Origin of the sequence: Amycolatopsis sp. NPDC049252 (genome assembly GCF_043197175.1) — a bacterium.
Classification (GTDB): domain Bacteria; phylum Actinomycetota; class Actinomycetes; order Mycobacteriales; family Pseudonocardiaceae; genus Amycolatopsis.
This window is the reverse complement of record NZ_JBICSQ010000069.1, coordinates 1-45,189: the sequence shown is the minus strand read 5'-3', so window position 1 is coordinate 45,189 and position 45,189 is coordinate 1. Positions and strand designations below refer to the sequence as shown.

Annotated in this window: 38 protein-coding genes and 1 pseudogene; 17 read left to right on the top strand and 22 right to left on the bottom strand. The window is 72.5% G+C overall.

The genetic code is table 11. The features are described from left to right. From ACGFMK_RS39020 to ACGFMK_RS38990, 7 genes are all read right to left on the bottom strand, one after another. The coding region (locus ACGFMK_RS39020; protein WP_392774204.1) for a condensation domain-containing protein at window positions 1-1,775 on the bottom strand (1,775 nt) is incomplete at its 3' end. A gap of 10 nt (window positions 1,776-1,785) precedes the next feature. Beyond that, window positions 1,786-7,089: a beta-ketoacyl synthase N-terminal-like domain-containing protein gene (locus ACGFMK_RS39015; RefSeq protein ID WP_392774202.1), complete on the bottom strand. Its 5,304-nt coding sequence runs from the start codon at window positions 7,087-7,089 to the stop codon at window positions 1,786-1,788. Then, window positions 7,086-10,565 carry an amino acid adenylation domain-containing protein gene (locus ACGFMK_RS39010; RefSeq protein ID WP_392774200.1) on the bottom strand — a complete coding sequence of 1,160 codons (3,480 nt, stop codon included), beginning with the start codon at window positions 10,563-10,565 and terminating at the stop codon, window positions 7,086-7,088. Before ACGFMK_RS39010 ends, ACGFMK_RS39015 begins: the two co-directional genes overlap by 4 nt. A gap of 60 nt (window positions 10,566-10,625) precedes the next feature. After that, window positions 10,626-14,345 carry a beta-ketoacyl synthase N-terminal-like domain-containing protein gene (locus tag ACGFMK_RS39005; protein ID WP_392774199.1) on the bottom strand — a complete coding sequence of 1,240 codons (3,720 nt, stop codon included), beginning with the start codon at window positions 14,343-14,345 and terminating at the stop codon, window positions 10,626-10,628. Window positions 14,346-14,750: 405 nt separating this feature from the next. Next, the gene (locus ACGFMK_RS39000) at window positions 14,751-15,002 is read right to left on the bottom strand and encodes a hypothetical protein (protein WP_392774197.1); all 252 of its coding nucleotides are present in this window, start codon (window positions 15,000-15,002) and stop codon (window positions 14,751-14,753) included. A gap of 87 nt (window positions 15,003-15,089) precedes the next feature. Next, window positions 15,090-16,358: a PucR family transcriptional regulator gene (locus ACGFMK_RS38995; protein WP_392774195.1), complete on the bottom strand. Its 1,269-nt coding sequence runs from the start codon at window positions 16,356-16,358 to the stop codon at window positions 15,090-15,092. Between the two features lie 80 nt (window positions 16,359-16,438). After that, on the bottom strand, window positions 16,439-17,197 hold the full coding sequence (locus ACGFMK_RS38990) for an ATP-binding protein (protein ID WP_392774193.1): 759 nt from the start codon (window positions 17,195-17,197) through the stop codon (window positions 16,439-16,441). A gap of 132 nt (window positions 17,198-17,329) precedes the next feature. Between ACGFMK_RS38990 and ACGFMK_RS38985 the strand changes: the two genes are divergently transcribed. Next, window positions 17,330-17,914, top strand: coding sequence for a hypothetical protein (locus ACGFMK_RS38985; protein ID WP_392774191.1), 585 nt, complete (start codon window positions 17,330-17,332; stop codon window positions 17,912-17,914). 243 nt (window positions 17,915-18,157) lie between these two features. Beyond that, complete coding sequence (locus tag ACGFMK_RS38980) at window positions 18,158-18,598, top strand: DoxX family protein (protein WP_392774189.1); 441 nt, start codon at window positions 18,158-18,160, stop codon at window positions 18,596-18,598. Between the two features lies 1 nt (window position 18,599). On the opposite strand, the gene ACGFMK_RS38975 is transcribed toward ACGFMK_RS38980, so the two are convergent. Continuing rightward, on the bottom strand, window positions 18,600-19,115 hold the full coding sequence (locus ACGFMK_RS38975; protein ID WP_392774187.1) for a VOC family protein: 516 nt from the start codon (window positions 19,113-19,115) through the stop codon (window positions 18,600-18,602). Between the two features lie 318 nt (window positions 19,116-19,433). Beyond that, window positions 19,434-20,216: a D-Ala-D-Ala carboxypeptidase family metallohydrolase gene (locus tag ACGFMK_RS38970; protein ID WP_392774185.1), complete on the bottom strand. Its 783-nt coding sequence runs from the start codon at window positions 20,214-20,216 to the stop codon at window positions 19,434-19,436. Between the two features lie 197 nt (window positions 20,217-20,413). On the opposite strand from ACGFMK_RS38970, the gene ACGFMK_RS38965 reads away from it, so the two are divergent. Further along, a complete protein-coding gene (locus tag ACGFMK_RS38965; protein ID WP_392774184.1) occupies window positions 20,414-21,280 on the top strand; it encodes an alpha/beta fold hydrolase in 867 nt (288 codons plus the stop codon). 4 nt (window positions 21,281-21,284) lie between these two features. After that, window positions 21,285-21,875 (top strand): TetR/AcrR family transcriptional regulator, encoded by a 591-nt coding sequence (locus ACGFMK_RS38960; protein WP_392774182.1) that lies wholly within the window; start codon window positions 21,285-21,287, stop codon window positions 21,873-21,875. Between the two features lie 110 nt (window positions 21,876-21,985). On the opposite strand, the gene ACGFMK_RS38955 is transcribed toward ACGFMK_RS38960, so the two are convergent. Next, window positions 21,986-23,113 (bottom strand): S1 family peptidase, encoded by a 1,128-nt coding sequence (locus tag ACGFMK_RS38955; RefSeq protein WP_392774180.1) that lies wholly within the window; start codon window positions 23,111-23,113, stop codon window positions 21,986-21,988. Window positions 23,114-23,992: 879 nt separating this feature from the next. Between ACGFMK_RS38955 and ACGFMK_RS38950 the strand changes: the two genes are divergently transcribed. From ACGFMK_RS38950 to ACGFMK_RS38940, 3 genes and pseudogenes are all read left to right on the top strand, one after another. Continuing rightward, the gene (locus ACGFMK_RS38950) at window positions 23,993-24,409 is read left to right on the top strand and encodes a hypothetical protein (RefSeq protein ID WP_392774178.1); all 417 of its coding nucleotides are present in this window, start codon (window positions 23,993-23,995) and stop codon (window positions 24,407-24,409) included. Continuing rightward, window positions 24,352-24,636 carry an enolase C-terminal domain-like protein gene (locus ACGFMK_RS38945; protein ID WP_392774176.1) on the top strand — a complete coding sequence of 95 codons (285 nt, stop codon included), beginning with the start codon at window positions 24,352-24,354 and terminating at the stop codon, window positions 24,634-24,636. The genes ACGFMK_RS38950 and ACGFMK_RS38945 overlap by 58 nt, the downstream gene beginning before the upstream one ends. Before the next feature lie 62 nt (window positions 24,637-24,698). Beyond that, window positions 24,699-25,036 (top strand): annotated as a pseudogene (locus tag ACGFMK_RS38940) (enolase C-terminal domain-like protein). A 67-nt stretch (window positions 25,037-25,103) separates the two neighbouring features. On the opposite strand, the gene ACGFMK_RS38935 reads toward ACGFMK_RS38940, so the two are convergent. The 4 genes from ACGFMK_RS38935 to ACGFMK_RS38920 form a co-directional block, all read right to left on the bottom strand. After that, the gene (locus ACGFMK_RS38935; RefSeq protein WP_392774174.1) at window positions 25,104-25,433 is read right to left on the bottom strand and encodes a hypothetical protein; all 330 of its coding nucleotides are present in this window, start codon (window positions 25,431-25,433) and stop codon (window positions 25,104-25,106) included. Between the two features lie 255 nt (window positions 25,434-25,688). Continuing rightward, window positions 25,689-25,826: a hypothetical protein gene (locus ACGFMK_RS38930; RefSeq protein ID WP_392774172.1), complete on the bottom strand. Its 138-nt coding sequence runs from the start codon at window positions 25,824-25,826 to the stop codon at window positions 25,689-25,691. A gap of 29 nt (window positions 25,827-25,855) precedes the next feature. Continuing rightward, the gene (locus ACGFMK_RS38925) at window positions 25,856-27,565 is read right to left on the bottom strand and encodes a sulfatase (RefSeq protein WP_392774170.1); all 1,710 of its coding nucleotides are present in this window, start codon (window positions 27,563-27,565) and stop codon (window positions 25,856-25,858) included. Window positions 27,566-27,680: 115 nt separating this feature from the next. Further along, window positions 27,681-27,959 carry a hypothetical protein gene (locus tag ACGFMK_RS38920; protein ID WP_392774168.1) on the bottom strand — a complete coding sequence of 93 codons (279 nt, stop codon included), beginning with the start codon at window positions 27,957-27,959 and terminating at the stop codon, window positions 27,681-27,683. Window positions 27,960-28,165: 206 nt separating this feature from the next. On the opposite strand from ACGFMK_RS38920, the gene ACGFMK_RS38915 reads away from it, so the two are divergent. The 7 genes from ACGFMK_RS38915 (at window position 28,166) to ACGFMK_RS38885 (ending at window position 33,619) form a co-directional block, all read left to right on the top strand. Further along, window positions 28,166-28,360: an antitoxin gene (locus tag ACGFMK_RS38915; RefSeq protein WP_247052111.1), complete on the top strand. Its 195-nt coding sequence runs from the start codon at window positions 28,166-28,168 to the stop codon at window positions 28,358-28,360. 75 nt (window positions 28,361-28,435) lie between these two features. Further along, on the top strand, window positions 28,436-29,611 hold the full coding sequence (locus tag ACGFMK_RS38910; RefSeq protein WP_392774166.1) for a VanZ family protein: 1,176 nt from the start codon (window positions 28,436-28,438) through the stop codon (window positions 29,609-29,611). A 104-nt stretch (window positions 29,612-29,715) separates the two neighbouring features. Continuing rightward, window positions 29,716-30,102, top strand: coding sequence for an STAS domain-containing protein (locus ACGFMK_RS38905; protein WP_392774164.1), 387 nt, complete (start codon window positions 29,716-29,718; stop codon window positions 30,100-30,102). 89 nt (window positions 30,103-30,191) lie between these two features. Further along, window positions 30,192-30,581 carry an ATP-binding protein gene (locus tag ACGFMK_RS38900; protein ID WP_392774162.1) on the top strand — a complete coding sequence of 130 codons (390 nt, stop codon included), beginning with the start codon at window positions 30,192-30,194 and terminating at the stop codon, window positions 30,579-30,581. Next, window positions 30,574-32,196, top strand: coding sequence for a PP2C family protein-serine/threonine phosphatase (locus ACGFMK_RS38895; protein WP_392774160.1), 1,623 nt, complete (start codon window positions 30,574-30,576; stop codon window positions 32,194-32,196). Before ACGFMK_RS38900 ends, ACGFMK_RS38895 begins: the two co-directional genes overlap by 8 nt. Then, the gene (locus ACGFMK_RS38890) at window positions 32,193-33,269 is read left to right on the top strand and encodes a B12-binding domain-containing protein (RefSeq protein ID WP_392774159.1); all 1,077 of its coding nucleotides are present in this window, start codon (window positions 32,193-32,195) and stop codon (window positions 33,267-33,269) included. The genes ACGFMK_RS38895 and ACGFMK_RS38890 overlap by 4 nt, the downstream gene beginning before the upstream one ends. Then, entirely contained in the window at window positions 33,266-33,619 is a 354-nt protein-coding gene (locus tag ACGFMK_RS38885) for an STAS domain-containing protein (protein ID WP_392774157.1), read from the top strand. The genes ACGFMK_RS38890 and ACGFMK_RS38885 overlap by 4 nt, the downstream gene beginning before the upstream one ends. Here ACGFMK_RS38885 and ACGFMK_RS38880 read toward each other — a convergent pair. Beyond that, window positions 33,616-34,410 (bottom strand): MBL fold metallo-hydrolase, encoded by a 795-nt coding sequence (locus tag ACGFMK_RS38880; RefSeq protein ID WP_392774155.1) that lies wholly within the window; start codon window positions 34,408-34,410, stop codon window positions 33,616-33,618. The two genes, ACGFMK_RS38885 and ACGFMK_RS38880, sit on opposite strands and share 4 nt — an antisense overlap. A 54-nt stretch (window positions 34,411-34,464) precedes the next feature. On the opposite strand from ACGFMK_RS38880, the gene ACGFMK_RS38875 reads away from it, so the two are divergent. After that, window positions 34,465-34,848 (top strand): MerR family transcriptional regulator, encoded by a 384-nt coding sequence (locus ACGFMK_RS38875; protein WP_392774154.1) that lies wholly within the window; start codon window positions 34,465-34,467, stop codon window positions 34,846-34,848. Here ACGFMK_RS38875 and ACGFMK_RS38870 read toward each other — a convergent pair. Both ACGFMK_RS38870 and ACGFMK_RS38865 read right to left on the bottom strand, forming a co-directional pair. Continuing rightward, window positions 34,829-36,358 carry a carboxylesterase/lipase family protein gene (locus tag ACGFMK_RS38870; protein WP_392774152.1) on the bottom strand — a complete coding sequence of 510 codons (1,530 nt, stop codon included), beginning with the start codon at window positions 36,356-36,358 and terminating at the stop codon, window positions 34,829-34,831. The two genes, ACGFMK_RS38875 and ACGFMK_RS38870, sit on opposite strands and share 20 nt — an antisense overlap. A gap of 45 nt (window positions 36,359-36,403) precedes the next feature. Then, window positions 36,404-38,476: an MMPL family transporter gene (locus tag ACGFMK_RS38865; RefSeq protein ID WP_392774150.1), complete on the bottom strand. Its 2,073-nt coding sequence runs from the start codon at window positions 38,474-38,476 to the stop codon at window positions 36,404-36,406. A gap of 74 nt (window positions 38,477-38,550) precedes the next feature. Here ACGFMK_RS38865 and ACGFMK_RS38860 point away from each other — a divergent pair, with 74 nt between their 5' ends. Both ACGFMK_RS38860 and ACGFMK_RS38855 read left to right on the top strand, forming a co-directional pair. Next, entirely contained in the window at window positions 38,551-38,994 is a 444-nt protein-coding gene (locus ACGFMK_RS38860; RefSeq protein WP_392774149.1) for a MarR family winged helix-turn-helix transcriptional regulator, read from the top strand. Window positions 38,995-39,315: 321 nt separating this feature from the next. Beyond that, window positions 39,316-39,750, top strand: a complete 435-nt coding sequence (locus ACGFMK_RS38855; protein WP_392774147.1) for a hypothetical protein — start codon at window positions 39,316-39,318, stop codon at window positions 39,748-39,750. A 67-nt stretch (window positions 39,751-39,817) separates the two neighbouring features. Here ACGFMK_RS38855 and ACGFMK_RS38850 read toward each other — a convergent pair whose 3' ends face one another. The 5 genes from ACGFMK_RS38850 to ACGFMK_RS38830 all read right to left on the bottom strand — a co-directional run. Beyond that, window positions 39,818-40,444 carry a DUF4360 domain-containing protein gene (locus ACGFMK_RS38850; RefSeq protein WP_392774145.1) on the bottom strand — a complete coding sequence of 209 codons (627 nt, stop codon included), beginning with the start codon at window positions 40,442-40,444 and terminating at the stop codon, window positions 39,818-39,820. A 184-nt stretch (window positions 40,445-40,628) separates the two neighbouring features. After that, a complete protein-coding gene (locus ACGFMK_RS38845; protein ID WP_392774144.1) occupies window positions 40,629-41,498 on the bottom strand; it encodes a spermidine synthase in 870 nt (289 codons plus the stop codon). Next, on the bottom strand, window positions 41,498-41,857 hold the full coding sequence (speD, locus tag ACGFMK_RS38840) for an adenosylmethionine decarboxylase (RefSeq protein WP_323328806.1): 360 nt from the start codon (window positions 41,855-41,857) through the stop codon (window positions 41,498-41,500). Before speD ends, ACGFMK_RS38845 begins: the two co-directional genes overlap by 1 nt. Continuing rightward, the gene (locus ACGFMK_RS38835) at window positions 41,850-42,998 is read right to left on the bottom strand and encodes a type III PLP-dependent enzyme (protein ID WP_392774142.1); all 1,149 of its coding nucleotides are present in this window, start codon (window positions 42,996-42,998) and stop codon (window positions 41,850-41,852) included. The genes speD and ACGFMK_RS38835 overlap by 8 nt, the downstream gene beginning before the upstream one ends. Window positions 42,999-43,461: 463 nt before the next feature. Then, on the bottom strand, window positions 43,462-45,189 hold a 1,728-nt coding region (locus tag ACGFMK_RS38830), incomplete at its 5' end, for a glutaminase domain-containing protein (RefSeq protein ID WP_392774141.1).

Below are 45,189 nucleotides of genomic sequence, written 5' to 3'. Positions count from 1 at the left end.
CCCTTGGGGCGCCCGGTCGAGCCGGACGTGTAGATGACGTAGGCGATGCCGTCCGGCGCGGGCGGGTTCTCCGTGGACGACTCCGCCCACACCGCCGGGTCGCTCAGGTCCAGGGTCTCGGCGTCGAGGGTGACGCCGCTGGTGAGCACGACGCGGGCACCCGCGTCGGCCAGCACCAGAGCCTGCCGCTGCGCCGGGTTGGCCGGGTCGAGCGGGACGTAAGCCGCACCGCTCTTCAGCGCGCCCAGGATGCCCACGACCAGGTCGGCCGAGTTCGGCGCGCACACGCCGACCACGCCGCCGGCGCCGATGCGGTGCGCGACGCGGTTGGCCCGCGCGTTCAGCTCGGCGTACGTCAGGCGCACGCCGCCCAGGTCGACCGCCACCGCGTCCGGGGTCTGCGTCACCTGCTCCTCGAAGCGCGCGACGACCGGCGGAGCGTCCGAAGTGGACGTTCCGCTCCACGCCAGCACCTGGGCGCGCTCGGCGTCGGAGAGCAGCGGGAGGTCCGCCACCGGCGTCGCGGGGTCCTCGACGGCCGCGGAGAGCAGGCCCAGGAACCGGTCCACCATGGACTCCGCCGTGGCCCGGTCGAACAGGTCGGTGCGGTAGAGCAGGCGGCCGTCGACGGCGGTCAGGTCGATCGCGACGTCGTCCTTGGCGGTGGCGTAGCGGACCGGCTCGATGCCCGAGTCCGGGATGAAGTTGAACCCGATCTGGTAGAGCGCCTGCACCGCCGGGTCACGCTCCGGGCGGACCGCGTCGGCGACCAGCTGGAACGGCACCCGGCCGTGCTCGATCGCGTCCAGCACCGCCGTGCGGACCCGGCCGACCAGGTCGGCGAACGACGGGTCCCCTCCGCAGTCGACCCGGATGGCCAGCTGGTTGACGAACATCCCGATCAGCGGCGCCAGCTCCGGCAGGTCTCGCCCGGCGACCGGCACCCCGACCACGACGTCGTGCTGCCCGGACAGCCGGGACAGCAGCGCGGTGTACCCGGCCAGCAGCACCATGAACGGCGACGCCGACAGCTCCCGGCCGACGGCGCCGGCCTTCTCGAGCAGCCCGGCGGGCAGGTCGAAGTCGACCTGGTCGCCGGCGAACCCGAACTCCGCCGGGCGCGGCCGGTCGGTCGGCAGGCTGTGCACGGGCGGGAGCCCGGCCAGCCGGTCGCGCCAGTAGTCCAGCTGGGCGCGCACCAGCGGCAGCTGGCCGCGCTGCCAGGCCGAGTAGTCCGGGTACTGGATGGCCAGCTCGGGCAGCTTCGGCAGCCGGCCTTCGGCGACGGCGTCACACGCCTCGTTCAGCTCGCTGCCCAGCACCGGCACCGAACCGGCGTCGAACACCGTGTGGTGCACGACGAAGGTGAGCAGCCAGTCCGTGTCGGCCAGCCGGCACAGCTGGGCCCGCCACGGCGGCGCGGTTTCGAGGGGGATCGGCCGGCGGGCGATCGCCTGGGCCAGCTCGGCGGCCCGGGCTTCGCGTTCGGCGGCCGGGAGGTCACGCAGGTCGTGCACCTCCGGCTCGATCGGGACGTGCTCGTGCAAGACCTGGACGAGCGCGCCGTCCGCCATCCGGAACGCGGTGCGCAGAGCTTCGTGCCGGCCGACGACCACGCCGATCGCCGCGCGCCACTGCGACTCGGTGAGCGGCAGGTCCTGCCGCACCTGGCACGGCAGGTTGTACACCGGCGAGGCGGGGTCGAGCTGGTTCGACAGCCAGATCCGCTCCTGCCCGAACGAGGCCGGGAACGTCCATTCCTTCGTGTCGGTCATGTCTCCTGCTTCAGCGCTCGAGCTTGGGGATGGTGGTGGCGGCGGGTTCTTCGGGTGCTGCATCGCTTCGCAGCTCCTCGATCCGCTCGACGAGCGTGGCCACCGTGGAGGATTCGAACAGCGTCTTCATCGCCAGCCGGGCGCCGGTGGTCTTGCGGACCTGGGCGATGAGCTGGATGGCGACCAGGGAGTTGCCGCCGAGGGCGAAGAAGTCGTCGTGGACGCCGATGCGCTCGACGCCGAGGACTTCGGCCCACTGCCGGGCGATCTCCGCTTCGAGATCGGTGCGCGGGGCGACGTAGTCGTCCTGGGCCAGCGGCTTGGCCGCGGGCTCCGCGACTTCTTCGGTCTCCACCAGCGCTTCGGCCGTCACGCGACGGTCGAAGAGGTCCCGCACCGGGCGGGTGCTGATGACGACCTGACCGCCGAGCCCCGGTGTCAGGGCCCGCAGGAACGCCTCGGCGCCGTCGACCGGCCGGATCCCGGCCGACGTCCCCGCCACCGCGGGCGGCTTCGACGCGAGCCCGCCGCTGACCGCGTTCTCGTCGACCTGGCGCAGCACGAAGTCCTCGATCTCGGCCACCACGCGGCCGTCGTCGGCGCACAGCGTCAGGTCCGCGGCGATCACCTGGTCACCGCCGGAATCCCGGTAGCGCAGGTGGCTGTGGAAGCTCGCCGGCAGGACGTCGTGCACGACCACGCGGCCGTAGCTCATCGGCAGGTACGTGCCGCTGCCCCGGCCGCGGCCGAACGCCGTCGCGATGTCGAGCAGCGCCGGGTGCAGACCCCAGCCGGTGTCGCCGGCCGCCGCGTCCGGCGCGACGATCGACGCGAGTTCCTCGTGCTCGCCCAGGTGGTGGGTCCGCAGCGCGGCCCAGCGCGGGCCGAAGGTGACCATGCTGGTCCGGCCGGTGCCGAAGCCGTTTCCGTCGTCGAGCACCTCGGTCCGGCTCCGGATGGCGTCGAGGTCCACTGTGGACACACTCGGCGCCGGAACCCAGCCGGCGGAGCCCCGGACGTGCGTCTTGGTCATCCCGGCCACACGGCTCGTCACGGTGAAGGCGTCACCCTCGAAGCCGACGCGGTACTCGGCGACCGAACCTTCCGGCACCGAAAACGGCTCCAGGAACGCGACGTCGCGCAGCTCGACGACATGACCGTCGCCCGGCTTCGGCAGCGCCGCTTCGACGGCCGCCCGCACGGTCTCCAGGTGCCCGGTCCCGGGCACCACCGGCACACCGGCGATCCGGTGCTCGTCGAGCAGCCAGTGCCCGGCCGCCGAGACGAGCCCGTGGACACCACCCGCACTGCGCGTGGTCAGCACCGGGTGCGAGACCGGGCCGTCGGCCCGTTCGCGCGTCGACCGGATCAGCGACGGCGCTTCGACCTCGGCGGCCATGCCGACCTCGTCCCAGCCGCCCCAGTCGTGCGAGACGACCCGGGCCTGCCAGCTGTGGTCACCGCGGGCGTAGGCGTCGAGGAAGTTGTTGGCCGCGCAATAGTCGACCTGCCCGAAGTCCCCGGACACCGAGGTGACCGACGAGCACAGCGCGACGAAGTCCATCGGCCGGTCCGAGAACGTCTCGGCCAGCGCGAGGGTGCCGCCGATCTTCGGCGCGAGCACCGTCTCGGCGGCCGACCGCTCCTTGACCTCGGCGACACCGCCGCCGGGCAGCCCGGCCGCGTGGACGATCCCGTCCAGGCCGGCGAACTCGCGCTCGGCCAGCTCCCGGATCTCCCGCAGCCGCGCCGGGTCGGTGACGTCGGCGGCGAGCACGTGCACCACCGCGCCGGCCGCCTCCATCCGCCGGACGGCGAGCATCGCGCGCCCGAGCCGGTCGGTGCCACCCTGCGCGGCCAGGTGCGCGTCCCACTCCTCACGCGGCGGCAAGCCGTTGCGGGACAGCAGGATGAGCTTCGCCCGGACGCGCAGGGCGAAGTCCTCGGCGAGGGTGATGCCGATCCCGCCCGTGCCGCCGGTGATCAGGTAGCGGCCTTCCGGACGCAGGACCGGCGTCTCGGCTTCGGGCAGGGTGAGCTGCGTGTGGCCGAGCACCCAGCGGCGGCCGCGGCGCAGCGCGACCTCGGCGTGGGCGTCCGCCGGCGCGGACAGCTCGGCGACGACCTCGGCGGTGAGCGTCTCGACGTCGATCCGGCGGACGACCGTGCCGGGCTGTTCCAGGGGCAGCACGCGGGCGATCCCGGCGAGCGTCGCGTGCTCGGGCCGGGTCAGGTCGGTCCCGGTGACGTCGGCGGTGCCGGTGCTCAGCACGTCGATCCGCAGCGGCTCGGCCCACGCCTGGACCAGGTTGAGCACGCTGAAGAAGCCGCGGTCCTGGGCGGCCATCCCGGTCTCGGTGCCGCCCAGAGCCCACGCGTGCACGACCCGTTCGGGCCGGGTGCCGAGCGCGGCGACCAGTGCGTCGTAGTCCGCGCGCTCCCCCGGCCGGACGGTGAACCCGCCGTCGACCGCGGCGAACCGCGCACCCGGGCGGACCTCGGTGACCGCGACACCCGCGTCGCGCAGGAGCCCGGGCAGGACGTCGTCGTCGACGAACGCGAGGCAGGAGGCGAACGGTTCGCGCCGCACCTCCGGCCCGGCCTGCCGCCACGACGGCACCGCGAACCACTCTTCGAGCGGCAACGGCCCGCTCGGCTTCACCGGCTCGGTGACCGTCCCCGCCGGATCGGGATCGACCCAGTACCGCTTGCGTGCGTAGGGATAGCCGGGCAGCGGCACACGGTACCCGGACGTCACGGAATCCAGGATCAGCCCGTGTGTCCACAGCAGACCGGCGGCCGCGTAGAGCGTCTCGACGTCGCCCTCGCGGTCGGTGCGGCCGGGCAGGCTCGGCTGCGGCGCGGGCAGGCCCTTCGGCACCTGGCCGCGGGCCAGCCCGGCCAGCTGGTGGCCCGGGCCGCACTCGACCAGTGCCCACCGCTCGCCGCCGGCGAACAGCGTCCGCACGCAGTCGCCGAAGCGGACGGCCTGGCGCAGGTGCGCGGCCCAGTAACCGGGGTCGGTGGCCTGGGCGTCGGTGATCCAGTCGCCGGTCAGGTTGGAGAGGAACGGCAGCGACGGCGCCGAACGCGGCACCGCGGCGACGGCCTCGGTGAACTCCGCCAGGATCGGGTCCATCATCGGCGAGTGGAACGCATGCGACGTCACCAGCTCGCGGCACTGCACGTCGCTGGACTTGAGCCGCGCGGCGAAGCCGGCCACGACCTCGGACGGGCCCGCGACGACGCAGGTCCCCGGCCCGTTGACCCCGGCGATCGAGAGACCTTCGGGCAGCCGCCGGGCCACGGCGTCCTCGTCCAGCTGGATCGCGAGCATCGCGCCGGCCGGCATCGACTGCATCAGCGCACCGCGCCGGACGACCAGCTTCAGCGCGTCGGCCGGGGTGAACACGCCGGCGACGGTCGCGGCGACGTACTCGCCGATCGAGTGGCCGATCATCGCGCCGGGCCGGACACCCCAGCTGCGCCAGAGCGTGGCCAGGGCGTATTCAACGACGAACAGCGCGGGCTGCGTGTACCGCGTCTCCCGCAGCTTCGTGTCACCGCCGCGCTCGAGGATCAGCTCCTTCAGGCCCGGGATCTCGGCCAGCTCGCAGCACTCGTCGACGGCCGCGGCGAACACCGGCTCGCTGCGGTACAGCTCCGCGCCCATCCCGGCGTACTGGGAACCCTGGCCGGAGAACAGGAACGCGACCTTCAGCTCGTCCGCTTTCGCCGTGACCAAACGACGTGTGTCGCGGAGACCGTCGACGGCGTCCTCGGGATCGCGGGCGACGACGGCCGCGCGGTGCGGGTACTCCGTGCGCCCGGCCGCAAGGGTGTGGGCGACGTCGGCGAGGTCGAGGTCGACGTCCCCGGCCAGCCGATCGGCCAGCCGGTCGACGGCGACGGCGAGGGCGTCCGGCGTGTTCGCCGAGACCCGCAGCAGGTGCGCCGGGTGCGGCAGGCGGCGACGCTGCGGAACCGGCGCTTCCTCCAGCACTAAGTGGGCGTTGGTGCCACCGACGCCGAACGAACTGACGCCCGCCCGGCGCGGCGCGTCGCCCGCCTCCCATTTCGTCACCGTGCGGGCCGGGTAGAACGGGCTCGCCGGGAAGTCGATGCCCGGGTTGGCCTCGGTGTAGTTGATGGTCGGCGGGATGAGGCCGTGTTCCATGGCCAGGACGGTCTTGATCAGCGCCACCACCCCGGCGGCCTGGGACAGGTGGCCGATGTTCGACTTGACCGAGCCGATCGCGCACCAGGCCGTGTCCGGCACGCCGTGGCCGTACACAGTGGACAGTGAGGTGACCTCGATCGGGTCGCCCAGCGCGGTGCCGGTGCCGTGTGCCTCGACGTACCCGATGGTGCGCGGGTCGACCCCGGCCATGCCGACGGCCTGGGCGATCGCCTCGGTCTGGCCGGCGACGCTCGGTGCCGAGAAGCCGACCTTGGTGGCGCCGTCGTTGTTGATCGCGTTGCCGAGCACCACCGCGCGGATGTGGTCGCCGTCCTCGATGGCCTGGGCCAGCCGCTTGACGAGGACCACGCCGACGCCACTGCTCCACACCGTGCCGTTGGCCTCGGCGTCGAACGCGCGGACGTGCCCGTCCGGCGAAGTGAAGCCGTCGACGCCCATGTAGCCGATACCGTGCGGCATCTCCAGGTTCACGCCGCCGGCCAGCGCCATCTCGCACTCGCCGTTGCGCAGCGCCTCGCAGGCGAGGTGCACGGCGACCAGCGACGTCGAGCACGCCGTGTGCAGCGCCAGGCTCGGGCCGCGCAGGTTCAGCTTGTAGGACACCGACGTCGTCAGGTAGCTCGGCTGGTTGCCCGTGGACATCCCGATGCCGCCGTGCTGCGAGGCCATGATCCGGTCGTTGCGCAGCAGGTTCTCGATCAGGTAACCGGTCCGGCCGGAACCGCCGTAGACGCCGATGGCGCCGCGGTAGCGGGCCGGGTCGTAGCCGCCGTCGGTGAGGGCGGCGTGGCAGGCCTCGAGGAACACCCGGTGCTGCGGGTCGGTGATCTCGGCTTCGCGGCTGGTCATGCCGAACAGCTCGGCGTCGAACTCGTCGAAGCCGTCGACGACCGTGGTGGCGTTGACCCAGCTGGGATCCTCCAGCGTTTCCGGGTCGGCGCCGCGGGCCAGCAGCTCCTCGGTGGTCGCGGGCCTGATCGACTCGACGCCGTCGACGAGGTTGCGCCAGAACTGGCGGAGGTCGCCGGCGCCGGGGACGCGGGCGGCCATCCCGACGATCGCGATCGGCTCGGCGCCGGGTTCGCCGGGGCCGCTTTCGAAGTCGTGGGTCACTGGTGGCGCTCCTGTTCGTGGCCGTTCGTGGCGGCCGGGCGGCGGGGTCTTCTGGACGGGGTGCGCCCCCGGCGGGCGGCGACCCGCTCGGCGGCGCGGGCCAGCGCGGTGTCGGGCTTCGCCTCGGCCGCCGCGTGGACGTGGGCGGCGAGGGCGCGGACGGTGGGGTGGCTGAACAGCTCGACGACCGGGATGCGGCGGCCGAGCCGGCCGGTGATCTGGGCGTGCACCTGCATCAGGGCGAGCGAGTGGCCCCCGACGTCGAAGAAGTTGTCGGTGACGCCCACGCTTTCGACGCCGAGCACGTCTCGCCAGGCCTGCGCGATCACCGCCTCGGTCGCGGCCAGCGCCGTGACGTCGGCGACGACCGGGCCGGGCGCGGGTTCCGCGCGGGTCATCGCGCCCGGCGCGGCGGTGCGCACCGAAGGCCGCGGCGTCTCGGGCAGGCACGTGCCGACCGGCTGATCCGGCGCGGCGGCCAGCCCGGCGAGCAGGTCCGCGTAGTCCGCGGCGAGCGCGGTCATCCGGGCGGCGTCGAACAGGTCCGGGTTGTAGAGCAGCTCGACGCCGTGGCCGAGGACGTAGACGGTCAGGTCGAACGGCGACCCCGGCTTGGCGACCGGCAGCCATCCCGCCCGCACGCCGGGCAGCTCCAGGCGCGGCTCGGTGAAGTTCAGGACGTTCACCATCACCTGCACCAGCGGCGCCCGCGCGGGATCGCGGGGCACGCCGAGGGCGGTCACGAGCTGCTCGATCGACGCGGCCGGGTGCGCGGTCGCGGCCAGCAGCTCGGCCCCGCCGCGGCGGGCGTGCATGGCGAAGTCCGCGTCGTCGTCGGCGCGCAGCCGCACCGGCACGATGTCCACGAAGAACCCGGCGACGTCCTGGGTCTCGGGCAGCTGCCGGTCGGCGACGACGGTGGCGACCAGGTGGTCGTCGCCGCCGGTGAGCCGGTGCAGCAGCTGCCCGAACGCGGCCAGCAGCACCCCGGCCTGGGTGGTGCCGGTCCGCGCGGCCAGCTCCCGGACGGCGTCGGGGGCGCCGTCCGGGAACACCTGGTGCACGCTCGCGCCGTGGTAGGTCTGCACGGCGGGGCGTGGCCGATCGCGTGGCAAGTCCACTGTGGATGGTGCCCCGGCCAGGTGCTCGGTCCACCACGCGAGGTCGACGGCCTCACGACGGCTGTCGCGGTCCGCGCGCCACGCCGCGTAGTCCGCATAGGACGCGACGAGCGGCGGCAGCGGCTCACCGGCATAGGCCGCCGAGAGGTCGGCGCACAGCAGGTCCTGGGACCAGCCGTCGAACACGGCGTGGTGCAGCGTGAAGCCGAGCACGTGCTCGTCCGGCCCGAGCTCGTAGAGCCGGACCCGCCACGGCGGCTCGCGGTCGAGGTGCACCGGGGTCGCGGCGTCGACGGCCAGCCGGTCGGCGAGGAACGGCTCGGTCAGGCTGGTGACCGGCAGCGGAATGTCTTCCACGGGACGGCGTTCCGCTTGCGGGACACCGTCGACCGGGCGGATCCGCCAGCGCAGGATGTCGTGCCGCTCGGCCACCGCGCGCAGAGCGGCGCGCAGCCGCAATTTGTCGAGCGGGCCGGACAGCCGGAAGGCCATCGCGATGTTGTAGGGGGCCGCGTCCGGGGCGAGCTGGTCCAGGAACCACAACCGGCGTTGCGGCGGGGACAGCGTGGGTGCGTGCCCGGTGGTCAGGCCGGGCCCGGTCAGCGGCGCGGCGGCGGCCACCCGCCGGGCGACGCCGTCGAGGGTGCGCCCGGCCAGGACGTCTTCGGTGGCGACGTCGGCGGCCAGGTCGGCGCGCAGGGCCGCGACCAGCCGCATCGCGGCGATCGAGTCGCCGCCGGAGGCGAAGAAGTCGGGGCCCGCCCCGGCGCCGAGGACCGTCCGCCACACCCGCGCGACCGCTTGGGCCACCGGCGTTTCCGGCTCGCCGAGTGCGTCCGGCGTCTCGACTTCGGCCAGGGCGCGCAGGGCGGGGCGGTCGATCTTGCCGGTCACGGGGTTGACCGGCAGGGTTTCGAGCCACTGGATGGCGGCCGGGCGCATCGCCTCGGTCAGCCGCACGCCGGTGTAGGCGCGGACGTCCTCGTCGGAAGGCCGCGAGGCGGCGGCCGGAGTCAGGAACGCGACCAGCCGGGTGCCGCGCGGGCCTGGCACCGCTTCCACCGCGACCGCGCCCACCTGCGGGTGCGCGCCCAGCGCGGCCTCGACCTCACCCAGTTCGATGCGCTGCCCGCGCACCTTGACCTGCCGGTCGGCGCGGCCGGCGAACTCCAGCCGGCCGTCCGGCAGGACCCGCGCCAGGTCACCGGTGCGGTAAGCGCGCTCCCCCGGCGTGAACGGGTCCGGGACGAACTTCCGCTCGGTCAGCTCCGGGCGGCCGAGGTATCCGGCGGCCACCCCCGGGCCGCCGATCAGCAGTTCGCCGACCTCGCCCGGCGCGACCGGCCGCAGGTCGGCGTCCACGACGTACGCACGGTGGTTCGGCGTCGGCGTGCCGAGCGGCAGCGGGTCGGCGGGCAGGCCGGTGACCTCGTCGGTGACCACGACGACGGTCGTCTCGGTCGGGCCGTACACCTGGAAGAACCGGCGGCCGGGCAGCCAGCGCGCGGCCAGCTCGGCGGGCACCGGCTCCCCGCCGCAGGCCACGGTCTGCCAGCCCGGCACGTCCGCCGGGTTCAGCGTCGCGAGCAGCGTCGGTGTGACGAAGCCCCAGTCGACGTCGTGCTCGACGACGAACCGGCGCAGCCGTTCGGGGTCGGCCCGGTCGGCCGAGCCGGCCAGCTGCACCGAGCCGCCGCGGGTCAGCGGCACGAAGACGTCCATGGTGAACGCGTCGAAGCCGAGTGAGGAGATGCCGAGCGTGCGGGTGCCCGGGCCGACGCCGAGGCGCCCGGCGAAGCCGGTGACGAACGCGACGACGTTGCGGTGGCTGGTCAGCACGCCCTTCGGCCGCCCGGTCGAGCCGGACGTGTAGAGCACGTGGGCGGTGCTGTCCGGGGTGGCCGGGCAGACGCCGGGCTCGCCGGGCGACGGGACGTCGAGGGCCTCGATCCCGTCCACCGCACCGAATTCCGCGACGGCCGCGTCCCCGATGACGAGCGTGACGCCGGCGTCGGCGGCGATCCCGGTCAGCCGGGCCCGCGGGCCGCCCGGTTCGAGCGGCACGTAACAGCCGCCCGAGAGCAGGACGCCGAGGACCGTCGCCACGAGCGCGGGACGCCGGTGGGCGCACACGCCGACCCGGGTTTCGACGCCCGCGCCGCGTTCGCGCAGCAAGGCCGCGACACCCCAGGCGGCGGCGACCAGCTCAGCGTAGGTCAGCCGGGTTTCGCCCTGCCGTACGGCGAGCGCGTCCGGCGTCCGGCGAGCCTGCTCCAGGATCAGTCCGGCGACCGTGGTGTCCGGATAGGACTGTGGCGGGCCGTGCGTGCCCGCGACGGGCAGCGTGTCGGTCACGGTGAACTCCCCAGTTCGGTTTGCGGCCCGGGACCGCGGTGGCGGCCGGGCTGGTACGGGTCACGGGTGGTCACCCGGGACCGGTGGGTCGATCCAGAACCTGCTGCGCTGGAAGGGATATCCGGGCAGCGGCACCCGGCCCGGTTCCGCGCCGTCGTGCCGGGCGGCCCAGTCGACGTCGCCACCGTTCACCCAGCGCGCGGCCAGTTCGTGGGCCGCACCGGGTGGCCCGGCGACGTCGGTGTTTTCGCCCAGCAGGAAGTCCAGGGCTTCGACGGCCTCCGCGGCGGTCGTCGCGACCACGGCGGCGCGGGCCGCGAACGCCCGGCGTCCGACGGCGAGGGTGTAGGCGACGTCGGCCAGGGGCGGCGGGTCGTCCGCAAGGCGGTCGTGCAGCCGGGAAAGCGCTTCGCGCAACGCTTTCGCGTCCCGCGCGGACACCGGCAGCACGTACGGGCCGTCGGCGGTGACCCGCGGCCCGGCGGCCGGCGCCTCTTCGACGACGACGTGGACGTTGGTGCCACCCATCCCGAACGAGCTGACCCCGGCGACCCGGCGTTCCACGTCCGGCCAGTCGGCGGCCTTCACCGGGACGTACCAGGGACCGCCGTGCAGGTCGACCTCCGGGTGCGGCGCGGTGAAGTGCAGGTTCGGCGGGATCACGCCGTGACGCACGGAAAGCACGGTCTTGATCAGCCCGGCCACCCCGGCGGCGGCGTCGAGGTGCCCGATGTTCGTCTTGACCGAGCCGAGCGCGCACGTCCCGGACGGGACGTCCCGGTAGACCCGGTTCAGCGCGGCCACCTCGATCGCGTCCCCCAGCGGGGTGCCGCTGCCGTGGGCCTCGACCAGCCGGACCTCGGCCGGGTCGACCTCGGCGACGGCCAGCGCTTCGGCGACGGCCGCGGCCTGCCCGGCCGCGCCCGGCACGGCGTACCCCGCGCGGTCGGGACCGTCGTTGGTCATCGCCCAGCCGGGCAGCACGGCGTGGATGTGGTCGTGGTCGGCGAGCGCGTCGGCCAGCCGCCGCAGCACCACGACCCCCGCGCCGGACCCGAACCCGGCGCCCTCGGCCGCGACGTCGAACGCGCGGCAGCGGCCGTCCGGCGAGGCGAGCCCGCCACTGCGGTACCGCGGCCAGGTGACGCTCACTCCCCCGGCGAGCGCCAGGTCACAGCGGTATTCGGTGAGGCTCTGGGCGGCGAGGCCGACCGCGGCCAGCGAACTGGAGCAGGCGCTCTGGACGGCGAGCGCGGGCCCGGTCAGGCCGAGCCGGTAGGCGACCTGGCCGGGCAGGTGGTCGGTGAGCTGGCGGCCGAGCAGCCGGCCCTCCCAGTCGTCCGGGTCGACGTCACCGGTCACCGCCGGGTTCCCGAACAGGTGGAACAGGAAGTAGCGGTTCACCCCGGCGGAGGTGAAGACGCCGACCGGGCCGGTCTCCCGCGCCGGGTCGCGGCCCGCGTCCTCCAAGGCCCGCCACGCCGTCTCCAGGAAGAGCCGGTGCTGCGGATCGGTGCGAGCGGCTTCGTCGGCGGTGAAGCCGAAGAACTCCGCGTCGAAGTCCTCGACACCGTCCAGCCGGCCGCCGGCACGGACGTGCGCCGGGTCACCGCGCAGGCCGGGCCCGATGCCGAGCGCGGCGAGCTCGTCGTCGGTGTGGTCGTGGATCGAATCGACCCCAGCGCACAGGTTCCACCAGAACGCCGGCGCGTCGGGCGCACCCGGGAACCGGCAGGCGATCCCGACGACGGCGATCAGGTCGCCACCGTCCATTTCCGACGGCGACCCGGCGGCCTGCGGACTGTCCGAAGTGGACTCACCGAGGTAGGCCGCCTGGGCCGCGACGGTGGGGTGTTCCAGCAGGCCGAGCAGCGGGACGTCGGTGCCGAACTCCGCCGCCAGCCGCTGCTGGACGCGGCCCAGCAGCAGCGAGTGCCCACCGACGTCGAAAAAGGCATCGGTGACGCCGAAACTCGCATGGCCCAGGACGTCGCGCCAGATCGCGTGGACCCGCTGCTCGGCCTCGGTCATGGGCGGGATCTCGGCAGGTGCGGACGGCCGCGGGCCCGGAAGCGCTTCCTCGTCGAGCTTGCCGGTGACGGTCAGCGGGAACGCCGCCACCACGATCACCGCGGAAGGCACGGCGTAAGCGGGCAAGGCCTCGGCCAGCGCCGACCGCAGGGCGGCCGGATCCGGCCCGGTGTCCTCGGCCGGGCCCGACGCGGTGACGCTCGCCGAAGCGGGCTGAGTGTCGCTCGCCGGAGCGGGCGAAGGGCCGACCGGCACCGCGGATCGGATATCGGCGGCCGGATCAGGCACGGCGCCAGCCGCCCCGGCAGACCCAACACCGCCCACCGAAGCAGACGAAAGACCAACCGGCACCGCGGATCGGATACCGGCCGCCGGATCACCCACGGCGCCACCCGCCCCGGCAGACCCAACACCGCCCACCGAAGCAGACGAAAGACCAACCGGCACCGCGGATCGGCTGGCGCTCGCCGGGACCACGTAGGCGAGCAGCTCACCGTCGCGGACGATGGCTCGCGCCTCCGCCACCTGCGGTGCTTCCGCGAGCTTCGCCTCGATCTCCGTCAGCTCGACCCGGAACCCGCGCACCTTGACCTGGCGGTCCAGCCGGCCGAGGCAGACCAGGTTCCCGTCCGGCAGCACTTCGCCCAGGTCGCCGGTGCGGTACGTGCGGAGCCCGTCCGCGGTGGTGCCGAACGCCGGGCTCGGCCGGTCCAGGTAGCCCTCGGCCAGGAACTCGCTCCGGACCTCCAGCTCACCACCTTCCAGCACGGTCAGCTCGTAGCCCGGCAGCGCGGTGCCGATCGGCAGCGGGCCGGTGGCGTCCGGGTCGACGTCGGCGCTGGTCAGGCGGTGGTGCGCGGCGAACGTCACCTCGGTCGCGCCGTAGCCGTTGACGAACACGCAGCCGTCGGCGAAGCGGCCGCGGCGGACGTCGGCGTAGGTCGACGGCTCGCCGCCCAGGAGCACCGTCCGGACCGACGGCAGCTCCCCCTCGAAGCTGTCGAGCAGGTGGCGGTAGACCGTCGGCGTCGAGTGGTAGATCGTCACCTCGTGCCGCGCCAGCTCGCGCGCGGCGTGCGCGACCCCGTGGACGCGCAGGTCCACGGGCACGACGGCGGCGCCGGTGAGCAGCGCCGGGTACAGGTCCGGGATCGCGGCGTCGAACCCGAAGGACGCGAGCAGGCTCAGCCGGTCCGCCGCGGTGATGCCGAGGCTCGCGATCTGGTTGTCCACCACGTGCAGCAGGTTGCGGTGGGTCTGCGCGAAGGCCTTCGGCGTGCCGGTGGAGCCCGACGTGAACAGGACGTACGCGGGCGTGTCCGGGTCCGGGTCGGGCACCGGCAGCGGCGCGGTCTCCGACCCGACCGGGACGACCCGGGCGGACCCGTGGTGGCACAGGGCTTCCGCGAGGGCGACGTGCTCGGCGTCGGCCAGCACGGCCGAGACGCGGGCGGCGTCGACCTGGTGCGCGAGCCGGTTACGCGGGAACGTCGGGTCCAGCGGGACGTACCCGCACCCGGCGGCGAGCGTGCCCAGGATCGCGGCGATCGCCCGCGTGCCGTGCCCGGTGACGAGCCCGACCCGGTCGCCCGGCCGGACGCCCGCGTCGAGCAGCCGCGCGGCGTGCCCGCCGGCGAGCCCCGCCAGCCGGGCGTAGCTCACCACCGCGTCGTGCTCGACGACGGCGATCCGGTCGGGCGACTGCCGGGCGATTCCTTCGAAACGTCTGATGCAGCCGGCTTGCGTCATCGCTCGAGCAGCGCCCGTTCCGACCGTGAACGGGCGCGCGGCAGCCAAAGCGGTGACGTCGACTTCATCTCACTCCCCAGTGCGATTCATGGCGAAGAATCACGCAAGGTTAAAGCTCACGACGTCCTCTGTGGATACGTAATCCGCAGAGTTGGTCCGAATGGACTATCGATCCGGGTCTCGACATGGGGTTTTCCCACGCGATCATCAGCGCCGCACGTCCGGAACGTCGACTTATGCCGCTCTGGCGACCACAGTGGACACCCGGCCGGCTACTCCCCGCAACGTCGCCGGAAAGGCATTCGCGCGGTCGGATATTCACCGACTCCCGTCGCGGAAAAGGACTCTCCGCACGGCACGTCGTGGCATTTTCACGAAATCGATCCAGAACCCGCCGGGCCCGTGCTAGCCCGCGTTCGCCAGCAGGCCGCCGCTCGCGGGCGTGTGCGCCATCAGGCACGCGTGGCACGGCATCCCGCGCAGACCGTCCAGCACCTCGGCGTCGCCGGGGCGGATCGACTCGCCGCACAGCGCCGTCAGGCGCTCGGGCACCGCGCCGGCGGGCGGGACGGGGATCAGGTGACAGACGCGTCTGCTCTCGCCGACGACGCCTCGGCGTAGCCGCACCAGTGCGAGCATCCCACCGTTTTCACCCATGATCGAAAGGTAGGGGAAAGATCCGGTGAAGACTTCGTGCCGGGGACCCAACGATCTTCGGCGCCGGTGGTCCGGGGCACCAAAACCTCAGGTGGCGGCCAGCACCGCGGCGCCGAGCCGGTGGCTCAGGCTCAGCGCGAGCTCGACGTCCAGCCGGTTCGCCCCGAGCGCCCGCGGCAGCAGCTCCTGGGCCTTGCGGACGCGGTACTGCACGGAGTTCTTGTGCATCGTCAGCTCGGCCGCCGCCGCGGTGTAGCTGCCGCCCGAGGCCAGGAACACGAGCAGGGTCTCGCGCAGCCGCTCGCAGTGCTCGTCGTCGGCGCTCAGCGGCCCGAGGGTGCTCGTCACCCACAGCCGGGCGGCGTTGAGGTCGGACGTCATCAGGGCCATCGTGCCGACCTCGCGGAAGGTCAGGACGCGGTCGCAGTGCTCGCCGGCCGCCAGCGCCAGCGCGTGCACCCGCAGGGCCTGGTGGTGGGTGTCGCGGAAGCCGTCGACGCCGGTGGCGGGGTCCCCGACGGTCACGCGGACGCCGGGGCCGGCCGCCGCGAGCACCTCGTCGAGGTGGGCGCGGGTGACCGTGACGCCGGGGCCGAGCGGCAGCCACACCCACGCGCTGGCTTCGTCGCGCGGCACGAACAGCGGACGGCCGTGGTCCTGGACGCGGCCGAGCACCGCGACCGCGGCCGCCTCCAGCACGGACAGCGCGTCGTCCGCCGAGCCCGTGTGCCAGAGGATCATCCCGGCGTGGGTGCCGCGCAGGCGGTAGCCGATGACCGTCTCGGCCGCGTCGACCGAAGCGGCGTCGAGCGGGCCGCGGTTCTCCCCCAGCAGGTCCTGCACCTTGGCCGCCCGCGCGGCACTCCGGTTGAGCAGCCACCGGTCGCGTTCGTCCTGGTAGACCGCGACCAGCTGCCGGGTCACCCGGGTGACGAACCCGAACACGACCTTCAGCAGCCGCCGCATCATCTCCCCGAGCAGCTCCGCCTCGCCGACCTGGCGGGTGCACTCCTGGAACCCGAAGTCCAGCATCGCGGCCTGTCCCAGCTCGTAGGCCCGGATCAGGTCGAACACGGGCGTGCCCCGCTGCGCCAGGCGCCGCGCGTACTCCAGGGCGGCGGCCGGCGCCTCGACGTGGGAGGGGTCGATGCTGTGCTGGAAGATCTGCAGCCCGGTCTCGATGTTCTGGTAGACGCTCGCGGTCAGCAGGCTCACCATGCGCTCGTCGTCGTGGACCAGCTGCGGCAGTTCGGCGGCGTAGAGCTGCACCAGCTCACCGGTGAGATCCCCCGCGCGGCCCGCCAGGGTGGCGGCGACCTGCCGGATGCGCTCCGAGACGACCTCTTCGTCCACCATGGAGCCACCTTAGAGGGCGACGATCATGCTTTCGAGGTGGCTCGTCGATCAATTCGAGTTCTGTCCCGGACAGGTTCGGGTCAGGGGCCGAGCGTCCCCGGCCGGCGGCGTTCCGGCGTGGCCAGGACGGCCCAGACCACCTTGCCGCCCGTCCACCGCCTGCTGCTCCCCCAGGCCCGCGCGGTCTGCGCGACGATCCGCAGGCCCAGACCGGGCTCGAGCAAGTCGGGGCGGTCCAGCAGGACCGCGGGCCGGGGGTCGTCGTCGCTCACCGCGATCGTCAGCAGTTCCTGACGCAGCTCCAGCCGCAGCCCCGGGAACGACGCCGTGTGCCGGGAAGCGTTGTCGGTGAGCTCGGCCGCGATGAGCGTGCCGTCGTACTCGAGGGCGGGGACGCCCCATTCGCGGGTCCGCGCGCTGACGAACGCCCGGGCCTGCGCGATCCCCTGTTCCCCGCGGGCGAGGGTCCGCTCGGCGCGGCGGCGGACCGGGTGGGGCAGCGCCCGCTCGGCGGTTTCGACGTCGGCGTGCACCGGCACGAACCGGTCCAGGCCGAACGCGTCGAAGGCCTCGACGTGCGTGGGCTGGCGGGTGACCAGGGAGAACGGAATGCCCGGCCAGCGTTCGAGCCGGGTGGCGACGAACGGGAACAGGCTCGGCGAGTGCCGTTCGAGGGCGAGGTCGTCGATGTCGGCGATGAGCCCCGGTGGGCTGTCCGCGGCGATCTTCAACAGGCCGTCGCGCAGGAAGGGGTACCCGGTGATGTCGAGCCGCCCGGTCACCACGACCAGCGCGCTCGCCTGCCGATTCCGCAGTTCCAGCCCGATGCCTTCAGGCACGCGCACCCGCTGAACGGCGCCGCGGCGCCTTCCTTCGCATGGGTGACACGCTAGTCCCCGCCCTGGACGGCGCAAAGGTGCAACCGGTCACGGCCCTCGCGCGTGTCCTTCCCGACGTCCGGGGAGGACAGCATGGAACCGTATCCGTTGCAGACCGGCGAACGCGTGCTCTGGGCGGGGGCGCCGGCGGTGCGCCGCCACTGGCTCTACGAAAACCACGTGCTGCTCTTCGGCACCGCGCTGCTGGTGGGCGGGTTCGCCGTACTCTCGATCACGCTTCCCCCTAAGGACGCGCCGGAACTCGGCCTGTTCGTGATCGTTGTCGTCGGGTTCGGGGCGACCTGGGGCCGGCGGCTGCGCAACCGGCGAGCCCGCCTGGACGTCGAGACGTACTTCGTGACCGACCGGCGGATCGTCTTCGTGGCGCAGTGGCCGACCGGCGCGGAGTTCCGCTGGGTGTGGCTCGCCCACCTGAAACCGGCACGGACCCGTGCCGGCGGCGACGGCACCGGGACCGTCACGTTCGGCACGCCCCTCGGCGTCCGGTGGCGTCTGCTCGGTACGCCGTACCAGGGCGCGTGGGTGCCGTTCACCCCCGAGTTGTGGGCGATCCCGGAGGCCGAACGGGTCGCCGCCTTGATCCGTCAGGCCCAGTCCGGGACGATTCCGAAAAGAGCCGGAAACATTCTCGAAACCCCCGGCGGACCACTCGGCTAACTGGTCTGGACCAGACTGGCGAAATGCCAGACGTCCGGATTTTCCCTTGCCCCACAAGGCGGTTAACCGGTAAAGCGGACCGGCCCGGCCTGCGGTACCTATTTCGCGCGTGATGTCCTGACGCGACTTTCGGGGGGTGTGGCGAATCCTGGCGGACCGGTATATGTGGTCTACCGAATCCGCGACGGCCGGCCTCACCGCCGGCCCGCCGGATGCCGCCCGCACCCGCTTCCCGGAGGAACCATGCACCGTCTGGCCCCGGCCCGCGAGCACGTCATCGGGCTCTACCGCATCGTCATCGGCTTCCTGTTCGCCTGCCACGGCGCCAAAACGCTCTTCGGCGTCCTCGGCGCGAAGACGGCCGCCGCCGTCGGGGCGTGGCCGGGTTGGTGGGCGGCGGTGATCCAGCTCGTCTGCGGCGTACTGGTCTGCGTCGGGCTCGGCACGCGGGTCGCCGCGGTGCTCGGCTCGGGCTCGATGGCCTTCGCCTACTTCACGGTGCACCTGCCGGCCGGTCTGCTCCCGATCCAGAACGGCGGTGAGGCCGCGACCCTGTTCTGCTGGGCCCTGCTGGCCATCGCGTTCGTCGGTCCGGGCCGCTTCGCCTTGAGCAACCTCCGTGCCCGGCAACGGACTTCGACGCCGGCGCACGACCGCGTCCGGGCGAACGAGCTCGCTTCCTGAGTCAGGGGCGGGAGATGCCGACGCCACTGCGGGCGTCGGCACCGTACTTCGCCAGTTCGCCCGCCAGGTCCAGCCGCCCGATCGCCTTGCTCTTGTCGCGGTCGGCGTCGGTCAGCAGCTCGCGCGGGATGATCCAGACGACCTCGAACTCGATCCCGCTGGGATCCTTGGCGTACAACGACTTCGTGGTGCCGTGGTCGGACGAGCCGACCAGCGCGCCCGCCGCTTCGAGCCGGCCGGCGACGCGGTCCAGGTCGCCGAGGGTGTCGACCTCCCACGCGAGGTGGTAGAGCCCGACCGACGTCTGCCCGGCGCCCGAGTCCGCGGCGTGCGCGCCGAGCTCGAACAGGCCAAGGTCGTGGTCGTTGGTCGAGCCCGGGGCCCGCAGGAAGGCCGCGCCACGGTGCGCGTCGCCGCCCTCGATGTAGTCGAAGCCGAGCACGTCCCGGTAGAACGCCACGCTCTCGGCCAGGTTCCGGACGTACAACACGGCGTGGTTCAGGCGAAAGATCGACATCGGCTCTCCTGGCCCGTGCTGCGCGCGCGAATCGGTTGAAGTTTCAACTTAAGGCTAGGCGCGAACGAGCGGCCGGTCAAGCGAGCGCGAGCGACTCTCGATCAGCACGAAAGACCCACTCTCAGTGGGCCTCGTGACCGACCGGGCGACAAACCTTCGACACCGCATCGAGGCCCTGGTCGGACGGCCCCGGGGTTCGTAAGGTGGTTGGACCGCAGGACATCGTGTCAGCTGTCCCGCGGGCGGTGGTGCCCCTGGATCCGACCTTTCCCCGAAGCCTCGCCCGGGGGCATCACCATCACCGCGTCACCTCAAGCGTCAACTGACCGTGCCGCTCTCCCACCACCAGCTCTGCGAGCCGTAGGCGTACTCGATCCGGCTGTCGACGTGCTGGTGCGCGTCCGAGAGCGTGTAGCGCTCCAGCCCGGAGAACCCGCAGGCCTCGGCGAGGACGTACACCTGGCGCGTGCTCAGGCCACTGACGTAGACGTCCGCCGCCGTGCCGTAGACGTGCATGCTGTTCGACGCGCCGCCGACCGCCTGGTTGTGCGCGATGCTGCGGAAGCCCGACGAGATCGTGATCGCCCGGTCGCCCGCCTTCGTCCGCAGGGCTTCGAGCTTGTACATCAGCCGCCGCACGTTCTCCTTGACCGTCACCGCGCCGACCTTGCCGCCACCGAATCCGGTGCCGTCGTTCGACGTGAACTCGCTGAATTCGAAGTGCGAGGTCGATCCGTCGGCGGATTCCAGAGCGTTGAGGGCCGCGAAGTCGTCCGCGTCGGCGACGCCGTTCGCGGTCAGGTGGTTGGCGGACTGGAACCGCTTCAGGGCAGCTTCGGTGCCGGGACCGAAATCACCGTCGACGGCGACGTAGGTCTGCCGCGGCCCGTCGGCGGCCCAGCCGGCGATCCGGATCTGCAGTTCCGTCACCGCGGCACCGGTCGAGCCGGACCGCAGCGAGGACGGCCACGAGTAGGCCGCGGCGACCCCGGGGAACACGGCCAGCGCGGCGACGCTGCCGGCCAGGGCGATCCCGGCCCCGGCGGCACCCCTGAGCAGGGTGCGGCGGTCGAAACCGGCGGATGGGCGGAACGGGCTCATCAAGGCCTCCGGGTACTCGGCTACGGGCCCGCAGCAGACACCCGGCGGCCAAACAACCGCCAACGCCCCGGCGGCCCCGCGCCGGACCTCACCGACCCCGCCGAGGTTCCCGTGAATTCCTGACGACGCTCACTCGCGGTCACCGGACACTGAGCCATCTCATTTACATACATGCTGTACGTATGTAATCTGGCGCCATGACACGAAGCGAATCACTGGGTCAGGAGCACCGGGTCCGGCTGCCGGCCGGCGAGGTGCGGTACTTCGAGCGGGGCACCGGCGCCCCCGTGGTGTTCGTCCACGGCGTGCTGACGAACGCGGAGCTCTGGCGGAAGGTGGTGCCGGACGTCGCCGCGGCCGGGTTCCGTTGTGTGGCCCCGGATCTGCCGCTGGGCTCGCACGACCTCCCGATGCGCGCGGACGCCGACCTCTCCCCTGCCGGCGCCGCCGACGTGATCGCGGACTTCCTGGACGCGCTGGACCTGCGCGACGTCACCCTGGTGGCGAACGACACCGGCGGCGCGCTCACGCAGATCCTGCTCAGCCGGCGTCCGGAGCGGGTCGGGCGGGTCGTGCTCACACCGTCCGACTGCTTCGAGTACTTCTTCCCGCCGATCTTCAAGCCGCTGCCGGCGATCGCGCGGATCCCCGGCTCGATGGCCGTGCTGGGCCAGCTGCTGCGGTTCCGCGCGCTCTACCCGCTACCGGTGTTGTTCGGCTGGGTGGTCAAGCGGCCGCTGCCCGACGACGTCGCGCAGGCCTACCTCGCGCCGCTGCGGAAGTCCGCCGGGGTGCGGCGCGACCTGCGCAAGCTCCTGCGGGACGTGCACCCGCGGCACACCCTGGCCGCCGCGGAGGCGCTGCGGACGTTCGACCGGCCGGTGCTGCTCGCCTGGGCGGCCGAGGACAAGCTGTTCCCGATCGGCCTCGCCCACCGGCTCGCCGCGCTGCTGCCCGACGCGAAGCTCGTCGAGATCGCGGACTCCTACACGTTCGTTTCCGAGGACCAGCCCGCCGTGCTGGCCCGTCACGTCGTCGAGTTCGCGGGCGTCATGGCAGATTAGGCGGGTGCGACGTACCCAGCAGGACCGTTCCGCCGGCACGAAGGCCGCCCTGGTCGCCGCCGCGCGCGAGCTGTTCGCCGCCCGCGGCTACCAGGCCGTCCCGGCCGACGAGATCACCCGCGCGGCGGGCGTCACCCGCGGCGCGCTGTACCACCACTACGCCGACAAGCAGGGCCTGTTCCGCGCGGTCGTCGAGGAACTGGAACGCGAACTGACCGAAGAGGTCGAAGCTGCGTTCGCCGAGGGCGCGGACCCGCTCACCGGCATGGCGCTCGGCCTCGGCGTGTTCCTCGACGCGTGCCTGCGCGAGGACGTCCGGCGCATCTCCCTCACCGACGCGCCGGCCGTGCTCGGCTGGGACGTCTGGCGCGAGATCGAGGCGGAGTACGGCCTCGGCCTGATCGTCAGCGTGCTGGAGCAGGCCAAGGCGGACGGCCTGATCGTCGAGCTGCCCGTCCCCGCGCTGGCGCAGCTGGTGCTGAGCGCGGTGATGGAGGCGGCCCGGATGATCGGCGCCGCGGACGATCCGGCGAGCACCCGCGCCGACGTCCAGCAGGTGCTCGGCGCGTGGTTCGCGAGCCTGCTCAAGAGCTAGCCGCAGGCGGGTTCGCCGGGTGGCCCGGCGCGGTGCGGACGACGCCGATCGCGGGCTGGGGCGGGGTCATCGGCCCGCCCCAGGCCCCCGCGACCGGCGTCGTGGTCCTGCTAGCCCGTGACGAGCCCGACGCCGAAGGTCTGCAGGATCTCGTTCACCGGCTGGAACCACGTCTCGCCGCCGGAGCTGCAGTTGCCCCAGCCGCCGGACGTGACACCCTGCGCCTGGTCACCGGTGATGAAGGAGCCGCCGGAGTCGCCAGGTTCGGCGCAGACGTTGGTGCGGGTCACCTGGTAGACGGCGCCCTGCGAGTAGTTGACGGTCTCGTTGAGCCCTTCCACCACACCGCAGTGCCAGTGCGTCGTCGAACCCGAGCGGCACACCGAGGTGCCGACCGGCGCGACCCAGGAGCCGCGGACGATCGCGTCGCTGACCGTGCCCCAGCCGAGCACGACCGGCGCGGTCCACCAGCCGTTGCCGATCCGGATGAACGAATAGTCGTTGCCGGGGAAGGAAGAGCCGACGAACGTGCCCATCGCCGAGCCGTCCCAGCCGACGACCGAGCTGCCCGCGCCGCCGCAGTGGCCGGCGCTGACGAACCCGCCGTTGACGGAGAAGCCGATCGAGCAGCGGGTGTTGCCGTTGATGTAGTACGGGTCGCCGCCGACGGTCCCGGCCGAGAACGTCTCGGCCTTCGGCGCCGACGTCACGGTGACGGGGCCGGCTTTGCGGGCCTGCGCGACAAAGGCGTCGACGTCGGCGCCCTGTGCGCCCGGCCGCAGGGTGACGACGACGCTGCCGGTACGCGCGTCGGTCCGCCAGCCGGTGACGCCGGCCGGGGCGGCCTTTGCCTTGGCCGCGGAGTCGATGGCGGCCTTCGCCGCGTCGAGCTTCGCCGCGCTCACGGTCGCGGTCGTCGGCTCGGCACCGGCCTGCCGGACGGCGGCGGCCGCGGCGGGATCGGTCACGCCGACGACGAGCTTGCCGAGCGCGGGGTCGAACCAGGCCCCGCCGAACGCGGCACCGGCGGCGCGCTGCGCGTCCGGCAGCACCCGCGAAGCGGTCATCTCCTGCCCCAGCCGGGTTTCGGCCTGGGCGGCGGTCAGGCCGAAATCCCGCTGCATGGCGGCGATCAGGCCGGGTGAGGCCTGCGCGACGGCGGGGGTGAGGGCACTGCTGGCGAGACTGGCGGTGAGGACGGCGGCGCCGCCGAGAGCCAGGGCGATTCTTCGACGCATGGGGACTCCTCCGGGGGACGGGGGAAAGAAACACACTGTCCGCCGAGTGTGCGGCCGGGTCCGGGCCAGGTCCAGAATTGTCCGGTTTTCTGTCCGGAGTTAGCAGGAGCGAACGACTGTCCACTGCGGACTGAACAGCTGGATAACTTGTGCCCCAACGGTTTTGTCGGCGCGCAGAAATAGCGCGAACCGGTCCCGCCGGTCCGCGCCGCGCGTGGGCAACCTCCGTTACAACGTTGTAAAAGGTCTGAACCAAGTAGAGCACAGACCCGCCCGCCCCGGCCGAAACCAGAGTCGGCAGGGCAGCAGAGGTGCATGACAGTCCCCTGCGCGGGCGCCGTTCCCACCGCGAGCGAGCACCACTCCGCCCGATGACGGCCTGGCGCGCCGCTGCCGACATCGCGCGAGGAGTGGTCGCGAGGACACTGTCCACGTCTCCGCGGTGCCGAAACCGTGCCGCGGCCGATCCCGCAGCGCGACGCAAAGCCGACGTCGTGCGAAGTCCGTCGCGACGCCATTGCCCCGTCCCCGCGCCGCGCCCACCCACAGCCCCACGCAATGCCAACACCACACCAGGCCGGTAGCGACACCACCGTCCCCGCCTCCGCGGCGCCGGCCCAGCGCGACGCAACGCAGACATCGCACCAGGCCGGCCGCGACGCAGCCGCCCTGCCTCCACCATGGCCACCCCGCGGCGCGATGCCACTGTCCCCGCCCTCGCTGTGACGGCTCCCGCAGTGCGACGCAATGCCGACAACGCACCAGAGCCGGTCGCGACGCCACCGCCCTGCCGCAGACCCCGTGCCAAGGCCCGTTGACAGGGCCATCCGCGCCGCGCCTGAATCCGATTTCCTATAGGATTCAGCGATCAGGGGATCGGTGGCAGTCGTCACGCGGGCCGAGGCTTTTCTCGTAGATGTCGCGGTCGAGCAGGCCCGCACCGACGCCGTGCAGGCGTTCCTGTCCCAGGAGACCGTCTTCGTCGAGGTGAGCACCGGCGGCAGCGGGCTCGGCTACTCCTACACGATCGGCACCGGCGGCAGCTCCGTCGTCGCCCTGCTGCGGGACCACCTGCTCCCCCGGCTCGTCGGCTGTGACTCGCGGCTGGTCGAGCCGATCTGGCGGGACCTGTTCGCCATCACCCGGGCCACGACCGTCGGCGCGATCACGTCGCTCGCGCTGGCCGCCGTCGACACCGCGCTGTGGGACCTCAAGCGCCGCCGGGCCGGCGAACCGCTGTGGCGCGTTGCCGGCGGGTTCCGCTCTACGACACCGAAAGCGGCTGTCTGCACCTGAGCACCGAAGAGCTCGTCGCCGGCGCGAAGGCCGCCGAAACCGCCGGCTGGGGCGGCGTCAAGATCAAGGTCGGCAAGCCCACGGCCGGCGACGACTTCGAACGGCTCGCCGCGGTCCGCGAAGCCGCCGGCCCGCGGTTCGACCTGATGGTGGACGCCAACCAGTCGATGACGGCCGCCGAGGCGATCCGGCGGGCGGCGGTGTTCGCGCCGCTGGACCTCTTCTGACTGGAAGAGCCGCTGCCGGCCGACGACGTGTCCGGGCACGCCCGCCTCGCCGCGTCGACACCGTGCCGATCGCCGTCGGCGAGTCGCTGTACCCGGTCGCGCAGTTCCGCGACTACCTGCACCTCGGCGCCGCCTCGATCGTGCCGTCCGACGTCGCCCGGGTCGGCGGGATCACGCCGAAGCCTTCAACGTCGAGGTCTGCCCGCATTTCCTGATGGAACTGCACGTCACCCTGGCCGCGGCCGTCCCGAACGGCCGTTACGTCGAGCGCATCCCGCAGCTGCGCGCGATCACGCGCACCGAAATGACCGTCGAAAACGGGCACGCGGTACCGCCGGAATCACCCGGCCTCGGAATCGACCGGGACCGCGACGCGATCGACGACCGCCGCGTTTCCTGATCCCGGGGAAAAGGCGCGCTTCCGCCCGGCCACCCGAATGGGCGACCGGGCGGAAGCGGCCGGAAAATCAGATCTCGTCGACCTGGTAAGCGACCACCCGAGCCGGGACCAGCAGCGCGCCGGTGCATTCCGCGACGGCCGGACCGAATCCGTAGGGCACGAAATTGCCGACCACGTACCAGAAGGCGCTGCCGTTCGAGCAGTGCGCGATCACCCGGTAGCCGTAGCCCTCACCGGGGAAGCAGCTGACGGAAACACCCTCGCCGAACAGCACGCCGTAACGCTCGCCGAAACAGCCGGGTGGTGCGAAATCGCTGCCCGCCGCGGCCGCGGTCCCGACCGTCAGACCGAACAGGGAAAAAACTGCGACGGCGAGTGCCGCCAATTTCCTTCGCATGACCACTCCTCAGCGCGGAGAACCCCGACCCGATGAAGCCTAGAAGTGCGTGAGAATTACCGGCAATTCATCGGGCAAGTGAACCCCGCGCAGCGGAACGTCACCACACTGCTCCATCCGGGCGAGGCCGGACCCCCGGCCGATCGCGGAGGGGTGACGACCGCGGGCCGTTCTTCGATTACCGGCACAAACACGATCACGGCCCGCGTTCTTCGCCGCGTAGCCGGCCTTGTCCGCGACGCCGAGCACCTATCCCTAGGCCGCCCCGCCGCCACACCGATCGACACCGATGCGCACCTCGCCGTCACCCACCATGACCTCCAGGCTTCGCGACGCCTCGCGGATCCGTTCGGCCGGGTCGTGGATCTGCACCTCGACCGCCGCGTGGAGCACGTGTCCTCAGTGGACGGTCAAGAGGAGCTTCAGTGGGCGAACGCCGTCAGGAAGCGGTCACGGAACGAGTCCATCTTCCAGACCGGCGCCTGCGCGGCCGGGTGCAGCCCGTCCGTCCAGCCCCAGCCGGAGATCCGGTCCAGCACCTTCGGGTCCTTCGCCACGATCGTGATCGGCACGTCGTGCACCGCGCCCTGCGGGGTCACCACCGGCGGCTGGTGGTCGCCGAGGAAGACCAGCACCAGGTTGTCGTCGCCGTAGTGCTGCACGAACGAGATCAGCGTCTTCAGCGAGTAGTCCGTCGCGTCCCGGTAGGCGTCGCGGATCTTCGCGGGGTCCTTCCAGACGGACTCGGGCGCCTCCCCCGCCCCCGGCTGGGGCGCGAAGACCGAGCCGTCGCCGACCTGGTTCCAGTCGACCAGCCAGGGTCGCGGCGACCACGGCGCGTGGCTGGAGACGAGGTCCACCTCCGCCATCACCGGCTTCTGGGCCGACTTCGCCAGTTCGTTGCGCTGCAGCATGGAGAACGTGTACTGGTCCGGCATCGTGGCGTAGGCGAAACCCGGGCCTTGGTAGCCGATGTTCCGGAAGTCGTAGTAGGCGTCCGGGTGGTAGAACCGCTGACCTTCCGGCCAGTCCTTGGTGTGCGCGGGCACGTCCCAGACGGTTTTCCAGCCCGCCTTCTGGAAGGCGCCGCCGAGGGTCAGCCGGTCGCTGCCGAGGAGGCTGTTGTAACGCTGCTGGTTGTCGATCCACATGCCGGACTCGACGGTCGAGTGCGCGAGCCAGCTACCCCCGCCGAACGTCGAGGAGGAGAGGAACGCGCTCTTCGCGCCGATGCCCGCCGCACGCAGCTGCGCGGTGCCCTCATCGAGCGTCGCGCCGATCTTCGGGGCGAACTCCGGGTCGTCGAGGGCGATCCGGCCGTAGCTCTCCACGAACGTGAGCACCACGTTCTTGCCGCGCAGCCCGGCGAGCAGCTGGTCGCCGGGGGTGTTCCGGAAGGCGTCGTCGGCGGCCAGCTCGCCGAACGGCCGCTGTTCCCGCAGGTCCGTGCTCACCTGGCGCAGGTCGTCGTAGGCCAGCGCGGCGGCGTTCTGGGCCGCGATCGGCTGGCCCGGCGCGATCTCCACGCCGAACACCGAGCAGACGATCCAGATCACCCCGAGCACGGCCAGCACCCGCGTCGCACCGGTCCGGCGCCCGGCGGCGATGCGGGTCAGCCGCAGCATCGCGAGCACCGTGAAGACGATGACGGCGATCGCGAGCAGCACCGCCCCGGCCAGCGAGGCGTACGCACCGGCGTCGCCGATCTCCCCGGCGAGGAACTCGACGCCGGCGGTGAAGAAGCTCCAGTCGTAAACGGGGTCGAACGGCTTCTCCAGCGTCGCGTAGAAGCCCGTGTCGAGCGCTTTCATGACGGTGAGCAGGCCCAGCACCAGCCCGGCCAGCACGGCGACGACGCGCCGCGGTCGCGGCGGCAGGACCAGCACGAACGCGGCGATGATCAGGCCCTCCACCGGCACGCGGACCAGGGCTTCCGGCGAGAACGAGTTGAGGTCGTCCGGCGCGAGGAACGCGAAGAGCACCAGGAGCGCGGCCAAGGTGGTCACCACCACGCCCGCGACGGCGTGCCGCCGGGCGGCCCGCGGCAGGCCGAAGTCGGGCAGCGCCGTACCTCCGTCCGGGGTGCGGCGTCGGACACGCCGCGGGTGCGGCAGACCGGTGGTTCCCATCATGGCGCGGCCTCACATCACGTTCACAGGGGTCGGCCGCCGAGCCCGTGCGGCGGGGACGGCGGTCCTCACCGCATATACGGATCGTGGCGGTGCGTGGTTCACGCACGCCACGACGTCAGGCCGCGGGTGGCCAAAGGTACTCCTTTTCCGGGACGATCCGGACGATCAGCCGTGCGGCACCGGGTTCCGGGGGTGGTGTTTCGCGCAGCAACGCCTTTTCCGGATCGGCGGCGATCTCGCCGCTCCCCCGGATCTCGACGTAGCGGCCGGCCCTCGATCGTGCTGAAGACGACGGACGACTGCGGCCGGCCGTCGGGGTTGGACGTGGCGAGCACCGCGTGTGCGGGCCGTCGAGGACTTCACGGGCGGCTTGGGTCAGGGAAATGCGGTTCATCTCCGTTCCGACCGGGTGCGGGCCCGAAAGGAATCGCCTTTACCCGATGTCCGTGGTCTCAAACCGGGAACGCCGTCTTTCACCCACGAAAGAGCCGCGATACCCCCTACCGGGGAAGGAAATCGGCCGTTCGGTTGCGGGCCGGTCGGGCGGGTGTTTTGCTCGGGACGACCGAAGCCCCGCTGATCCGAATGGAGGCCCTACCGATGAGTCTTTTCGACAAGGCGAAAGAGGCCCTTGGCAACAATCCCGACAAGGCCGACCAGGGTGTCGACAAGGCCGCCGAAGCCGCGAAGGGGCGGTTCGGCGAGCACGCCGACAAGATCGACCAGGGCTCGGACAAGGTGAAGGACTTCCTGCACAAGCAGGGCGGCGGCCAGCAGGACGCACCGCCGCAGTGACGCGATGCCGGTGATCACCCAGCCGTCCGGGCGAAGCACGCTTCGCTCGCGCCTCGGCTGGGTACCACCGGCTCCGTGGTCGCCACCTACCTCGTCCCCGTCCGGACTGCCCTCTACCTCTTCCCGCTCATCGCGCTGGTCGTCATGCTGCCGGCCGCGTTCGTCAGCTACCGCCGCCGCGGGCGCGCGGGAGGATGGACGACGGTCGTCTTCTACACCTTCGTCTTCTACCTCCTGGCGATCGCCACGCAGACGATCCTGCCGCTGCCCGACAACCCCGACTTCTGCGCCGGGCACAGCTACGCGAGCTCTCCCCAGTTGCGGCCGTTCTACTTCGTCGAAGTCGTGTCGCAGCGCGCGCGTGGCCACTGGAGCCCGAGCGCGATCCTGCACAACCCGGCCATCTGGACCACCGCGCTCAACGTCGTGATGCTGGTCCCGTTCGGCCTGTTCCTGCGCTACGCCCAGCGGATGCGCGCGGTGCCGACGATCCTGGCCGGATTCGGCCTCTCCCTGCTGTTCGAGCTGACGCAGCTGACCGGGTTGTGGTTCGTCTACCCGTGCCCGTACCGCCTGTTCAGCGTCGACGACCTGATCCTGAACACCGCCGGTGCCGCGCTCGGGTGGCTGATCGCCGGCCCGCTCGGCCGGGTGCTGCCCGCGCTGGAGCCGGAACACGACCGGCGTCGCTACGCCACGAAGGTCACCTTCACCCGGCGGCTGTTCGCGCTGGCCACCGACCTGCTCGGGTTCGCCGCGCTGCTCGGGTTCCTCTTCGGCCTGCTGACGCTGTTCGGCGAGGACATGCGCCACCGCGACACGCCGGTCGTCATCCTCGCGATCGTGTGGTTCGTGGTGCTGCCCGCGGTGACCGGGTCGACGCCGGGCAAGCGGGCGATGCTCCTGCGGGTCGCCCGGCGCAGCGGCCGCCGGGCCGGGCCGATCTCGCTGCTGGTCCGCAACGGCGTCCTGCTGTCCCCGCTCTGGCTGACCTGGCTGCTGCTCGACCTGGACCGGTGGGACCTCGCGAACCATCTCGAACAGCTGCTCCTGCCCCTCGCGCTGGCCGCGTCCGTGTTCGTCGTGCTGGTGTGGACGCCGCTGGCCGTGCTGCTCGACGACGAGCACCGCGCACCCTACGAACGGCTGACCCGGACCGTGAACGCCGCGATCGTGCCCTCGGCCGCGGGCACACCGCCCGACCCGGCCCCCGCGCCGGCCCGGACCGAGGAAGTCCTTAAAGGACGGTGACGGGCACTGCGCTGCCCTGATCGGGGGGCGCTGGTAGATTCTTCGAGCGGGTTGAGCCGCCAGCCCGCCGTCAGTCGATTCCGTCCCCTCCTGGAGCACAACCCATGACCACCGACGCAACGCGGCCCCGGCAGCGCGCCTCCGGTGAAGGCTGGTCGTTGGACGAGCACGAAGCCGGGGACGTGACCGTCTTCGTCCTGCGTGGCGAGTTCGACCTGGCCGTCTCCGCGAAACTCGCGGACCTGCTGCCGGCGGACCCCGGCGCCCGCCGGATCGTGCTGGACATGACCGGCGTCGAGTACTGCGACTCCAGCTGCCTGCAGGTCCTGCTGCGCCTGGGTACCCGGTTGCAGGAAGCCGGCGGCCGGTTCGCCGTCGCGACCACCGTCCACGCCGTCGTCCGGCCGATCGAGCTGCTGGGCCTCGGCGACGTCATGCCGCTGCACCCGACGGTCGACGCCGCCCGCTCCTCCTGGGATGATGAGACATGACCACCTCCAGTACCCGTGTGGGTGAGCCCGGTTCGGGGCACCCCGGAGGGGACGACATCCCCGCGGGACCCGGCACGGAGGAGACGGACATGAACCTGCGTCCGGCCCGGCACGAACTCGGCATCACCGCCGAGCTGACCGAACTGGCCAAGGTCCGCAGCTGGGTCCGGTCCGTCCTCGGCGGCTTCCCGGCCGGCGTCGTCACCACCGCGGTGATGGTGGTCGACGAGCTGACCTCGAACGCCCTGCGCCACGGCCGCGCGCCCTACCACGTGCGCCTGCTGCCCGGCGTGGCCAAGCTGCGCATCGAGGTCGACGACGCCAGTGGTGAGAGCGCCCGGCGCCGGGCGCCGTCCGATCAGGGCGGCCGCGGGCTGCTGCTGGTCGAGCGCTGCGCGGCGGCCTGGGGCCAGCTGCGCCGCCCCGGCGGCAAGACCCTGTGGGCCGAGCTGGCGACCGACCCGGGTGCGCATGGCTGAACGCGTCGAGACCGCCCCCGCCACCCCGCTCACCGGCGACCTGGGCTGGGACGCCGCTCCCGCCGCGGCGATCGTGGCCGACGGCGCCGGGGTGATCCGGGCGCTCAACGAAGCCGCCGGCCTGCTCTTCCCGGACGCCGCCCCCGGCCGCCCGCTGGCCGGCGCGGTCGCGGACTGGCTGGCCGAGGCCGACGAGCGCCGCACGAGCGAAATCACCCGCGGTGAGGTCGGCGAGCGGTTCATCGCCGCGCACCCGGTCCCGCACGGCGACGCCGTGACGTGGTGGCTGGTCGACGAGACCGACATCCGCGCCGCCCAGGACGCACTGGCCCACGAGCAGGAGCGGACGGCGTTCCTCGGCGAGGCCGCCACCGCGCTGCTGGGCTCGCTCAACCTCGAACGCTGTATGGAGGTCGCCGCCCGGCTGGCCGCGGAGCACCTGGCCGACGCCGCGATGGTGCTGGCGCCCGCGACGGGCGGCCTGTACCCCGCCGTCACCTGCGTGCGCGGCGGCGAGCCGACCCGGGGCCGGCTGGCGATCGACCCGGACGAGCTGCCCGGGCTCGGCGAGGCGCTGCAGGGCTTCCCGCCCGTGCCGTCGCGCTGGCTCGACCCGGACACCGCGCCCGGTTGGGTGCTGCCGGGCGAGTTCGGCCCGGTCGGCTCGATCGTCGTGACCCCGCTGCCCGGCCACGGGGTGCCCGCCGGTGCCCTGGTCCTGCTGCGCAGCGGCGACCGGCGGTCGTTCAGCGAGCAGGAAGAGCTCTTCGCCCGCCTCTTCGCGGCCCGGGCGGGTGCGGCGATGTCGGCGGCGCGGGTGTTCGCGCTGCAGGCGTCCATCACCGACACGCTGATGCGCGAACTGCTCCCGCCGACCCTCGAGCAGCTCGGCGGGGTCGAGTTCGCCGGCCGGTACCGCCCGGCCCTCGACGGCGAGCGGATCGGCGGCGACTTCTACGACGTGCACTCGGCGATCGACGGCGAGGAGTCGCTGGCCGTGCTCGGCGACGTCTGCGGCAAGGGCCTCGACGCCGCCGTGCTGACCGGCAAGATCCGCACGACGCTGCGGGCGCTGCTGCCGATGGCCGGTGACCACCACCGGCTGCTCGGCCTGCTGAACCGCACCATCGCCGGCGGCCACGACACCCGGTACGTCACGCTGGTGCTGGCGTCCGCGCGCCGCGAGGGCGCCACGGTGCGGCTGCGTGTCACCTGCGCGGGCCACCCGCCGCCCCTGATCGTCCGGGCGGACGGCCGGGTGGAGGAGGCCGACACCCGCGGCAGCCTGATCGGCGTGCTGCCCGAGATCGAGTCGGTCAGCGCGGACGTGACGCTCAACCCCGGCGAGACCTGCCTGATGTTCACCGACGGCATCGTCGAGGCCAAGGGCGGCCCGCTCGGGGACGCCATGTTCGGCGAGGACCGGCTCCGGCAGATCCTCTCCGAGTGCGCGAACATGCCGGCCGACGCCGTCGTCGAGCGGGTGCACATGCTCGCGGCGCAGTGGATCGGGCGCGGCGACCACGACGACATGGCGGTTCTGGCGATCACCGCCCCGCGCGGGCAGCACCTCGCCGCGGTCGGCGGGCATGGCCGCGGGCGGTACACCGCGTGAGCGCCTCGACCCGCACCGGACCGGCCGGGATCGCCGAGAACGCCGACCGGCTCTGGGAGGCCGTCACCACCGGCGACGAGTACACCGCGGGCGACGTCGTGGTCCAGGCGCTGGGCCAGGGCCTCGACCCCGAGAGCGTGCTGCTCGACGTGATCGGCGCGGTGCAGCGGAAGGTCGGCCAGGAGTGGGCCGCCAACCGGCTCACCGTCGCGCAGGAACACGTCGCGACGGCGATCAACGACCGCGTCATCGCCACCTTCGGCTACGTCCTGAAGCGGCCGGAGCCGCACCTCGGCCGGGTCACCGTCGCCTGCGTGGACGGGGAGTGGCACGCGATGCCCGCCCGCCTGCTCGCCGAGGTCCTGCGGCTGCGCGGGTTCCACGTCGACTACCTGGGCGCGCAGGTCCCGGCCCCGCACCTGGTCGCCCACCTGCACCGCACCGGGCCGGACGCGGTCGCGCTGTCCAGCTCGATCGCCACCCGGCTGCCGACGGCGCACGCGACGATCACCGCCTGTCAGGCCGCGGCGACCCCGGTGATCGCCGGCGGCGCCGCGTTCGGGCCGGACGGCCGGTACGCGCGGCTGCTCGGTGCCGAGGCCTGGGCTCCGGACGCCCGCTCGGCCGCCGACAGGCTGGCCGAGCCGCTCCCCCGGCCCCAGACCGGGCACCAGCCGCTCGACGACCTGCCGCACCTGGCCGACCAGGAGTACACGCTGGTCACGCGCACCTCCGGCCGGCTCGTGAAGGCCGTGCTGGCCGGGCTGGAGGAGCGGATCCCGGCGATGCGGGCCTACACCGACCTGCAGCGCCAGCACACGGCCGAGGACATCGCGCACGTCGTCGAGTTCCTCGCGACCGCCCTCTACGTCGGTGACAGCGAGCTGTTCACCGGCTTCCTGACCTGGACGGCCGACATCCTCACCGCGCGCGGTGTCCCGGCCGTTTCGCTGGTGCCCGCGCTCGACCTGCTCGAAGCGGAGCTTCGCGACTTCCCGCGGGCCACCGGGCTGCTCGGCACCGCGCGCACGCACTTGGCGGACCGCGCCGCCGGATCGGGGCTGTCCGCATGAGCAGCGCACTGACCTGCACCTGGACGTTGCCGCGGGCCGGCACGGCCCACGTCGTGATCGTGGGCGAGCTCGAGTACGCGACGGCCGCGATGCTGCCGCGGCTGGTCGGTGACCGGCTGGCGGACGCACCCGGTGTCGAGGACGTCCGGCTCGACTGCGACGGCATCGAGTTCTGCGACTCCTCCGGGTTGTCGGCGCTGCTGCGGGTGCACACCGTCGTCACCGGCGCGGGCCGCCGGCTGCACCTGGACAACCGCCGGCCCGCCCTCGACCGGCTGCTGGCCCTCACCGGCACCTTCACGTACCTGACCGGCGAGGCCCTGGCCTCCCGCGCTCGCGCCGACTCCTAGGCCTGCAGCCGCGCCAGCTCCCACGGGTCGTGGGCGCTGAAGACCGTCACCTCGGCACCGTGGCGACGCACCAGCTCCCGCAGCCGTGCCTGCGTACCCAGCCGCAGGTCGTGGTGGATTTCGGAGCGGGTCTGGACGACGTCCAGCACCGGGTGCGGCTCCGGCAGGACGTCGAGCTCCCGGTGGTAGTAGTAGGCGTCGCCGCAGTGCAGCAGCCAGCGCGTGCCGTCGTGCACCGCGACCCCGGCGTGGCCCGCGGTGTGCCCGCCGAGCGGCACCAGCCGGATCTCCGGCGGCAGCCCGGTCAGCGGCACGGACGCGAAGCCGAACCAGTCGTCCCCGCCCGGCGCGTCGTAGGCCGCCCAGTCCGGGCCGTGCGCCCAGTGCGCGGGCCGGTAGCGGAAGCTCGGCGCTTCGGCGATCGCGGCGTCCAGCTCCGCGCGCAGCACGTGCACCCGCGCGCCGGGGAAGTCGGGCAGGCCGCCGCAGTGGTCGACGTCGAGGTGGGTGACGGCGACGTGCCGCACGTCGGCCGGGTCGAACCCGAGCCGGGCGACCTGCCGGATCGCCGTCTCGTCCTCGGCGAGCGCGGGCTGGGCCATGGTGACCCAGTCGGCGCCCAGGGTGGCCTCGGGATCGCGGACGTCGCCGAGGCCGAGGCCGGTCTCGACCAGGACGAGACCGTCGCGGTCGGTCTCCAGAAGGAGGCAGTGGTTGACGGCCGGGGCGGCCGGGAGTCCCGGGGCTTCGATCTGCCGCACGGACCCGCAGTTGAGGTGGTGGATCTTCATGGGGACAGCCTCTGACTTGAAGTACGATTCAAGTCAAGTCCCTGGGAGGTCCGGATGGCCGAAACCCTGCTCGACATCGCCGAGGTCGCCGAACGCACCGGGCTGGCGCCTTCGGCGTTGCGGTTCTACGAGAAGCGCGGGCTGGTCGCGCCGGCGGGCCGCAACGGCCTGCGGCGCACCTACCACCCGGACGTCCTGCGGCGCCTGGACCTCGTCGCGTGCGCCCGCGGGGCCGGGTTCACGATCGCCGAAATCGCCCGGTTCCTCGTGGCGACCCCGAGCGACGCGGCACTGCGCGAGCGGATGGCGTCGAAGGCGGACGAGCTCGACGGCGCCATCGACCGCCTGACGCGGATGCGCGACAGTCTGCGGCACGCGGCGCACTGTGACCACGTGCCGCTGGTCGACTGCCCCGACTTCAAGGTGACGATCGGCTGACCCGATTGAGCAATGGCAGTGCGGGAAAGCCGTGGTCCTGCCAGATCCGGCGGGAGGCCTCTTCCGGGTAGGCGGTGACCGCCGTCGAGGTGTCGAAGAGCCGGGTGAGGCGCCGGGTGGTGTCGTACGCCGGCCAGCCGGGGTCGCCGTGGGTGGCGAACGCCGTCCACGCCGCGCGCATCCGAGCCGACAGCACTTCCGCCTCGGCGGTGTCCTGGCCGATCAGCAGGGCGGGCCGGCCCCGGTCCAGGTTGCCGAAGACCAGCGGCACGTCGAGGCCGTGGCAGGCGCCGAACGCGCCGCCCATCCCCGGCGCGGGCCAGGTCAGCTCGTAGAGGTGGGCGCGGCCGCCGGCCGCGACGTGCGCCTCGGCGAGGTGCAGGCTCGGCATCCGGAACAGCCAGTCCGAGTGGACCAGCTCGTACAGCTCGTCCGGGCCCGCGTCAGGGAAGGCCTCCCGGTACCGGCGAGCACCGTCCGGACCGGGCGCGAAGACCTCCAGAGCCGTCGCCGCCTGCTCCGGCGTCACCTGGCCGAGGATGCCCTCGATCGCGGTGAACAGCCGCTGTTCGTCGCGGGTGTGGCCGACGACGAGTTCGACGTCCCGGCCGGCGAGGGTCTGCCACGGCGTGCCCGGCAGGACGTCGCCGTCGACGACGGGAGCGAACGGGATCGACCGGTGCGCGGCCTGACCCCAGTCCTGGGTCCGCCCGCCGATCCCCGCGGTGACCGCGTCACCGGCGGCGGCCAGCAGGTCCGGGGCCACGTCGGACAGGTCGGCCACCGTGGGACGCAGCCCCAGTTCGGCGGCGAAGGCGGCCCCGATGTCGGCGGCGAGCTCCGGGGAGAAGAACGTGCCCGGCACGCTCTGCGCGATGGCCCGGCGGAAGAGCCCGGCCGCCCGCGGCATCGCCAGCAGCGCGGCGACCGACCCACCGCCTGCCGACTCGCCGAAGACCGTGACCCGGCCGGGATCGCCGCCGAAGGCCCGGATGGTGTCGTGCACCCACCGCAGCGCGGCGACCTGGTCGAGCAGGCCACGGTTGGCGGGCGCCCCGTCGAGCTGCGCGAAACCCTCGATGCCGACGCGGTAGTTGAAGGTCACCACGACGACCCCGCCGTCGCGCGCGAGGCGGGCGCCGTCGTACTCGGGGAGCCCGGACGTGCCGATTCCGTAGGCACCGCCCTGGATCCACACCATGACCGGCAGCCCGGCGGCGGGACCGGGTTCGGGCGACCAGACGTTGACCGTCAGCCAGTCTTCGCCCGGCGCGTCCTTCGCGAGCTCGTCCATGCCGAACGCCCCGGCCTGCGGGGGCGGCGGGCCGTACGAGACGGCCTCCCGCACCCCGTCCCAGGCCCGAACCGGTTGTGGTGCGGCGAACCGCAGGGCGCCGACCGGCGGCTCGGCGAACGGGATGCCGCGGAACACTGCGAGGCCCGCTTCCCTGCTGCCGCGCAGAGTTCCGGCCGGTGTGCGGGCTTCGGGGCGGGACGCGACAGCGGTCATCGCAGGGATGCTCCTCGCCGGACGGGACACGCGCCAGCCATTTACCTACGGCTGATCGGCTTTCCGGGCCAGCTTCGACGGCCACCAGATCCGGCGGCCGACGTCCACGGTGAGCGCCGGGACCAGCAGCGAGCGCACGAGGAACGTGTCCAGCAGCACGCCGAACGCGACGATGAAGGCGATCTGGGCGAGGAACAGGATCGGGATCACCGACAGCGCCGAGAACGTCGCGGCCAGGACGACACCGGCCGACGTGATCACGCCGCCGGTCAGCGACAACCCGCGCAGGGTGCCGTCGCGCGTGCCCCGGGTCAGCGCTTCTTCCCGCACGCGCGTCATCAGGAAGATGTTGTAGTCGATTCCCAGTGCCACCAGGAACACGAACCCGAACAACGGCACCACCGGGTCCGCCCCCGGGAAGCCGAAGATGTGGTTGAACACCAGCGCCGACACGCCCATGGTCGCGGCGAACGACAGCACCACCGTCGCGATCAGCAGCAACGGCGCGAGCAGGGATCGCAGCAACAGCGCCAGTACGAGGAAGATCACCAGCAGCACGATCGGGATGATCAGCTCCCGGTCGCGCACGGACGTCTGCTGCGTGTCCAGCTGGATCGCCGTCGGGCCGCCGACCTTCGCGGCCGCGCCGGGCACCGCGTGCACGGCGTCCCGCAGCCGCTCGACGGTCGCGACCGCGGCTTCGGAGTCCGCGGGGTCGTTCAGCACGGACAGGATCTGCACCCGGCCGGCCACCACCTTGAGTTTCCCGTCGGGGCCGGGCAGCGGGAGCGACTGGGCCACTCCGTCCACTTTGGACGCCGCGAGCACGGCGGGCAGCGCGCCGGCGTCGGCGATGGTGATCGCGGGCGCGCCGAGGCCACCCGGGAAGTGCCGGCCGAGGACGTCCTGCCCGGTCCCGGACTCGACCTGGGTGAGGAAGACGTCCGACTGGGCGGTGCCGGACGCCTTGAGCTGCGGCAGGAACGCGACGCCGATGCCGAGCACGAGCGCCGTCACGATCCACACCGCGCGCGGCCGCCTGCCGACCAGGCCCGACACCCGGCCCCAGATCCCGGCCGTCTCCGGGTGCGGCGAGCCGAGCGCGGGCTTGAACGGCCAGAACGCGCCGCGGCCGCAGAGGGCGAGCACGGCGGGCAGGAACGTCGTCGACGCCAGCAGCGCGGCGCCGATGCCGATCGCCGCGACCGGGCCGAGGCCCTTGTTGGAGTTGAGGTCGCTGAACAGCAGGCACAGCACGCCGAGCACGACAGTGCCCGCCGACGCGGCGATCGGCTCGAGCGTGGCGCGCCAGGCGATCCGCAGGGCGTCGAACCGGCTCGGCGTGTCCCGCAGCTGCTCGCGGAACCGCGCCACCGTCAGCAGGGCGTAGTCGGTCGCCGCGCCGAACACGAGGATCGAGAGGATGCCCTGGCTCTGGCCGTTGAGCGCGAGGACGTCGTTCTTGGCCAGCAGGTAGACCACGAGGCTGGCGAGCCCGAGCGCGAACACCGCCGAGAGCAGCACCAGGAACGGCAGCAGCGGGCTGCGGTAGACCACGATGAGGATCAGCGCGACCACACCCCCGGCGACGAGCAGCAGGATGCCGTCGATCCCGCCGAACGCCTTGACCAGGTCGGCGATCTGCCCGGCCGGGCCGGTGACCAGCACCGTCAGGCCGTCCGGGGCGCCGGTGAGCCGGGCGCGGACCTCCTTGACGACGTCGGCGGGGTTGCCGTCGGCGAGGATCGGCACGGCCAGCTGCACGGCCTGGTCGTCGCGCGGCGCGTTCTGGGGCTTTCCCAGCGGCCCGACGACGCCGGGGACGGTGCCCAGCTCCTGGGATTTGCTCTCGAGGAACCGGCGGTCTTCGCCGGTCAGGCCGCTCGTGCGTTCGGCGACGACGGTGGCGGGCAGCACCTGGCGCGGGGTGAACGCCTTCTGCTCGTCGGACACCTCGGTGGCTTCGGCCGAGGCGGGCAGGAAGGCGGCGTTGTCGTTCTTCGCGACTTCGCTGAGCTTCCCGGCGAACGGCCCGCCGAACCCGCCGATCGCGAGCCAGGCGATCACCAGGAGGGCCGGGATCAGCCAGCGAAGACGGCGTGGAGAAGTCTCGTTCATGGTCGCTAAAGTCCCTTCGAGCGCGAACACGCCCAATTGTTCAGCAGGCTGAACATTCTGCACGACGGCACGGAGTGACGGTGAGCACAGCCCCCGAACCGGACCTGAGCACGTGGCCGACCGGCCGGCTCCTGGCCGTGGCCGCGCGGCTGGTCGAGCAACGCTGGGTCGCCGTGCTCGCCGGCCTGGACCTGACCCACGCGGGCCTGATCGCGCTGCACACCCTGCGCGGCGGGCCGCTCCCCCAGCGGACGCTGGCCCAGCGCTGCCAGGTCACCGACCAGACGATGAGCCGCACCCTCGACCGGCTCGCCAAGGCCGGCTTCGTCACCCGCACGCCGGACCCGGCCGACGCCCGCCGTCACGTCACGCGGATGACCGCGAGCGGCCGCGCGGTCCTCGACCGCGCGGTGCGCGCCGAACGCGAGGACCCGGCCCTGCTCGGCGGCCTCGGGGACGACGACGCCTTCCGCGCGCGGCTGCTCTCATTGATCGACGGTTTGTCGGCGGGCGATTGAGACCACCCGCGGCTGGGTAGCTCTTCAGGCATGTGGATCGCGGTGAGCACCCCAGTGGCCCTGTTGATCGCTACCGTCCTGATGGAGCGGTTCGAGCGACGATGCAGCATCGTGCCCACCGCGAAAGCCGAACGGCCACCGGTCGGCAACTGACCCCGTTTTCCCTTGCGGCCTGGCGCTTCCCCGCGGAAGTGCCAGGCCTTACCTGTGCGCGCTGTTCACCCTTTCGAGTGATCCACACCTCGTCGAGAACCTCGGCGCCGGTCCCCGATGTCTTACGGGGCAGATCCGGTGGACGCCGGGTCGAGGGAGGAGAGCACCATGCGCACCACCACGAAGCCGCAGAAGTTGCTCGGCCTGGCCCTCGCGGCCGGGCTGGTCACGGCCACGAGCATCGGGATCGCCGGCGGGGCGTCGGCCGATCCGGGAACCACCGAGGGGACGACCATGACCGAAGCGCACCAGCAGCCACCGAAGGGGGCGCGCGCCACCGTTCAGGTGAGCCCGAACCCCACCACGCGGCGCGGCGAAGAAGTGACCATCACCGGGAACTGCGGGGGCGGCACCGGCCTGAAGTCGGTGCTCGGGGGTTTCCCCGAGCACCCGGTGCTGGAGAACGTCCGGATCATCAAGTCCGGGCCGGACGAATTCGAGGCCAAGGCCACGCTGTCCGAACAGATCGGGAACGGCGTCGGTCCCGTTTTTGTCGACTGCGGCGGCGAGGCGGGAGTGACCCTGCTGGTCACGCACGTCTGAACCGGCGAAAAGCCCGCTCGCCGGCACCCGGGTTCCGGCGAGCGGGCCACTCCGAATGCGGTCCGGCTCAGCAGTTCTTCCAGGCGAAGTGGTAAACGGTGTCGACATTCGCGTGTTCGGAGTCCATTTCGATGAAAGTGGACCCCGTGGACGTCCCGTCGTCCGCCCGCAGTTCCGCGTTGATGTTGAGGTTGCGGTCCTCACCGCACGGCGCGAACACGAGCGCGGCGACGTCGGTGGTGTCGGTCGCGCGCCACTGGCCGTGGAACGGGCCGGGGAAGGTGTGGCGCACCCGTGCGGTCGGCGAGGTCCCGGCGAAGTAGTAGTTCGCCTGCTCGAGTGTGCTCGCCCCGCTCTCGATGTGCGCGAACCCGCGGTAGTCCGCCTCCGCGATCGCGTACGTGAACCCTTGCGGCACATGCACGAGCACGTTGATCTGGCAGTTCTTCCTGCCGTCGAGGGCGGAGGCGCCACCGCCGGCCTTGGCGGTGAAGTTCGAGTACCGCACCGTGAAGGAGGTGTTGTCGGAGGCGACGTCGGCCGACGCGGTGGCCGTGCCGGCCGGGCAGCCCGAGCCGTTGATGGTCTTGATGTCGAGCGTGATCTTTTCGGTCGGCACCGGATTCGCCGACGAATCGGCGGGTGCGGCGAGCAGGGACAGAATTGTTACGGCGACGACCGACATACCGAGCATGACGCTCCTCCAAATGGGCCACGATGCCTTGTGATCACGATGATCGCTCGCGGAAGGGATCGTAGCGCGATCGCAAAGTGTTCGAGGGCCACTGAACGGAGTAACACGGCCGCCGGCGGTACGGGAAATCCATTTCCCCGTACTTTCGCGGTGTAATAGTTGATTATTCGAAGAAACGGAAGTCCTACTGGACTGGACCAGTATTGCGCCGGAGCGAATACGGCGGTGTCGCGGACGCGAGCAACGTTTCGGCGTCCAGTGTCACGGCCCGGCTCCCCCGCTCCCCGAACCGCCGCGCCACCAGTGCGCCCGGCTCCTCGACGCGGTCCACCCGCCCGGACAGGAAGGCCCACTCGTGCTCGTCGGACCCGAAGTACAGCACGGTCCCGAACACCTCGCGGAACCGCCGCCACGACGCGACCAGCGTTTCGTTGCGCCACAACGTCGGGCAGCCCGCCTGGCAGGTCACCACCCCGCCGGGCGCCAGCAACCGCGCGCAGCGTCCGAGGAAGTCCTTGCCGTACAGGCGGTTGTGCTGCGCGTCCGTATCACCGTTCTCGTCCGGCAGGTCGATCACGACGACGTCGTAGGTGGCACCGCGCTCTTCGGCGGCGGCGAGGAACGCCCAGCCGTCCTCATAGGACAGACAGATGGGCCCGGCACCGCGCTCGGCTTCGGCGAGGGCGGCCGGCGTGTAGCCGTAGGGCAGGTGCTCGGCGCAGGCCCGCACGGCCTGTTCGTCGATGTCGACGTGGTCGACGACCTCGGCGCCGGCGGCCAGGGCCAGTTCGCAGACAACACCTTCGCTCGAACCGATCACGAGCACCCGGCGCACGTGGTCGGCGAGCAGGAGCGCGGGGACCATCAGCGCCTCGTGGTACACCAGCTGGCTCGCCTCGGTGCTCTGGCGCTCGCCGTCGCAGAACAGGGAGACGCCCTGCGCGGTGCGCCCGATCAGCACGTCCTGGTAGGCCGTGCGCGCGCTGAACACGACGTCTTCGACCTCCCAGACACGGGTGAGGCCGGGGCCGAGCGGTTCGTGGATCGCTGTCATCAGGGTTCTCCCCGGCGCAGGACGGACAGGTGGACCGATGCGGCGTCCAGCGCCTTGGCCAGCAGCCGCACCGCGTGCTCGGGATCGGCGCGCTCGCCGCAGGTGAACACGTCGGCGAACAGCGACCCGTGCTCGGGGTACGTGTGCACCGAGGCGTGGGATTCGGCGAGCAGCGCGATCACGGTGGCGCCCTGCGGCGCGAAGCTCTTGGCCACGACGTCGACGACCGTCGCGCCCGCCTCCGTCACCGCCGCGCGAAGCAGTTCCCCCAGCTTCGGGGCGTCGTCGAGCAGGCCCGGGTCGACGCCGTGCAGCTCGGCCAGCACGTGCCGTCCGGTGAACCGGCCGATTTCAGGCATCTCCCCACCTCCCCAGGCAGTAGGTGCGCAGCGGCTCGATCCCGTTGAACTCCACCGACGCGTAGGACGCCGTGTAGGCGCCGGTCCCCGGCAGGTCGAGGCGGTCGCCGGCGCGCAGCGACAGCGGCAGCTCGTACGGCGTCCGCTGGTAGAGCACGTCGTCGCCGTCGCAGGTCGGCCCGGCGAGCACCACCGGCCCGGCGGGTCCGTCGTGCGGCTCGACCGGCTCGAACCGGTAGGCGATCGCCTCGTTCTCGGCCTCGGCGAGCCCGTTGTAGCGGCCGATGTCGAGGTACACCCAGCGTCGCTCACCGCGGCGGGCGACCAGGACGACCTCGGTGCGCAGCAGGCCGGCGTCGGCGACCAGCACGCGGCCCGGTTCAAGCAGCAGCTCGGGCCGCCCGTCGGGGAAGTGCGTGGCGAGGGCCGACTCGATCGTGGCCGCGTAGGCAGTCAGCGCCGGGACGTCGGTGCGGTGCGCCGTCGCGAAGCCGCCGCCCAGGTTGAGCCGGGTCATCGGCACGTCCTGGGCCGCGGCCTCGGCGAACAGCTTCGCCGCCGTGGCGATCCCGATCTCCCAGGCGGCGAGGTCGGGCTGCTGCGAGCCGACGTGGAAGGCGACGCCGGGCCGCAGCCCCAGCTCGGCCGCGCGCAGCACCAGGTCGAGGGCCTCGGCCGGGTCGCAGCCGAACTTGCGGCCGAACGGCGTCACGGAGTCCGGCGCGTCGAGGACCACGCGGATCGACACCGCCGCGCCCGGCGCGTGCCGGGCCAAGTTGTCGACGTCGTCCAGAGCGTCGGAGGTGAACTCGCGGACACCGCGCTCGTGCGCGTAGGCGACGTCACGGGGTTTCTTGATCGGGTTGCCGTAGGCGAGGTCCGCCGGATCGGCGCCGCGCTCGAGGCATCGCGCGAGCTCGGCGGGCCCGGCGACATCGAAGCCGATCCCGGCCGCCACCAGCGCGTCGAGCACCGGCGGAGCCGGGTTGGCCTTGACCGCGTACCGGATCAGAGCCCCGGGGAACGCCGCGCGGAACGCCCCAGCCTGAGCAGCCACGACGTCGGTGTCGACGACAAGGCACGGGGTCGGCGGATCCCGCTCGTCGAGAAACCGGCGAACCCGGCTGAAGTCGGCGCACACGGCGCCAGTCTCGCAAACGACACCAGCCCGAACCCCCACAGGTGCTCCGGCGGCTCACCCCGGACCTCCGGCCCGCTCATCCACCACACGGCCCTGCCGGACGCCCCCACCGGGCCCTCAGACCACCGCCACAAGCAAGCAACGATTCGTCCCGGACCTCGGGCTCGGCCCCTTCCTCCTCGTGGACCCGCCGGCTGTCCCCGCAAGGCCGCTCATCCGCTCGGGACCTCGTCGCACCGTCACACCAACCACCACAGGTGGCCCAGCGATTCGCCCCGGACCCCGAGCCCCACCTCATCCACCGCGCGGGCCTGTCGAACGCCCCGCCAGGCCCGCTCATCCGCGGCACCTCACCGCGCCCTCAGACAAACCGCCACAGGTGGCCCAGGGGTTCTTCCCGGACCTCGGGCCCGACCTCATCCACGTCCGGACCTGCCGGGCGGCTCATCCGCTCACCGCGCCGTCAGACGAACCGCCACAGGTGGTCCGGCGTGCCGTTGTCGTCCCACTGTGTCACCTGCGCGCCGTCGGCGGTGGACTGCTGGTCGACCGCCATGACCTTGCCGCTGCGGACGTTGACGAGCTTCGACCAGCCGCCGCCGGCGTCGACGATCCGCCAGTTGTGGTCCGGGGTGCCGTTGTCCTGGTACTGCTGCACGTGCGCACCGTTGTCGAGGCTCTGGTCGTGCACGGCGAGGATCTTGCCGCTGTTGCGGTTGACGATCCGGACCGTGCCGTCGCCGTTGTCGACGACCGCCCAGAGGTGGTCGGCGCTGCCGTTGTCCGACCACTGCGTGACCTCGGCGGTGTCGGCCAGGGACATGTTCGACACGGCCAGGACCTTGCCCGACCGCTGGTTCTGGAGCTTGCGCCAGACCGTCGTCGACCCGGCGGGCCGGGTCAGCAGGGCCAGGTAACCCCCGGCGACCGGGCGGGCCTGGAAGCCGCGCTGGGTGGCGTCGGCGACGACGTACCAGTCGGTGAACGGCACGCGCTGCGGTGTGGTGTTCGCGAAGCTGTAGACGCCCTCGACCAGGGTGTTCCGGATGTTCGGCTGGTCGGTGAGCCAGGCCGCGGTCCACAGCTCCCAGTCGGCCTTCGTGTAGTTGTTGCGCGGGTCGAGCAGCACGCCGTGGGCGGTCGCGCGGGCCTGGTACCAGGCCGCTTCCTGCGCCGCGACGCCGACCGGGACCAGGTCGAGGCCGAGCACGCGGGCGGCGAAGCCGTTGTACTTCAGGCTCCACGTGCCGGGCTGGTCGTAGGCGAGCTTCAGGTGCTGGTTGGACGTGTCCTGCGCGAGCGTCACCCACTGGCTGACGTAGCTGCGCGAAACCGACCGGTACCGCTGGGCGTCGGCGGTATTGCCGGTGGCGCTCGCGATGACACCCATCGCGCCGACGCCGATGATCCCCTTGAGCGCGAGGTTGGCGCTGTGGGCGATGAACCCGGTGAAGTCGTCGGTCTGGTTCTGGAAGCCCGGGTCGAGCGTGTTGCCGACGAGGTACTCGGCCCACTGCCGCAGGATCCGGTAGTGGGTGGTGGCGAACGCGCTCGCCTCCGCCGCCGGCAGCCGCTGCACCAGCGCGGCGGCCATGATCAGCATGTTGGCCGACTCCTCGACCGGCATGCTCTCCTCGTTGCCGTCGTTGTGCCCGGTCGCGTCCGGGTAGTGGGTGCCGACGTCGTGCTCGGCGAACTGCATCGGCCAGCCACCGTGCTCGGGGTAGTCGAGCAACGGTTCCAGGATGAGCCGCAGGTAGGCCGGGGAAAGGTAGAGGTAGGCCGGGAACGCCGGGTACGTGACGTCCACTGTGGACATGTTGCCGCTGGAGGAGATTTCCTTGAGGAAGGCCCACGGCGAACCACCGCGGTCGACCAGCTCGGTGCCGCCGAACGCCTGGCGCAGGGCCAGCGCGCAGATCGCGGCGTAGTGCTCGCCGGTGGTGCCGCCGCCGGCCGCGGCCACGGCGTCGTCGTGCAGGCGCTGGTCGATGGCGGTCGCGGCCGCCAGCGCCGCGCCGTAGTCGTTCGCGAACCACACGGCCATGTCCTGCCAGCTGCCCCAGTAGTGCGTCCACCAGGGCTTCAGCTCCGCGCCGAGGTAGCGCACCGCCGGCGTCCGGACGTGCCCGATCGCGAGGGTGAACGGCGCCGACGTCCCGCCGGCGGCGATCGTCCCGAGGTTCCGGTT

What these genes read in the sequence shown, in the direction of transcription:
- ACGFMK_RS39005 (WP_392774199.1), bottom strand. Translation starts at nt 14,345, where the DNA reads ATGACGCAAGCCGGCTGCATCAGACGTTTCGAAGGAATCGCCCGGCAG.
- ACGFMK_RS39000 (WP_392774197.1), bottom strand. Translation starts at nt 15,002, where the DNA reads ATGGGTGAAAACGGTGGGATGCTCGCACTGGTGCGGCTACGCCGAGGC.
- ACGFMK_RS38995 (WP_392774195.1), bottom strand. Translation starts at nt 16,358, where the DNA reads ATGGTGGACGAAGAGGTCGTCTCGGAGCGCATCCGGCAGGTCGCCGCC.
- ACGFMK_RS38985 (WP_392774191.1), top strand. Translation starts at nt 17,330, where the DNA reads ATGGAACCGTATCCGTTGCAGACCGGCGAACGCGTGCTCTGGGCGGGG.
- ACGFMK_RS38980 (WP_392774189.1), top strand. Translation starts at nt 18,158, where the DNA reads ATGCACCGTCTGGCCCCGGCCCGCGAGCACGTCATCGGGCTCTACCGC.
- ACGFMK_RS38975 (WP_392774187.1), bottom strand. Translation starts at nt 19,115, where the DNA reads ATGTCGATCTTTCGCCTGAACCACGCCGTGTTGTACGTCCGGAACCTG.
- ACGFMK_RS38970 (WP_392774185.1), bottom strand. Translation starts at nt 20,216, where the DNA reads ATGAGCCCGTTCCGCCCATCCGCCGGTTTCGACCGCCGCACCCTGCTC.
- ACGFMK_RS38965 (WP_392774184.1), top strand. Translation starts at nt 20,414, where the DNA reads ATGACACGAAGCGAATCACTGGGTCAGGAGCACCGGGTCCGGCTGCCG.
- ACGFMK_RS38955 (WP_392774180.1), bottom strand. Translation starts at nt 23,113, where the DNA reads ATGCGTCGAAGAATCGCCCTGGCTCTCGGCGGCGCCGCCGTCCTCACC.
- ACGFMK_RS38935 (WP_392774174.1), bottom strand. Translation starts at nt 25,433, where the DNA reads ATGCGAAGGAAATTGGCGGCACTCGCCGTCGCAGTTTTTTCCCTGTTC.
- ACGFMK_RS38925 (WP_392774170.1), bottom strand. Translation starts at nt 27,565, where the DNA reads ATGATGGGAACCACCGGTCTGCCGCACCCGCGGCGTGTCCGACGCCGC.
- ACGFMK_RS38920 (WP_392774168.1), bottom strand. Translation starts at nt 27,959, where the DNA reads ATGAACCGCATTTCCCTGACCCAAGCCGCCCGTGAAGTCCTCGACGGC.
- ACGFMK_RS38915 (WP_247052111.1), top strand. Translation starts at nt 28,166, where the DNA reads ATGAGTCTTTTCGACAAGGCGAAAGAGGCCCTTGGCAACAATCCCGAC.
- ACGFMK_RS38905 (WP_392774164.1), top strand. Translation starts at nt 29,716, where the DNA reads ATGACCACCGACGCAACGCGGCCCCGGCAGCGCGCCTCCGGTGAAGGC.
- ACGFMK_RS38900 (WP_392774162.1), top strand. Translation starts at nt 30,192, where the DNA reads ATGAACCTGCGTCCGGCCCGGCACGAACTCGGCATCACCGCCGAGCTG.
- ACGFMK_RS38895 (WP_392774160.1), top strand. Translation starts at nt 30,574, where the DNA reads ATGGCTGAACGCGTCGAGACCGCCCCCGCCACCCCGCTCACCGGCGAC.
- ACGFMK_RS38885 (WP_392774157.1), top strand. Translation starts at nt 33,266, where the DNA reads ATGAGCAGCGCACTGACCTGCACCTGGACGTTGCCGCGGGCCGGCACG.
- ACGFMK_RS38880 (WP_392774155.1), bottom strand. Translation starts at nt 34,410, where the DNA reads ATGAAGATCCACCACCTCAACTGCGGGTCCGTGCGGCAGATCGAAGCC.
- ACGFMK_RS38875 (WP_392774154.1), top strand. Translation starts at nt 34,465, where the DNA reads ATGGCCGAAACCCTGCTCGACATCGCCGAGGTCGCCGAACGCACCGGG.
- ACGFMK_RS38870 (WP_392774152.1), bottom strand. Translation starts at nt 36,358, where the DNA reads ATGACCGCTGTCGCGTCCCGCCCCGAAGCCCGCACACCGGCCGGAACT.
- ACGFMK_RS38865 (WP_392774150.1), bottom strand. Translation starts at nt 38,476, where the DNA reads ATGAACGAGACTTCTCCACGCCGTCTTCGCTGGCTGATCCCGGCCCTC.
- ACGFMK_RS38855 (WP_392774147.1), top strand. Translation starts at nt 39,316, where the DNA reads ATGCGCACCACCACGAAGCCGCAGAAGTTGCTCGGCCTGGCCCTCGCG.
- ACGFMK_RS38850 (WP_392774145.1), bottom strand. Translation starts at nt 40,444, where the DNA reads ATGCTCGGTATGTCGGTCGTCGCCGTAACAATTCTGTCCCTGCTCGCC.
- ACGFMK_RS38845 (WP_392774144.1), bottom strand. Translation starts at nt 41,498, where the DNA reads ATGACAGCGATCCACGAACCGCTCGGCCCCGGCCTCACCCGTGTCTGG.
- speD (WP_323328806.1), bottom strand. Translation starts at nt 41,857, where the DNA reads ATGCCTGAAATCGGCCGGTTCACCGGACGGCACGTGCTGGCCGAGCTG.